Genomic DNA, 57671 nt, shown 5'->3' on the forward strand with positions numbered 1-57671 from the left:
CTGATTTAGTGTTCATATATTTCGGGGGTATATGAGCCACTAAATTAATACTTTTTTTAGAAATATGAGATTGAAAATGTATTTTGCGTTTTTCTATTGCGTTACGCAAACAAACGCAAGAAATTGCAAAGGATTGCATTCTCTAACCTAATTTTAGATTTAAAAACAGTTTAATTACATTTAATTTATATTTGTGTAAAAGTTTTTTCTAAAAAAACATAAAAAAACTCCACTTTTACCCGAATTCTTACCCTTTAAAACCTAAATACCTAAAAAGCAAACACATAAATAAGTGAAAAATCACCCATTTCGGGTGATTTTAAATAGTATAAAAGTTATTGAAATGAGGAGCGTAATGCTCCCCATATATATTGTTTTGGATAAATTAATAATTTACCCATCCACCACGCCCATCGCATTGACCAGGACAATGTGGTGGTCCGCATTTAATTCTACTTGTTGCCGTAGGGCATACTTCAGAACATAGTTTTACTTTAATTGGAACTAAGTTGATTCCTCCAACAATTTCTGTTTGCTCAGCTTTTTTTAAAGCTTTTCCTAAGTTTAAAATTGATTTTTTCATCTTTAGTGTGATTAAATTTGATAAAACCCTTGATCATTTTGAGACACTCAAGGTTTGTGTCTATTCTTCGCGAAGTTTTTAATATTATGTGGTTATGACCCCATTTTTAGTACTGTTTAGCTTTTAGTTATTTTGATTTAAATACAGGTTCTTTTATAGATTATAATATAAATAATAAAAGAACCTGTTTTTACTCAGCTTTTAAAAGCTTACTCTAGTTTAAGGCTCAATAGGAGGAATTCCTCCTAAACATACATGTGTTTGAACAGTTCCTAAACAGCAACCATTAGGTAGTGGGTAGCCACCACATGCAGTACATTCATTTGCTGGATATGTAGGGCAGTTAGCCCCACCATTAATTTGTTTTTGCTCAGCTCTGTTTAAAGCTTTTCCGAGGTTTGAAATTGATTTTTTCATTTTAATAAGATTTTAATTAAATGATTTCCTTGAACAATTATAGACACTCAAGGGTTATGTCTGTTTTTTGAAAAGTTTTATGATAGATTAAAAACCACAAGCTGCATGACTGGGTAAGACACATAGGTAATTACAACAAATGTGAAGAGGAACTCCACATTCAAGACCAAATTTACTTGTACAAACACCATAGTTATCATCATAGAAACTACCGTTAATATTTCTTTGCTCTGTTCTATTTAGAATTTTTCCTAAGTTTAAAATTGCTTTCTTCATAACATGATAGATGTTTAGTTAACATATAGGTTGAGTTCCATCATTACATATACTATTACAAGGAACTGAATAGGTTCCTCCAAAAGGAGAGAAACAAACACCCATAGAAGGAGTTCCTCCATCACTTCCACCGCCTAAACAAGGATGGAATTGAGGAACAATACATGGACATCCTATTGGGGCGATATCACATCCTCCAAATTCTCCATTAATTTTTTTTGTTCTGCTTTATTTAGAACTTTTCCTAAGTTTAAAATTGCTTTTTTCATTTTATAAAGGTTTAGGTTAATAATATTCTTGAAGATTTAAAGACATTCAAGAACTATGTCTAGTTTTTACATATAATGACAATTTTTATAAAATAACAAGCTCTTAAGAATTAATTCTTAAGAGCTTGTGTAAACGGTTAGTAATACCAAAAAGTACCGTCGTTATTACACGAAGCAGCATGTCCGTTAATAGTACATTTTCCTTCGTTTCCTACACAAGCTGGAGAATACCCATTTCCATTAATAGCAATATTACTTGGAGGTAGTGTTGCTGTTCCAAAGCAACTTTTTATAATAGAGAGTCCTCCATTAATTTGTTGTTGCGTTTTTTTGTTTAAGGTGTTACCTAACTTTAAGATTGACTTTTTCATATTAGAATGATTTAAATACATTAACCCCTTGAACATTTAACGACACTCAAGGTTTGTGTCTATTTTTCGCGAGATAAATAGTTGTTATATATAATGTTTAGATACATTTTTTTGATAAAGAACAGGTTGTTTCTGTATTAGAAATTGTATTAAATATTAGAAATAATAAATAGAGATTGCTGCAATACATACACGTATTTATTCATGGTGTATAAGAATGCATTGTGTTTGTTTAGATCACTTTGTGAAAAAAGAATTCACACAAAACGCTTATACAGTAAAATATGTACTGTTTCTAATTTAAAAATAAACTAATACCGAAGTTTTCGTTCTTAACAATAATTTGCTTGACATTCATCGAAACAAATACCTAATGCTATTCTGTCTTTTGAATTAGCTACACAAGAATCGTAGCATTGTATGCAAGTGTTAAGGTTACCTCCTACAATTTTTTGAAGTTTAGATTTATTAATTGTAGTTCCTAATCTTAAGATTGTTTTTTTCATGATTATAAAAGATTTAAATTAATTAAATCCTTGAGTATTTTGAGACATTCAAGGTTACTGTCTGTTCTTCGCGAGTGTATATTTATTATCTTATTACGTTCTTCAATTGATAGAAGAAACGTTCAATAAGTCTAAGGTCTTCAGTTATAATATCTGCAGTTCCCTGCATTTCTTGTCTAAATTCGATGTCTTTTCCATAAGTGGTTTTTAGTTTTTTAGGAAGTGCTACATCAATAAGATAGTTCCCTTCCTGATCTGGAATTAGTGAAATAGATTTGACAGATCCATTTAATTTTCCGAATTCATCAGGAGGATAGTTTAATAATTTAATATGGACTTTTTGCCCTACTTCTATTTTTCCTGAATTTGCAATTGGGGCTTTAATTTTCCCAATAAAAGATTCGCTTTTGCTAGGAATTATAGTGAAAATTAAATCACCATTCTTTACAGTTTGATTTTTACTCCAGTAAGATAAAAATGATAGCTTTCCATTAATAGATGAAATTAAAGCATACATTTTTTCCCAATCTTTTATTGCTTTCTCTAAAGATAAAAAAGATTGGATTGTTTTTTTTCTAAGTCGAATATCATTTTGCGTTTTCTTAATTGAAGTGCCTTCTAAGTTTTTAGCAGAGTTACTAATCAATTCACGTGTTTGAGAAATAGATGATTGAAGTGTTTGGTAAGCTCTTTCGGATTGCAAGAACTCAACTTCTTTTAATCCTTTTTCTTTAGCAGAAATAACACCTTGTTCAAACATTTTTCTACTACGGTCTAAATCTATCTGTTTATATTCAAGTTCTTTTTTACTTAGTTTTTGTTGAGTAAGTAAAATTTGTAATCTGCTTTTTGCTTCAATAACAGACATTTGATTTGCAAAAGATTCAGATTTAAAAGGGGTTAATTCTCTATTTAATTCGTACTCTGAATAATCATTTTCGAATTGGGCATAACTATTAGTTATATCCCCTAGCCTAAGAGGAGGTAATTTATCGATAGGAAATGAAAAAGGACGATCATAATTGGTGATTTCAATAGTGTCTACAATACTTTTTAGAAGCAATACATCTTTATAAGCAGCACTATTTTCAATTACGGCAAGTACTTGGCCTTTTTCAACAATCTCCCCTTCGTTAGCCAAAAACACTTCAAATTGCCCAGCAGATTTTGCATATATTTTCTCAGGTGGAATAGAGGTAGTTACCATAACTTGAGAAGATATAACGTCTGGATATTTTACAAACCAAGAAATGAATAATAACATAAGGATTAGTATGAAAATTAACGTATTTCCATAACGAATCATCCAGTTAGGAACTTTGCTAAGTATTTCCTGTACTTCTTCACTTCTGATTTCTATGTCTTGAGTATTCTGTGGCATTTAATTAAAAATAAAGAGAGGAGAGAGTTGTCTCCTCTCTGTGATTATTAATGTTTATTTTAAATCTCTATTCATTTTAAAGCAATATCTAAATTACGTAAACGATGTCAATATATCGAAACACTGTATAATAGATGTTCTTTGTTTTTTAGAATTGTTACTATGTTATGATAAGAAATTTGTGTTTTCATAGTTCTATTATTGATTAAGGTCCTGTTGGAGCTATCATACATGTGTATCCGCATCCAGAAACATAAATCCAAGGACTAATACAATCTACATCGGTTGTAGGGTATGGATAACAACCTGGTCTTGGAAAGCCACCGCCATTTATTTTTTGTTGGCTTTCTTTAGTTAAAAGACTACCTAAGTTTGCAATATTTTTTTTCATTATAAAAATGTTTTTTAATTATTTTGGTTAACAATTTCCTATACAAATATTAAATATACATGTATAGTTGCTAACAGAATTAACGGACAATTTATGTTGTCACAGCTAGGACAGTCACTATCCGTATTGTAAAAAGAAAACTCTGCTTTTGGAGTTGTTTCTTTTGATCTGTTTTATTTAATTTTTCCTAAGCTAATAAATTTACTCACGATTAAAAATCATCTATTCTATTAGAACAAATGTTATGAGGACAAGTATAATATGGGTCGTTTCCTAAAAATGGATATTGACTAATCCAAAAGCCTTGGGTTCTAGTACAACAAAATTGATAAAGTGTAGGGATATAGCCTCCACTTATAGATTGTTGTTGCTGTTTAGTTAAATTTTTTCCGAGGTTTAAAATTGATTTTTTCATTTTAATGAGGTTTAAATTGATTAAATCCTTGAACATTTAAAGACACTCAAGGCTTGTGTCTATTCTTCGCGAAAAATATTTTTAATACTGTTGTATACTGAGGTAATGATTAATGAAATGTGTTACATTAAAATATCAATATTGTCACAAACTAATTTGTAGGTACAAGGCCCAGTGCTAACCCAGTCACATCCTGGAGGTGGTGGAGCTAATACAGGTAATTCACATGGAAAAGGATCTATAGGACCAATTTTTTTTATACCTCCAAAAACGTTCTTTTGCGTTGCTTTAGTTAAGGGAATTCCTAGATTTAAAATTGATTTTTTCATTTTAATGAGATTTAAATTGATTAAGCTCTTGAATATTTAAAGACACTCAGAGTTTGTGTCTATGTTTCACAAGAAATATTATTAGTTCACTGGTTTGCCATCACAAACTAAGATGCACTTATTATTTATGAATTCGTAATCACAGCATCCTGTATTGGTTAGTTCATCACATATAAAATCTATAGTTGGGCAATTATTACCAAAACCTCCATTAATTTGTTGTTGGTCTATTTTGTTTAATTTTTTTCCTAGATTTAAAATTGCTTTTTTCATAATTTATATAATTTAATGATTGGTTATTTACATTTTTGAATATTAAAAGATTTAAAAATGTAGTTTTATTTAATTTCCTAGTTCTAATTGATTTTTGACTAGGTGATAGTAGCTTCCTTTTAATTTGATAAGCTCTTCGTGAGTACCTTTCTCTGCTACTTTTCCGTTGTCTAATACCACAATTTGATGAGCGTTTTTTACTGTACTTAACCTGTGTGCAATTACAACAGCAGTTTTGTCAGCAAAGAAAGTGTTTAATTTTTCCATAATTACTTTTTCATTGTTCGCATCTAAAGCAGAAGTAGCTTCGTCAAAGAATAAGAATTTTGGATTTTTATATACAGATCTCGCAATGAGCATACGTTGCTTCTGCCCAGTACTTAGTCCATTACCTTCGCTACCTATTTTGGTATTATATCCTAGAGGTAATCCTTCAATATAATCTCCAATATTAGCTACGTCTATGGCATGAACTAACTTGTCTTTATCTACATAATCTTCTCCAACAGCAATATTTTTAGCAATAGTGTCGTTAAAAATATATCCTTCTTGCATAACAACACCGCAGTTCTTACGCCATTCTTTTTGAGATACATTTTTAAAATTAAAGTTGCCTATTTTTATTTCTCCAGAGTCTACTTGATAAAACCCAAGGAGTAATTTCATAAGTGTTGTTTTTCCACTTCCACTAACGCCTACAATTGCAGTAGTTTTATTGGCAGGAATTTCTAGAGTTAAGTTTTTTATTACGGGGTCTAAACCTCCTGTATATCTAAAGGAAATATTGTTTAATTCGATAGCGTTATTTGTTGGTATATTCACTACTTTTTCATCATCTGGATTTTCTTCATCTTCCATATTGTGAATTTCTCCCAATCTGTCTAGGGAAATTTGAGCGTCTTGTAAATCTCTTAAGAAATTAATAAGCTGTGTAATAGGCCCGTTCAATTGTCCGACAATATAGCTAATGGCCATCATCATACCTAAGGTAATTTGTCCATCGATAACCAATTTTGCAGAAAGTATGGTAATAAACATGTTTTTAAGCTCATTAATAAAGTTAGAACCTACACTTTGTGTTTGTTCTAAAGCTAAGCTTTTAGTAGCGACTTTAAATAAACGTGCTTGTACGTATTCCCAGTTCCAACGCATTCTTCGCTCTGCATTATGCAGTTTAATTTCCTGCATTCCGTTAATTAACTCAATTACCTTACTTTGTTCTTGGCTTACTTCAGAAAATCGTTTGTAATCTAGTTCTTTACGTTTTTTGAAGAAGAATAATACCCAAGCAAAATAAAGAACACTTCCTAAGACAAATACACCAAAGATTTGTATGCTATAATACCCTAAAACTAAACTAAAGATAATTAGGTTAACAAAGGAGAATAATACTGTTAAGGAGGAGGTTGTCAGTATTCTTTCAATTCTTTTGTGGTCATTAATTCGTTGTAGCAAATCTCCTGTCATCCGAACGTCGAAATAGGAGATAGGAAGTTTCATTAATTTGATAAAGAAGTCTGAGATTAGAGAAATATTAATTCTGGTACTTAAATGAAGTAAAATCCAGCTTCGTATAATTTCCAGTGAGGCTTTTCCAATAAATAAAAACAGTTGTGCAAATAAGATGAGGTAGACAAAATGTAAATCCTGATTCTCAATTCCCACATCTACAATACTCTGAGTTAGGAAAGGCAATATTACTTGTAATACACTTCCTGCAAGTAATCCAATAATTAGTTGTATTACAAATTTTTTGTACTTAAACAAGTATTTAAAAATGAAAGAAAAACCAAATTTTTCATCCTCTTCAAACTCTTCTGAATAAAACTTTGGAGTTGGTTCTACTAGTAATGCAATTCCTTCCTCTGTATTTTCATCTGCATTATTTCCTATCCAGTGTTTGATAAACTCTTTTTTAGTGAAAGTGATCAATCCGTGAGCTGGGTCTGAAATATAAACAGTGTCTTTCTTTATCTTATAAACAACAACATAGTGGTTTTTATTCCAGTGTACAATACATGGAAGCGGTGCTTCAAGAAATTTATTATATGCTAGCTTAATTCCAAGCGATTTAAAACCAATAGATTCTATTGCTTCACTAAGACCTAATAAACTACTTCCTTCACGAGTAGTTTCACTAAGTTTTCGTAATTGCTGCGTGTTTATTGTTTTACCATAATGTTTGGCAATTATTTTAATACACGTTGGTCCGCAATCTTTAGCTTCTGTCTGTTTATAATGTGGAAATTTTCTCAAATTATAATGTATTTCTTTAATAATACTTTTTCTTAAGATTGAGTTTACTCAAATAATAAAAGAAAAGTATAGAGTTTTTAAATCTTTGCTTAGAAGTGTTATAGGTGGTTTTTATAAACATTTACAAAAAGCATCTCCTGATAATTCTAAAAAACAGCCTTGAAATTTAGGACATTCATGATTTCCTCTGCATGCTTTATTAGAGTCAACACATCTAAAATTGCCGCCATTAACTTGCAGTTGTTGTTTTTTAGTTAGACTTGTGCCTAAGCTTAAAATTGTTTTTTTCATAATTGAAATATTAAAACTACATTTGCGGCGAACATTTTAAGACACTCACCGAGTGTGTCTATTCTTCGCGAGAGAATATTGTTCAAAAAAAGCAAAGTCACGAAAGTGACTTTGCTTGTCTTTTATAATTCCGAATGTTGTGGGATATCTTTGCAATTTTCTTCTAAATCTTCAATAAAGAAAATTAAATCAGTTCTGTTGTACTCTTTAGGAAAAGATCGGCCATTTACTAGAATCTCTGGAGTAAAATTAATTCCGTTGTTATTACACCATGTCTTTTCGTCTGTTAGTACGGTTAAGTAGTTGTCAAAATTCTTGCTTTTGCCCCATTTGGCAAGCCAAGTATCGTAATCTACATCACCGTAAATTTCATGCATTGCTTTTAAGCAAGTTTCCTGACCTTCTTCATTATACAATTCTATCAATTTATTGGCTACAACTACTCCGTTAGAATCTGGATGATCTGTTGGAACATTGAATCTAGTAGTAACCTTTACAAGTTGATTATATTTTTCGAGGACTTCTTCAATAATTTTATGAACTGGTCTACAATGTCCACAAAATGGATTCGTAATAACAACCAATTCTAATGCAGCGTCTTTATTTCCTAAAACGATTTCTTTAGAAGCCTCTATTTTAGTAGCTAGCTTTGGAGATTTTTGTAAAAGAGTATTAAATAAATTAAAGTTTCTTTTAAACTTAACAAACTCAATTTTTTCTTTCTTTAGATCTACAACGTCTTTCACTAAAGGCTTTATATATCTCCAGCCAATATACACAGCTAAGAAACTTAAAACGGTAATTAAATAACTTTCAATATTGATAGTAATTAAACTTGCTATGCTTTCTGTGTTTAGAAAGGCAAAACCAGCTTGGAGCCATAAAACTCCTACAATTGTTAAACACAACGTACACCATGATTTTACAATTCTATACTGATAATAAATAGAATAAATAGTAATAGGCAGCGCTAAAAAACTAATAATGTATAATGGGTTAAAGCTGGTTGTTATGAAAGAAGCAACAGTTAATCCTGTAAAATAGATAATGCTTAAATCACTTAATTTATGACCTTTAATTAGTTCAGCACCTTTTGAGCTTAAAACAGCATCGCAATCTTTTTTATCGTTATTTCCAGAACAGAAAGCTTCACCAATAACTGTGCTTTCTCCTAATTCTTGTTTTAAGATACTATAACTTGCGATGACTCCAATAATAGATAGTATTAAATATGGGATATTAATACTCCCAATTTTTGGTGCCAAAAGCACTGCAGTTATAATAGCAGCAACAGTAAGAAGTGTAATGTTTGTTATTCCAGAGGAGTCTCTATTAGCTTGTTGGTGTTCTGGTTTTTCAACAGCCACTATAATTCCAGTAAACCGTTGTAAAAACTCAGACTCAGAAATTTTTTCATCTTTTTTTGCATTCGAAAAGATAGTGTAAGCAGGTTTGTTAGGAACCTTAGAGGCTGTAACTAGATCGGTGCCTTTATCTGTATTAACTTGGGCTATAAAAGTATCTGGTAATTGATGTAGAGTTTGTACATCAGTAGGAACTTCAGCAGCTATGTTTTCAATGTTAAAATGATCTAATACACCAGTGATTGCATGTAAACTAGGATAAGAAGGATGGCTTTGAATTTGAAAGGCAAGCTCTTTCTTATCATGGACAATTTTATTTTTTGACAGCAACCTCTGCACTATCATGAATAGTGGGTTTTTCATAGGAGGACGGGCTTTGATTTGATTGATTGTAATTAATCCAAATATATGTTTTTTTAAATTAAATTTAATGTTAAAGTTTATAAACTACACTAAATACAGTGTGAGCGTTAAGATTTTACAAGTTTTTAAATTTTAACATTAATCAGGGAACAACTATTATTAGTAACTTAAATAATAACTACTTTATTTTAAGAGAAATGAAGAATTTGCTATTTGCTTATTATTAAAGATTGCTAAGTGTTATTGTTTAATGAATAGATAATAGAAAAAAAGGTGAGAAATTAGAGCAAAAGAAAAGCCTTACATTTCTGTAAGGCTTGATTTTACTGGTGGTCCCACATGGGCTCGAACCATGGACCCCCTGATTATGAGTCAGGTGCTCTAACCAACTGAGCTATAGGACCAGCAAAATGGATTGCAAAAATAAAAACTTTTTTGAAACTACAATACTTTTTTTAAACTTTTCTGTACATCAAATTTTCTCCAAAGCTAATTAAGCTTTTTTTAGCTTCCTCAGAGATGTTTAAAGCGTTTAAAAAATCAAAAGATTTTGTAGTGTACTCTTGAATTAAATTCTGAGTTAACTCAGGAATATTATTACGTTCAAATATTTTAGTAACCTCTAGTACCTTTTCAGTGTTTTCCTCTAATTTTTGATTGTAGAAAAACTGTAATTTCTCTTTGTCTTCTGAAGTAGCAGAAGCAAGAGATTGTAAATAAAGGAATGTCTTTTTATTTTCTATAATATCACCTCCAATTTGTTTACCAAACGTTTCTGGGTTTCCAAAAGTGTCTAAGTAATCATCTTGTAACTGAAAAGCAATTCCTAAATTAAGTCCAAAATCGTATAAGAGATCAGCTTGAGATTCTTCAACTTCAGCAACAATAGCTCCCATTTTTAACGCAGCACCTACAAGAACAGATGTCTTAAGAGTAATCATATGAATGTACTCGTTTATGGTAACATCATTTCTAGTTTCAAAATCAACATCTAGTTGTTGACCATCACAAACTTCTAAAGCGGTTTTACTAAAAAGCTTTGCAAGCTTCTGAAAAACCTCTGGTTTGTAGTTTTCAAAATATTGATACGCTAAAATTAACATGGCATCTCCAGAAAGAATTCCAGTATTTATGTCCCATTTTTCATGAACAGTTTCCTTTCCTCTTCTCAAAGGAGCATCATCCATAATGTCGTCATGTACCAATGTGAAATTATGAAAAGTTTCTACTGCCATGGCTGCAGGAAGAGCTTTGGTGTATTCAGAAGAAAAAATATCGCATGCAATTAAGGTAAGAATTGGTCGCAACCTTTTTCCTCCTAATTGTAATATATAATCTATGGGTTCGTACAAGTTTTTAGGTTCCCTCTTAAAATCTTGGTCTTGTAAATACGATAAAAATGATTGTTGATATTTAGATAAATCCAAAATGTAATTTTTGTGTAAAAATAAATGAAATCTAACTATTAAATACCTTCAATGTTAAAAAATCATTAAAACTCAGGAAACTTTTTTTGTTTCTAAAGTTTCCGTGTGTATCTTTGCCCAGAATTATGAGAGATAAGATATTAGCGAAATCGGGTAAGATGTTTTTAACTCTTGGTTTTAAGAGTGTTACAATGGATGATATTGCCAGGGAACTTGGAATATCTAAAAAAACATTATATAAGTACTTTTCAAATAAAGCTTCATTGGTTGATGCTTGTACAGACACTGTACATAATGAAATTGAAGACTCTATTATATCTATAAAAAATAAAAATTATAACGCAATAGAGGAAGAATTTGCAATTAAGGCAACTTTTAATGAGATGTTTAAAAATGCAAAGGACTCTCCAATGTATCAAATGAAAAAATATTATCCTGAAACCTATAATAGGTTGATGGATAGAGAAGCATGCATGTTTGAGGAATGTAATTGCGATAATTTAGAGAAAGGTATTCAACAAGGTTTGTATAGAAAAGATATTGATATTAAGTTAATCATGAACTTCTATTTTACATTGATATTTGGTCTTTTTGATAGTGAGTTGTTTTCAAAAGACATGAAGGAATTATTGGAAGTAGAATATGAGGTTTTAGAATATCATATACGAGCAATAGCTACAGAAAAAGGATTAAAAGAGCTAGAAAAACAATTAAACATAATTAATCAAAACAAGCAATAATGAGGAAATACATTTTCAGTGTATTTGTATTCTTTTCTATGGGCATTCCACAAGCTCAGGAAAAAGTATTGCAATTATCAATGCAAGATGCCATTGATTATGCAATTAAAAATAACTACGATAACAAAGTTGCAGCTAAAAATATAGAGGCAGCTAAGGAAAGAAAGTGGGAAACAACTACCATTGGTTTACCGCAGATTAATGGTAAGGTAGATTATCAATACTGGTTAAAGCAGCAAATTTCATTATTACCTGCAGCAGCTTTTGATAATAGAGCTTCGGTAATTCAAACAGTAGAGGATTTCTTTGGATTAACACCTAATGGATCGCCAACTCCACCAGACGGATTTATTCCATTAGCTTTTGGAACTAAACAAAGTGTAAATGCATCGGTTACCTTAAATCAGTTAATCTTTGATGGTTCTTATTTAGTAGGGTTACAATCAGCAAAAACATATTTGAAAATTTCTGAGCAAGCGAAAGAAAAGACAGAATTAGCAACTAGACAAGCTGTTGTAAATGCCTATGGAAATGTACTTGTAGCTGAAAAATCTTTAGAAATCCTTGAGAAGAATAAAGAAGTATTGTCGAAAAATTTAAGCGAAACACAAAAGATTTTTGAAAACGGATTAACAGAAGAAGAAAATGTAGAGCAACTGCAAATTACATTAGGGAATCTAGAGAATAACATTAACAATACAAAAAGGTTAAAAGATATCGCTTACCAAATGTTAAACTTAGCATTAGGTACAGATATTAATAAGAAACTTGAATTGTCTGATACTTTAGAGGGCTTAGTGCTTCAAAATACAGATTTACAATTGTTGTCTGAAGCGTTTGATTTGGAAAATCATATAGATTATAGGATAGCATCAAATAACAAAAGAGCGCAAGAGCTTTTAGTTAAATTAGAAAAAAGTAAAGCATTACCTTCACTTTCTGCATTCATTAATTATGGGGCAAATGCAAACTCAGATAGTTTTACATTTTTCGATAGTGAGCAACAATGGTTTGATTACTCACTTTTGGGAGTGTCGTTAAACGTACCTATTTTCAGTAGTTTTGGAAGAAAGGCGAAAACAGCCCAAGCTAAAATTGAATTAGAAAACTCAGAAATTAGATTAAGAGAAACCACACAAAAACTGAATTTACAAACACAAAGGGCAAAGAGTGAATACCAGTTAAGTATAGAAAACTATGAAACTGCTACAAAGAATTTAAAATTAGCAGAAAGAATAGAAAAGAAGCAGCGTGTGAAGTTTTTTGAAGGACTTTCTTCAAGTTTTGATCTATCTCAAGCACAAAACCAACTTTATACGCAACAGAACGGTTACGTACAATCAATGTTAAACGTAATCGCGAAAAAAGCACAATTAGAAACAGCATTAAACATACCAATAAAATAATCAACTCGATGAGAAAGATATTCATAGTAACGGTAACTTCAGTTCTTTTGTTTTCTTGTGGAAATAAAGAACAATCTACAGAAGCAGTTTTAGCTTCTAATGATTTAGCTGCATTAAGAGCTAAAAAAGATGAGTTAAGTACAAAGAACCAAGCAATTTCAGAGGAAATAAAAGCTTTAGATAAGGCAATTGCGAAGTTAGATACTAATAAAAAAGTGCCTTTAATTACTACAATTGAGGCGAAAAGACAAAAGTTTATACATTATTTAGAATTACAAGGAAGTGTGCAAACTAAAAAGAATGTATTAGTATATCCTGAAGTTCCAGGGCAATTAATAAAAGTATACGTTAAAGAAGGGCAAAAAGTAGGGAAAGGCCAGGCTTTAGCACTTATAGACGATGCAGGGATGTCTAATCAATTAGCACAATTAGAAGCAAGTGCTGCATTAGCTAAAACAACTTACGAGCGTCAAAAAAGATTATGGGATCAAAAAATAGGTTCTGAAATTCAATTTTTGCAAGCGAAAACAAATTATGAAACACAAAAGAACGCGGTAGATAATTTACGTAAAGGGATTGCTAAATATACAATTAGAGCACCTTTTACTGGGATTGTAGATGATGTAATTAAAGAACAAGGTACAGTAGTAGCACCAGGACCAGGAGCTGAAGTTTTTAGAATTGTAAACTTAGGTGATATGTATATTGAAACAGAGGTGCCAGAAAGTTACATTAGCTCTATAAAGAAAGGGAAGCAAGTAGAAGTTGATTTTCCAATTTTAGGAAAAACATTAGAATCTAAAGTGCGTCAGGCAGGAAACTTTATCAATCCAGCAAACAGAACTTTTAAAGTAGAAGTTGGAGTTCCTAATAAAGATAGAAGTATCAAGCCTAATTTAACTGCAAAACTTAAAATCAACGATTATACAAATCCAGATGCAATCTTAATACCGCAAAGTATTATTTCTGAAAATGCTAAAGGAGAGCAATATGTATATATTGTTGAAGATAAAGACAAAAAAGATATAGCAAAACAAATCATTATTACAACTGGTAAAACTCAAGGAGATGAAGTTGAAGTGTTAACAGGTTTAAAGAACGGGATGAAAATTGTAGATGAAGGAGCAAGAAGTGTTAACAACGGACAACAAGTAGAAATTTTAGAAGCACCATCAACTAAGTTGAGTTCAACAGCTAAAAAATAAGGTAGATGAACGAGCAAAAGAAAAAAATAGATAAAGAGTTCGGCTTATCCTCTTGGGCAATTAATAATAAGACGACCATTTATGTAATGATGGTGATTATTTTATATGCTGGAATTTCTGCATTTTTAAAAATGCCGCGTGAGAACTTTCCAGAAATAAAAGACACTAAGATTTATGTAAGTTCTGTCTTCCCAGGAAATACAGCCGAGGATGTAGAAAAGTTAATTACCAATCCGTTAGAAGATAAACTGAAAACGGTAAGTAATATGACAAAAATAACATCAACATCACAAGAAGATGTTTCAATGATTGTTATTGAGTTTGATGAGAATATTACGATAGAAGAAGCCAAGCAAAAGGTTAAAGATGAAATCGACGAAGAGGTTTCGGGTGAAGATTGGCCAACCTTTAACGGAGCAAAAGTAGAGCCTAATGTATTTGAATTAAATATTTCTGAAGAAACACCAATTTTAAATATTAATATTTCTGGAGATTATACGGTAGATAAACTGAAAGATTTTGCAGAATATTTACAAGATGAAATTGAGGATTTACCAGAAATTAAGAAAGCTGATATTCGTGGTGCTGAGGATAAAGAGGTTGAAGTAGCTGTAGATATCTATAAAATGATGGCGGCTAAAGTTAGTTTTAACGATGTTATTCAATCTATTCAAGGAGGAAATGTTACGATGTCTGCTGGTAATATTATTGCAAGTGGTCAACGTCGTACATTACGAGTTTTAGGAGAAGTAGATAATCCTCAAGATTTAAAAGATTTTGTTGTTAAAGTTGAGCGAGGTAATCCTGTGTATTTAAAAGATATTGCTACAATTACTTTTAAAGATAAAGATAAAACTACGTATGCTCGTGAGTTTGGAGAACCTGTGGTTATGCTTGATGTTAAAAAGCGTACAGGTAAGAACATGGTAGCGGCAGCAGAGAAGATTCAAGAACTTGTAGAGGAGGCGAAAGAAAATGTATTTCCTACGAATTTAAAAGTTACCATTGCAAATGATCAGTCTTCAAAAACAATTGGTCAGGTAGATGATTTAGTAAACAACATTATTTTCGGAGTAATATTAGTAGTTACTGTTTTAATGTTCTTCTTAGGGTTTAAAAATGCCTTATTCGTAGGTTTTGCCATTCCAATGTCTATGTTCATGTCGTTAATGATATTGAATGCTATGGGATATACAATGAATACCATGATCCTTTTTGGATTGATTATGGGGCTTGGTATGCTTGTAGATAATGGTATTGTGGTTGTAGAAAACGTCTATCGTTTAATGGATGAAGAAGGAATGTCTCGATTAGAAGCAGCTAAGAAAGGAATTGGTGAAATTGCTTTCCCAATTATCATTTCAACAGCAACTACTGTAGCGGCCTTTATTCCATTAGGAATGTGGCCAGGAGTTATGGGACAGTTTATGATTTATTTCCCTGTAACTTTATCTGTGGTGTTAGGATCATCATTATTTGTGGCAATTTTCTTTAACTCAGTAATGGTATCTCAATTTATGAGTACAGAGGATAAGAATATGCCAATGAAAAGATTAATACGAATGACTGTAATTTTAGGAGTTCTAGGAATCTTAGTCATTATTTTTGGAGGTTCTATAAGACCTTTAGGAACTTTAATGGTATTTGCAGCTGTAAACTTCTGGATTTATCGTTATGTGTTACGTCCATTAGCAAATGGTTTCCAAAATAGAGTATTACCACGTTGGGAGCGTTTTTATGAACGAATGATTCGTGCTTCCTTAAAAGGATGGAGACCATATGTAATTAGTATTACAACTGTTTTCCTATTGATATTTGCGTTTATGGGATTTGGAGGGTCTGTAGCAAGTCAACGTACTAAAGTTGAATTCTTTCCAGATAATACTCCAAACCAGATTGTTGTATATGTAGAGTATCCTCAAGGAACAGATATTGAAAAAACGAATGCTATCATGAAAAACTTAGAGGCGAGAGTAACTAAGGTTTTAAATGAAGAGTCGTATACAGATGGAGATTATAACTTTTTAGTTGAAAGTTCAATTGCACAAGTTGGAGCAGGTTCAGGAAACCCACAAACAGATGGAGGTTCTGTAGCTGAAATGCCACATAGAGGTAAAATTGTAGCTTCTATGAGAGAGTATAAATACCGTAGAGGAGCAGATAGTAAAGAGCTTAAAAAGAAAGTAACAGAAGCGTTAGAAGGGATTTATCCAGGATTGTCTATTTCTGTAGAAAAAGATCCTGTAGGTCCACCAGCTGGTTATCCTATTAATATCGAACTTGAAGGTAAGGATTATGAGGAGTTAATTGTAACTGCTGAAAAAATGCGTGACTTCATCAATACTAAATCAATTCCTGGAATTGCTGAATTGAAGGTAGATGTAAATAAATCTAAACCTACTATGTTAATTGATGTAGATCGTGAGAAAGCTGGTGAATTAGGAGTAAGTGCATCCCAAGTAGGACAACAGTTACGTAACTCTATATTTGGAGCAAAAGCAGGTGTATATAAAGAAGATGGAGAGGATTATGATATCTATGTGCGTTTTGAAAAAGATGAGCGATACAACACCAACGCTATCTTTAATCAAGCAATTACTTTTAGAGATATGGCTACAGGGCAGGTAAAGGCAATACCAGTTTCTACTGTAGCAAGAAAGAGAAATACGTCAGGGTTTAGTGCAATTAAACATAAAAATGTAAAAAGAGTAGTTACGGTGTATTCTGCTTTAGCACCAGGTTATACAGATGCAGGTGCTATTGTAAGTAAGATTCAAAATGAAATGAAGTCTTTTACAGGTTTACCTAAAGGTGTGAAAATAGATTATACAGGGCAAATTGAAGAGCAAAATAAGCAAATGGCATTCCTAATGGGAGCATTCTTCTCAGGGTTAGGACTTATTTTCTTGATTTTAATTTTCCAGTTCAATTCTATTTCGAAACCAGCGATCATTATGTTAGCGATTTTCTTAAGTTTAATTGGAGTATTTGGGGGAATTGTAATGTCTGGTGCACCGTTTGTTATTATGATGACAATGATGGGGATTATCTCGCTGGCCGGAGTCGTGGTAAATAATGGAGTAGTACTATTAGATTATACACAATTGTTAATAGATCGTAAGAAAGCAAAACTAGATTTAGGAGAAGATGATTTTGTAGATATAAACTCTCTTAATGAAGCAATTATTAATGGAGGAAAAGCACGTTTGCGTCCTGTATTATTAACAGCAATTACAACAATCTTAGGATTGGTTCCGTTAGCTTGGGGTATCAATATTAACTTTTTTACCTTAGTAAGTGAGTTGAATCCACATATATATATTGGGGGAGATAACGTAATTTTCTGGGGACCTTTAGCTAAAACAGTTATTTATGGATTATTAATTGCTACATTCTTAACATTAATTGTAGTACCTATTTTATTCTATTTGGTAACTAAGTTCAAGATGTGGATAAAAGGAGTTAATCATAAAGAAGAAGAGGTTTTAATAGATGAAATAGCTGAAATTGGAAGCTAATCGTTAAGACAAAATATAAATTAATATTAAAAGAGTCAAAAGTTATACTTTTGACTCTTTTATATTTTAGTATGAAAATGAAGAAAGCTGTTTTTTCTATAGAAGAAATAAAAAGGAAATTAGAAAGATACTGTGTGTATCAGGATAGGTGTCATAAAGAAGTTGAGCAAAAACTTAATGAATATAATTTAATTCCAGAAGCAAGAGATATGATTCTATTGCATTTATTACAAGAAAACTTTTTAAATGAAGAGCGTTTTGCTAAAAGTTTTGCAAGAGGTAAGTTTAAGATTAAAAAATGGGGAAGACATAGAATTGTTAGGGAGTTAAAAATTAGAGATATATCTGAATACAATGTAAAGAAAGGACTAGAAGAAATAGATGCAGATGAGTATATGGAAGTGTTATATACAATTACTGAAAAGAAATATAATTCATTTACTAAAGAAAGAGAACTTGAGAAAAAGAGAAAATTATATAGTTATTTGAATTATAGGGGGTATGAAACTAATTTAATTTATCAGGTGATTAATGATCTTTTTGAGTAAATGAAAAATAATGATAAAATGAAAAAGCTCTTGCATTTATTTGCAAGAGCTTTTTTATAGTGTTTTACTTAAAGCTTATTTCAAGATTAATTTTCGTGTAGCAGTTTTACCGTCAGAAACCATGTTTAAAACATAAATTCCTTTTGCGTAAGCGCTTAAATCAATAGTGTAATTAGTGTCGGTAATATTTTTATCAAAATATATTTGTTTTCCTGCTAAGTCAAATACTTTAACAGTTAATTGGTCAGAAGTATTTCTGTTAATGTTAAAAATACTTTCTGAAGGGTTAGGGTATATTGCTATACCTTTTAAGAATGTTTCATCGTTAGTAGATAATACTCCAGAAATAACTAGATTGTCAATAACAGCTCCTTCACCAACAGTGTTAGCATCTGATAAGAATCTGAATCTAAAAATAACACTAGTTTCATTAGCTAAAGCAGCTAAATCATGACTATATTCTTTAATAGTTGCATTTGGTTGCCCATCAGGTCCATTAGCATCTCCTGCACCTGTCCATTGTTTACCGGGTAAAGTAGATCTGTTTGTAGCGTCAGTGGTTGCATCACTATTGTACCAATTAGGATCAGTTGCAGAACCTAATATTTCCCAATTAGTTCCTTGGTTTGTAGAGTATTCTACTACCATGTAGTCCCAGTTTAATTCAATGTCAAACCCCATATTAAACCTTAAGGTAGGGTTTATGATTTCCGATAAATTATAGCAGTTTGTGTATAAATAACCAGTAGTGTTTGTTGGGTATTCGCCTGCAGTAGTACTATAAGCTCTGCTTCCAGAAGGTATGTTTAATTCTGTTTTTGCAGAAGAAATTATAGTCCACATTGGGGAATTAGTTGTAATTGTTAATAACTGATCACTATCATTTTCAAAAGTGTTTTCAGTAGTTGGAGAAGTACTACTTTCGTTAATAGCGAAATTAATTGATCCTTTATTATTACTACTATATTCATCGCTAGCAGTAGTGCTTTCTATATTTAGAATGTGCTCTCCTTTTGAAGAAGATATAACAGGTAAAGTAATACTTGCTTCTGTTTCAGAAGCAATGTTTCCATTCCAATTATATACTTGATTTGCACCACCATCTATATTATAATTTATGGTAACACTGGTTAAAGGTTGCGCGCCTTGGTTTCTAATTGTGATTTCAGGTGCTAAATCATTTCCACATAATATAGTTCCTTCTACAATATCATTGATAGAGATTAAACGCACATCGCTTGGAGGCAATTGTCTAGGTATGTCTGTTGAAAAAATACCTCTACCGTATGTAGCAACATATAATTTAGAATCTTCTTCATTTATATCTAAATCTCTTACCTGTACGTTAGGTAAGTTGTTGTCAAAAGTTTGCCATTCAGTTAGTTCATCGTTAATGAAGTATACACCTAAGTTTGTTCCAAGATAAAGAGTATTTTTACCACTTCTTTGATGTGATTTTAAAGTTGTTAATCCTTCAGTAGGAGTATTTGTGCCTATTGTCTCACTTGTTGGGAAAAAAGCAGATAGATTAGATAATTTAGTTACAGCCCCTGGAGTAACTACCCATATAGCCCCATCTTCAGTGGGATGAGGAACAATGGATCTTATTTGACCTTGATTAAAGGTTATGTCAGAAAAAGTTTGCCCTCTGTCTATACTTCTAAATAAGCGTATACCTTGACCAACATACATAATATCGCTATTGTTTGGATCGATAGCTAATACATCTATATCATCACCTCCAAAGTTATGGTTAGATATTTTTGTCCAAGCATTACCATTTAGTCTATATATTTGACTATATCCAGCATATAGCTCACCTTCTTTATTTATGGTCATTGGAGTTATCCATTCACCGCCAGAATCATTATTTTCAGAATCTGTTTCTTCAGCTGGAGCTCCTACACGAAGTGATGTTGATTGTCCACTATTACTACTTCTTGTTAAACTACCACCAAATTGTGTAAAGCCATAGAAAACTTTAAAATTATTAGGATCTACTTGTCCTTCCATACCATCACCTCCATGGTAATTTCTCCAGTCTTTACCATCATATCCAAAACCACCATTATCTTGCAGCCCTCCTGCAATAATATTTGGTTTTTGTTGAGATACAGAAATTCTGTAAAACTGACTAATAGCTAAATTTTTAGTTAAGTCGGTGAATGAACGAGCTTCATCTGTAGAAACAAAAATACCCCCGTCTGTACCAGCAAAAAATTTACCATCTATAAAGCGTAAAAAATGAATGTCTGCATGTGTATAAGTTGGAGTGTTTGGATTAAACCATTGATTGATTTTGGTGAATGAATCTCCTCCATTAATTGATTTCCAGATGTCTAATACTCCAACATAAATTATGTCAGCGTTTTTATCAGATACAGTTAATGCTAAATCAAACCAAGCTTGTGTGCTATTAAAAATATCATCAGTTTCTGCTGTTTTGGTAAAAGATGTTCCACTATTCGTAGATTTATAGATGCCATTAAAAGCAAAATTACCAGCTGCACTTACTACATATACATAATCAGGATCAGCAATAGTTACATCCATAGTTAATCTTCCTGAAGTACCTAATCCAGGAAGAGCAACTTCATTAAAAGATTCTCCGCCATCTGTAGATTTGTAAAATGTATCACGAGAAACAGCATACCATATGTTTGCATCACCAGGTTTCATTTTTATATCAATAATATTCCCTGCTAATTTAGTTGTCCAACTTGTACCGCCATTCGTCGTTTTTTGAACACCAGTACTTGTAGCTACCAATAAGGTATTAGTATTATTAGGGTCAAAGTAAATTTCATTCATGGAAGTTGGAGATCCAGGAATGTTGCCTGTATTATTCCAAGTGGTACCTCCATCAGTAGTTTTCCAAACACCAACTGTAGGAGAATCATTTGCATCATCATCTCCAGTAGCAATATAAATTTCGTTGGAATTATCTGGATTAATAGCAATACCAGAAACTCCTATTTGTGGTAAGTGATCAGTTAAAGGAGTCCAGTTTAAACCAGCATCAGTAGATTTCCAAATACCACCAGCTGGTGCGCCTATGTAATACGTATTAGAGTTATTAGGATCTACAGCAATAGCATTAACACGTCCTTGTCCAGTTTGTTTAAGATTATTAGCGCTATATGTGTTAGAGTTAGTGTATGGTCCTAAAGGTTTCCAATCACTATTATCCATTCTTTGGCTAGCAGATCTTTGACCTAATGCTTTTTTTTGTTCCCAAGCACTCCACAAATCTTGAACTGGAGCAATAGTTCCGTCTGGTTTTAAATAATTAGACCAATGATATTCCCACCTTTTAAAAGGTTTGAAACCGCTACCTTTTTTATTTCTATCAATTGTTTTGAAGTAGTCTTCTGCATGCTTAGCCATTTCCTCTAACGTAGGTTTTGTACCTCTACGTTGTACATCTCCCATATCCCATGGTGCGCCTTTTACTACCTGACCAAAAGTAGTAGAAAATGCAAATAATAGTACAATTATGTAAATTTGTTTCATATAATGATAAAATTTTAGCAAAAGTAATGAAAGTTTTTTATAACTTTTGTCCTATTTGTTGATACGGAGGTGGTTAAAATGTTAAAATTTTAGGATAAGGTAAAAAAAGAGGTGTTTTGCTGAGGATTTTATTGGGAAATGCTATCAATATCTTTAAAAAGTAATTCTAAATCGATTTCTTCATCAAATTTCTTTTTACTAAAAATAGTGTTTACTTTTTCATTGTAGCTACTAAAAATAAGTAAGATTTTATCAACTTGACTGTTCACTTCTTTAGGTTTGATAGCTGGGATTAACGTCATGTCCTTTAATCGTAAAGCTTCATTTTGTAATACATTTACTCTGGCGATTAATGCACTCTTTTGTAAATCTTCATTTTTAGTACTATTAATTAAGTTTTTTATTAATCCATTTAACTCTGAAGCCATGTTCAAAGCATCATTTGGAGAAATATTATAAAAGCGTTGCATGAATTCATTTAACTCATTGTATTCTTTCCATTCGGCCATTTTGTTTTTTGAAAGCTCTGAAAAATCTTTGAACTTTTTATGAGTAACAGGTAAGTTCATTCCTGTTTTTTTTTGCTCTTTATAAGAAGTTTGAATTGTTTTTTTACAACTTAATAAACTTATAATAATAAAGAAAAAACTTATTTGCCGAATCATAATATATAAAAATAGAAAAACAAAAATACATTTTTTGTTCATGTATAATTAAGAAGATAAAGTTAAAGGTTACAAATCAGTTTGTTGTTGTAGTAGTTTTATTATAAGTTAAAAAATAACAAAACATTATTACGAATTCTTAAAATTATTAACTTTGCTAAACCCTAAAATTAAAGATATAGAAATGAGAGAGGTTATTTTAGTACTTGGAGCGTGTGGGCAAATCGGAACAGAGTTAACGCAAGAATTGAGAGAGATCTACGGACATAATAATGTTGTAGCTTCAGATATTAGAGAAGGGAATGATGAGTTTATAAATGCAGGACCTTTTGAAATTTTAGATGCTACGGATAGGGATAGTATCTTAGAAGTAATTCAAAAATATAATATTACACAAGTATATTTAATGGCAGCTATGCTTTCGGCTACAGCTGAAAAACTACCGCAAAAAGCTTGGGAATTAAATATGAATTCATTGTTAGTTATATTAGAATTAGCAAGGGAAAAACATATTAAACAAGTTTATTGGCCAAGCTCGATAGCAGTTTTTGGGGCTACTTCTCCAAAAGTTGATACACCACAACAAACAGTAATGGAGCCTTCTACAGTATATGGAATTAGTAAGGTTTCAGGAGAGCATTGGTGTAATTATTATCACGAAAGATTTGGAGTAGATGTAAGAAGTTTGAGATATCCAGGGATTATTAGTTGGAAAACAAAACCAGGTGGGGGAACAACAGATTATGCCGTAGATATTTATTTTAAGGCAATAGAAGAAGGTAAATATGAGTGTTTCTTAAAAGAAGATACAAAATTACCAATGATGTATATGAATGATGCTGTAAAAGCTACGATTCAATTAATGCAAGTTGATGCAGAAAAAATAAATGTTCGTACATCATATAACTTAGCCGCAATGAGTTTTACTCCAAAAGAAATTACTGAGGAAATTCAAAAACATATACCAGATTTCACTATTTCTTATGAACCAGATTTTCGTCAACAAATTGCAGACAGCTGGCCACAAATAATTGACGATAATAAGGCTAGAGAAGATTGGAACTGGAAACATAAGTTTGATTTAGCATCTATGACTAAGGAGATGTTAAAGAATATTCAAGCTAAAATGATGTGTTTATAAATTTGCTTGTAAGATTTTAAATTTCTTTTCGTCACAGTATATGTGAAACTCAAAGAAGCAATGAAAGAAATTATAGAAGAAAGCTTAGATAAAGCTATTTCATATTCAGAATATAGAACTCTTGTAGCTGATTTATTATCAGAAAATAAATCTACAGGTGATACTCAGTCAGAAGCCTTATTCAAATACAGTTTTTTGAATGATAGACGAATGAAACGTTTAGATAAAACTTCAAAACTTACAGGAGAAACAGTAGAGAAATTGAAAGAAGTAAAAGAACCACAAAAATGGTTGGTACTTACTGAAGGATGGTGTGGAGATGCAGCGCAAAACTTACCAGTAATCAATAAACTAGCAGAAGAAAATCCTAATATAGATTTAAAACTTGTTTTACGAGACGAAAATCTAGAGTTAATGGATAATTTTTTAACAAATGGAGGAAGGTCAATTCCTAAGTTAATAGCATTAGATAAAAACAATGATGTCTTATTTACTTGGGGACCAAGACCATCTATAGCTACTAAAATGATTGCAGACTATAAAGAAGCAAATGGAGTAGTAGATGCCAAAGTAAAAGAAGATTTACAAGTTTGGTACAATAAAAATAAAGGAGAAAATGTGCAAGAAGACATTCTCTCTTATTTATAGATTTTAATTAAAAGGTGTTTTAAAGTAAAAACCATTTAGTAGCTACTAAATGGTTTTTCTTTTTATCTATATTTGCCTAATGTTAGTAGATTTTAAAACTTTAGAAGATGAGGCTAGAGTATGGATTTATCCATGCAACAGAAAGTTTTATCCACAAGAATTAGAGCCTTTAAAAGAGAAATTAAAGAGCTTTATTGAAAAATGGAAAGAAGGAGAAGGGTGCAAATGTTCATTTCAATTGCTATACGATCGATTTATTGTTTTTGGAGCTAATGAAGAAGCGGTAATAACAAATCAAGATTTGGATAAACAAGTAGCTTTTATCTTAGAGTTACAAGTCGCTTATGAGGTTGAATTACTAGATAAAATGAACGTTTGTTTTAAACAAGGAGAATATACTCAGTATAAAACTGTAAAAGAATTTAAAAAATTAATTAAAAATAAATCTGTTAACAGTAAAACCATCGTTTTCGATAATTTGGTGCAAACAAAATTCGATTTAGAAAACTACTGGGAAGTGCCTATTACAGAGAGTTGGTATAATAGGTTCTTATAATATTTTAAAAAGGTAAGTTGTTTATTGTTAGTTTTTTCATTTAATTTGTTATTCTTTAAAATAAAGAATTGCTAACCCCCAAATGAAAATTTAAACAATGAAAAAACTATTACTATTATGTTTAATTAACGTATTGTTAATTAAAACTACTTTTTGTCAAACGCTAAGCAGAAATGATGCGTCTTTCACAAAAAGACTACAAGATGAAAGTATAAATATTAAAGGCGGTATTACTTTTATTGCAAATAATATTTTAAATAGAGATGCTTTAAAAACAGGCGAATTATATAAACAAGAAGAGAATGCTTTTTCTCTTTATACGGGAAATGATCACCCCAATTTAGCATATAACTCTGACTTGTTCATGAAGGTAGGAGCTTCATTTTACCCTTTAAATAATGGCAATTTTTATATGGATTACATAGATATAGACGATGCTGAAGGAATAACAGGGAGCGAACATACATTTTCTTCGTCTAAATCTCGTCTAAGTATGTCTGTAGATTCAAAAGTTGTATTTGCAGGATTGTATTGGGCCGGTGTTTATCCGTATAATAATTGGTCAGATGAAAATCCAAGAGAAGGAGATTTTAGAGTAATAAAGTTTAAACTTCCTGGAGAAGAATATAAAGATATTACTGGTGAAGTTGTTAATGATAGTGGACTAGCTACACAAAGGCCATATGTATGTTTTAAAGATGTGACATCTCTAGTGAAAGCATTAGAAAATCCAAACGGAGATTATTATGCTGCTAATATTAGAGCTACTGTAGGAAAAGATGAACTTCATGGGATAGGTGGAGCTGCTGGATGGTCTTTGGTAATCGTGTATGAAAACGAAGCTGAGTCATTTAAAAATATATCAATTGCAGACGGTTTTGCAACTGTAGATGGAATAAATGATGTAGAAGTAGATTTTGCAGGCTTCGTAACTGCCCCAGAAGGAAATGTAAAAGCATCTTTTATTACAATGGCACTTGAAGGTGATGTTTATATCCAAGGAGATAATTTACAGATTCAGAATATAAATGGGAATTATGTAAATATCTCTACTGCTAACTTAAATGAAGCTAATAATTTTTTTAATAGCACAATTTCTAAAAATGACCAATTTGGTTCTGAGAGAACAATTAACAGTCAAAATACTTTAGGTTTTGATGTAGATTTATTTAAACTCAGTGAAAATCATAATAATGAAATTATAGATAATAATACAAGTTCAGCTAAACTAAGGTATACAACGTCTGGAGATGTTTATTGGCCATTCTTTATGGCAATAGCTGTTGAAGTTGATAATGGTGTTTTTATAGTAACTAATGATGATGAAGCTACTACAATAGAAGATGAACCTGTTATTATTAATGTTTTAGAGAATGATGACAAAATACCCGCAGGAGGAAGAATTACTTTCACAACGCCATTTAACGGAACAGTAACTACAAATGATATGGGAACAGAAGATATTTCGGATGATCTTATCAGTTACGTTCCAGATGCAAATTTTACAGGAACAGATACATTTACCTATACAGTTTGTAATAGTAATAATAATCAATGTAGTACAGGAACAGTTATGGTAACAATAACTCCTGTTCAAGATGTAGAGTTATCGGCAGTAGTAACTATTGAACAACCTACTTGTAATGAGCCAGGAAGAATTACCATTGATGCAAGTGGAGGAACATGGGTTTATGAATATGCAATAGTACCAGAAGGAGAAGTCCCTACTTTATTTAATGCTAATAATGAGTTTGTGATAAATGAACCAGGAGCCTATGACGTTTATGTACGAGATGATGCTTTAAATCAATATAGTACTACAATAAATATTGACCAAGTTTTACCTTTAGATTTAACTGTTTACAAAAGCTACGAACCTCCATGTTATGGAGGTACAGGTGCAATTACTATAGATATTACAGGAGGGATTTCTCCTTATACTGTAGATGTAATTAATGCCAATACTAATATCAACCTAGTAAACGATACGTCTTCAGATGCAAATAGAACTTTTTCTAATATTGTAGCAGGAACTTATATTGTTATGGTGACAGATAATACAGGGTGTGCAAGTGCTTCTTCTGTAATTGAAATTATAGACCCCCCGTTACTAGTTGCTACAGGATCTGTAACTTCAGAAGATACAATTGAAGTTGCTGTTACAGGTGGGGCTGCTCCTTATGGATATAGTTTAAATGGAAGCCCTTTTACTGCTTCATCTACTTTTACAGGACTTACTTCAGGTAAGTATACAATTAGCGTTAGAGATGCAAATGGCTGTACAACAATCACGCCAGAGATAATTATAAGTTACTCAGAATTTATAGTTTTAGATGATAATGTTGAGGGATTCGAAAATACACCTTTAAATATTGATGTTCTAGCTAATGATAGCCACATTTCTGCGGATGATATATTATCCTTAAGTAGTGCATCTAATGGAATTGTAGAAATAAATAATAATGGAACGCCAAACGATGTTACAGATGATATATTGCTGTACTATCCCAATCCTCATTTTTATGGAGTAGATAGTTTTACATATGAGATTGAGGACATAAATGGTTATGCAGCTACTGGAACAGTAACTATAAATGTAAAATCAATAAATGACATCCAATTAGTAGATGATACCACTATTACAGATAAGGAAGAAGCAGTTGTTATTGATGTTTTTGCTAATGATAATAATTTACCATTTGAAGGAGGTATAATTACTGCAACAACACCTTCTAATGGAACAGTTACAATAGATAATGCAGGTACAACATATGATTTTACAGACGATATTATTACCTATATTCCAAATCCAAGTTTTGTAGGAACAGATGTGTTTGAGTATACAGTATGCAATAGTGTAATAGCAAATCATTGTGATACAGCTACAGTAACAATTCAAGTAAAAGAACCATTATCTGTCAGCACAAATATAACAGGAGAGCTTGCTCTTTGTGCGGGAACCTGTACTTTGTTGGAAGTAAATGCTGTAAGAGGTACAGAAGCCTATACATATTCATTTTATAAAGATGGAATATTAATACCAGGAGTTAATTCAGATGAAGTAAATATTTGTAGTTCAGGTGTGTATCATGTGGTTGTGAATGATGGAGAGAATATATATCAGAGTGAAAGTATAGAAGTTACAATTACAGAGCCTGTGCAAATTAGTGCTATTACAATAACTCCTTCAGGAAATAGCCCAAGTGGAATAATTGAAATAGAAGCAAGTGGAGGTTCTGAAAATTATGTATATAGCATTGACGGAGGACTTGTATTTATAAGTGATAATATTTTTACTGATTTGGAACCAGGTACTTATTTGATTAATGTTAAAGATAGTAATGGATGTTTATCAGCTCCTATAACAATTACAATTAATGCAATAGATGTTGATAATTCTGTAAGTAGGAATGAAAGCGATGAATTAGAAGTAAGTTATAAAGGGGCAAAATCATACCAATGGATTAATGTAGATACAAATACTGAAATTCCAGATGCAACTACTAGTACTTTTACACCAACAGAATCTGGAAGATATCAGGTTAAGATTGTATTAGAAGAAACAGCTAGAACTAGTGTTATAGGGAATACAATTATTAGATATAAGAGTAATGAAATTGTAATATTCTCTCCAATAATTGAATTTAATGCAGAGGTATTGAATGTAGATGAAGAAACAATAGGGAATTTTAAAATATACCCAAATCCAGCAATAGAGACTATTACAGTGCCTTTAAAGCTAACAGGAGAAAAATATAAAATATATGACACTTTAGGAAAGGAAATTGATAAGGGACGTATAGAAGAAAGTACTTTAAGAGTATCACAACTTTCTAAAGGAGTATATCTTTTAAAAGTTACAGGATATAAAACCGTACGATTTATTAAGAAGTAATAAGATTTGTCCGTTTAAAATTAAAAAGAGCTTAGTTTAGAAGAATTAAGCTCTTTTTTGTTGGGGGTATGAGTGTAACATAACATAGCTTTCAATGTCCAATAATAAAAGAGTTATGGGGGGACATGGAAGTATACAACCTGTTTTAAAGAATAATAAAAATTTATTGAGAAAGAAATCGTTGTTTAAAGATCAAGAAAAAAGATTTAAAATAATAGATGTAAAACTTAAGTTTAAAAAAGCTACAGAAGAAGAATTAGAACTACACAAAGAGAAGATAAGAGAACGATCTAGGAGAGCTAGAATACCTTATTATTTTGTGATAGTAACAATAGTTATTTTAATAGGAGTTATGACTAATTATTTAATAACTTCAAATGAGGAGTACAAACAAAGTATTCAACAGCAAAACTTAAGATTGAAAAAAGAACAGTTGGCTATTTTAATTGAAAAAGGAGATGTTTTTTATGCGAAAGAACATTATAAAAATGCCCTCTTTTTCTATAAAAAAGGGCAGATTTTATTTCCAAAAGATGCTGCGTTATCTTTAAAAATAAAAGATTGTTATCAAAAGCGATGCGAACGTATTGGAGTAGACTGCGAAAAACTAACAAAATAGTTTTACTGTGTTACAATATTATATTGTGCAATTTCTGCTGCTGTCATCCAATGAATACCACTCGCTGGTGCTGCATTAATTGTAAAATAATAAAAAGCTTCTGCTTGTTGTTGGGTAAATCCTACCGAAACATAATAATTAATATAAGGCAAATGATTTGCGTGACCTACAGGGAAATCTGTAGCAGTTGTGTTTTCTCCCGCAGCCCAAGCGTGCACTCCAATTCTGGTATTGCTTCCTTTTGTTCTTTGTATACCTGCTAGAAAGAAATCTACGCCACCAGAGGCAATCTCACCATTATCCATTAAATGAATATTGATTCCTTTCTGATGTACTTTTTCTGAAAGTTGCAGATTAACTGTGTCGTCAGAAGAACCGTCACAGTTTTTAATATTGATTTTCGTAATGTTTGGAAAAGAAGCTACAAGAGCGTTAAAATCATTTAAAGCAGAACTACCTATAGTTCCATCCATTTCTATGGTTGTATTGTCATCTAATACTTTAAATATTCCAAACTGTCTAGTGGTGTTTGGAGTTTGAGGAGAATTACTGTCGTCACTACAAGATATTAGTATAGATGACGCGATAAAAAAAGTAAAAATTAAGCGAAGAGTTTTCATACGAATCTTATTTATTAATTATTGTTCAAAAAAAAACTTCAGTAGTTATCTTTTTAAAGATAACTACTGAAGTATACTTATACTATTGTAATTTATGATAAGCTATCCTTCCAATTTCTTCTTCAGTGTTGAAGAATAGCTGATGTTCTATTTATAACTTAAAGTTACTAATAATATTGTGTCTTATTCGGTGCTTTGTAATGTTTGCACAAATTCTTCGATAGATTGTGCGTTATTTACTGAATATTCACCAATTTTAGTTCTTCTTAGTACAGATAAGTGTGCTCCTGAGTTTAAAGCAACCCCAAAATCATGTGCTAAAGAACGAATATAGGTTCCTTTACTACAAACTACTCTAAACTCAACAAAAGGCATTTCAATTTTAGTAATTTCAAACTCAGTAATTTCTACAGTTCTTGCTTTAATCTCTGTTGTTTTTCCTTGACGAGCAAGTTCGTATAAACGTTTTCCATCTTTTTTAATGGCTGAAAAAATAGGTGGTTTTTGCTGAATTTTCCCTAAAAACTGCTTTGTTGTTTCATGTATCAACTCATCTGTAATATGTTCGGTAGGAAAAGTTTGATCAACCTCGGTTTCTAAATCATAACTAGGAGTTGTTGTTCCCAATACAAAAGTACCAGTGTACTCTTTTATTTGACCTTGATATGTTTCTATATTTTTAGTTTCTTTTCCAGTACAAATAATTAAAAGTCCAGTTGCCAAAGGATCTAAAGTTCCGGCATGACCAACTTTTATTTTTTTAATATTGAATTGTTTGCGAATATGCCAGCGAAGCTTATTCACAACTTGAAAAGAAGTCCATTCTAAAGGTTTATCTATAAGAAGTACTTTTCCGTTTTTAAAATCATCAAGAGTGTTCATAGAAAAATGCTACTACTTAGTTAACAATAATTAAAATAAAGCGTATGCAATTGCTAAAACTCCAACAATAGCACAATAAATAGAGAAGTAGGTTAATTTACTTTTTTTAACTAAGGCAATCATCCATTTACAAGCTAATAACCCAGCTACAAAAGCCGCTGTAAAACCAGCAAGCATAGAAACAGATTCAGAAGATTGAAAACTAATATCACCACCTAAAAGATCTTTAGCAATCTTACCAAAAATTAAAGGAACTACCATTAAAAAAGAGAAACGTGCAGCTTTAGTACGATCAATACCTAAAAGTACAGAAGTAGAAATTGTAGCACCAGATCTTGAAATTCCTGGTAGCATTGCAATTGCTTGAGAAGTTCCGATAACCAAAGAGTTTAAAAAAGAAACATCTTTAGTAGTGTTCTTAGCCTTGTCTGCCAATAATAAAAGCAATGCAGTTACTAAAAGCATAAAACCAACAAACATAATTTTTCCGTTAAATAACGATTCTAACTGCTCTTCAAAAAATAAACCAACTAAAACAGCTGGAATCATTGAAATTATAATTTTTGCAGAAAATTTAGATTCTTCGTTCCATGAAAACTGAAAAAGTCCTTTGAAAATTTGAGCAACTTCTTTTCTGAAAAATACTAAAGTACTTAATGCCGTTGCAAAATGTAATATTACGGTAAAAGTTAAACTTTCTTTAGGAATAGAATTATCTCCTAATATGGCTTTTACAAGTTCTAAATGTCCACTTGAAGATACAGGTAAAAACTCGGTAAGTCCTTGAACAATTCCAAGGATAATTGCTTCTATTATGTCCATGCTTATTTTTTAGGGCTCGCTAAAATAGCATAAATTTCTATTCCCAAACCAATAATAACTAATGTAGGCGCTAAACGAATTCTTCTCCAGCTATAAATATCAGGATTAAATACATTAGGATCGTCACTTCCACCACCAGACATTAAAATGAATCCTAGAGCAATTACAGCTAATCCAATAAGCATAATCAGATAATTTCGCTTTCCGAATAAAAACTCTGATTGATTTGAATTTTTACTTTTATTCATAGTTTAATAATATAATTCGTTGGTTTGTAAATTTAAAAATCGTTGTGTAGCAAAATAAGTACTTACCCAAGTAATAATAAATGCACTTACTAATATTCCTAAAGCTAAATAAAGTAAAGAAAAATAATCTTTTAATAACTCTAATGAAGGAATGTATTCATCTACATAATACACTACAAAAGCTAATCCTATTAATGCAATAAAAGCACCTACAAAACCTAATTGCATACTTTGCCAAATAAAAGGCCTTCGTATAAATCTTTTAGTAGCACCTACCATTTGCATTGTTTTTATATTAAACCTTTTAGAGTAGATAGATAACCGAATAGAACTGTTTATTAAAATGATAGAAATAACAGCAAAGAAGCCACTAATGATTAATAACCAAAAGCTTATTCTTTGAATATTTTTAGTAAGCTGTTCTACCAAAGGTTTATGATAAGAAACATCAAAAATGAAAGCATTTTTTTGAAACTCTTGTTGCAGTTCTTGCATTTTTTCAGGAGTTACAAAATCAGCTTTTAAATATAAATCAATTCCGTTTTTTAAAGGATTTGTACCTAGAAATTGTAAGTAATCTTCCCCAATATCTCTACTGTAGGTTTTTGCCGCTTCATCTTTAGAAATAAAATAAATTTCCTTGGTATACGGTTTTTTAAGTAGCTCCTCTCTAAATGTTTCAATTTGCGCTTCCGAAATTTCATCATTTAAGTAAAGAGACATAACTACTTCTTCTTTAAAATGATTCGCAACTTTGGTCGATTTTAATAAAATTAACCCTAATACACCAATCATAAAGAGGACTATAGCAATACTTATAATAACAGAAGCATAAGAAGATCGTAATCGCCTTTTCTGAAAAGAATCAAAAGAATTCGTCATTTGCTATAGTTTTAAAGCGCAATTTACAAATTATTGTTGTACAGTGTAGCCTAACAAAACCATTACACTACAAATTTTTGTTAAAATAAACAGCGTATAAAGAATAATAAGTACTACTCTTTAATATCTTGGCAAAGCTCAATAAGAACGCCATTGGTAGATTTAGGATGTAAAAAAGCCACTAATTTATTATCGGCACCTTTTTTAGGTGTTTCATTTAGTACAATAAAACCTTCATCTTTTAAGCGTTTAATCTCACTTTCAATATCTGCTACTGCAAAAGCAATATGATGAATGCCTTCTCCTTTTTTTGCGATAAATTTAGCAATAGGACTTTCTGGATTGGTAGCCTCTAATAACTCGATCTTATTAGGTCCTGTTTTAAAAAAAGAAGTTTTTACACCTTCACTTTCAACTTCTTCTATCTTATAATGCGCTTCACCAAATAAAGAAGCAAATAGAGCATTCGATTTTTCAATGCTTTTTACAGCAATTCCAATATGTTCAATTTTATCCATGCGGTAAAAATAAAAAATCTACAAACGAAAGTCTACAGATTTTCTATTTCAATTTCTTTAGCAAGAACAATAAGTACATCTGTTTTATTAATTAAAGAAAGAATTTGTACTGTAATGGCTTTTAATTGATCGTGAGCACAACAAAAATCCCAGATTTGGTATATGAATAATGTAAAATCTTCGTTAGGATCGTATTTGAATTGTTTTGTTTGATAAATTATATGCAATAACTGATGAATGAGTTGTGTTGCACTTTCTAATTTTTCAGTATGTTTTTTATAAACATCCCATAAATCACCTTGAGCACCTGTTAATAGAGTTGCAGAAAAATGAAAGAACTCTTTTCGTTTGTTTCTAGAGTCTTTAGGTAAAAAAGTAGTAAGCTCACCTCTTTTAACTGCAAACATAGAAGCTTCTGGAATGCTGAGTTGTTGCAAGGTATCTTCTGTTTCAGATAGCCAATTTTTCAAAATTTGTGAACTAGCAGTCCGCTTTTTTTCTAGTAAGTCGACGATGTTTGAAATTTTAGCTAGCTGTGTCTCAATATCGCCAACAATTTTTGTAGTTGACTTTCTCATGATTATTCTGGTAATAATTTAGAACTCACATTTCCATTATCATCTTCAGAAGTATGCCATTCCATACCTTCTTCATTCAATGTCATTTTAATTTGAATAAGATTTTCTGGTTTTATTTCCTGAAGTTTATAACTCTCTACAATTACTTTTGGTTCTTGCTTTACAGGTTGTTTGGGTTTTATTTGCGAAGCTAAACTTTGGGTAATTCTTTTTGTTAGCACAGGAACTTCAATTTTTTCTCCTGAAATTGCTAAAAATTGTTCAGTAATTCTTTCCGAATACATTTGCAAAGCTTTGGTTTCATCATCAGTAGCTTTAATTGTTTTTTCTAAAGATTCTACTTCATTATTAATAGCAGCCTTTAATCGTAAAGAAGTTTTTCTATCAAAAGAAGTTCTTTGAGCCACATCTTTTAAAATGCTATACGTTTGCGCACTAAATTCAATATTATCTATAGGTTGATGTGCTGTTTCGTATTGTGTTTCTAGTTCTCCAATTGCTACAGGAATTGTTAATTCAATATTTTGTGCTCTAAACCTTGGAATAGAAAAATGTTTTAATAAATCGTGTTTGGCAAATTTTTCAGCAATCTCTAACGATTTTAAATCAGAAATCATACGAGCCTCTGTTAAACTAGTAGCAATACTGCCAATATATTCGTTTAAGTTAATCATGATCTAAGTTTTGTTTTAAGTGGTTAAAAGATGTATTTACTAGCTGTCATAAATTCTAAGTACTACGCAATAATCAAGTTATTCCGAAGTAGGAGATTAAACTACGTTGAAGTCAACAACTGAAGCAATCTTTTTATCTAATAAACAGATTACTTTGCTTTCTCTTTGAGTCTTTCCATTCAAGACGACATCTTTTTTCTTTAAGTCTTTGTTTTTTATAGTCTCAATTTAAAAAGGCCATTCAAAAACAGAATGACCTTCTGAATTAAAACTAAGCTTAAGCCACAGCAGCAATGCTATCTTCTAGCATGTCTAAAATGCGACTTAATCCTTCTGGTAACTCATCGTTTACCGCTCTAACTTTTACACCTAAGTTATACGTCTTATCTACTTTTACACCTTGAGAAGTATTTCTCTTATAAGAAGCAGAAGCTTTAAAGTTTACAATTTTGTAATTAATTCCTAATTCTGCACTAGCAGCAAATTCAGAAGAAACATTTCTTGTCTCGGTAGAACTTAAACGAGCATTAAAATCAATATTTACTTCGTCAATTCTAATAGATGGAATGGTTAACATGGTTAAAAATGGGACTTTAATCTCTACGTCGTCAGTTGAAAATAAACTGGTAGTATCTGTACCAGCAGGCAATCCTTCATCAGACAATTCTTGCGCAGTTTTCCCTAAGTGTGGATTTGGAACTGATTTTTTGTATTTGAAATCTACATAACGTAAAGAATCTGGAGTATTCGGGGTATTGCTAGTTTCAAAACCAACTTCTTTAATAAAGTTAACAGTAGCCATAGAAGCTGCCGTTTGTGCTTGAATGGCTGCCTGTAACGGACCTCCAACGTACACATTAAAATCTAAGCTGTTTAGCTCAGGTACTAAATTTGGCATAATTAATATTTTTTAGATGTTACCTACTCTGTTTCTAATTAGGCTTTTCGGTTTCCGCCATAACAATTGTATTTCGAAATAGTAAAAGCAAAGGTTTATAAAAGGAAGTATTTGAAGACCAGTATAAAAACTAGAAATAGAAAAGTTGTAATCAGTAACTTTTTTAAGTGTTTTTCTTGTGGTTTATAAGTGAAATATTGTTTTCAATTGAATAATAAATAGTTATTCGTGAATGTTATTATTAATAGAATAGCATCTTTCTGATTGATAAACAGATCACTTCGCTTTTCTTTCGAGTTCCCTCAGGAAGCACTCGTGATGACATAAGAAAAATTCGTCATTGCGAACGTAGCGGAGAGAAGTGAAGCATCTATTAATTAGGGTTTCATAAAGATTACTTACTTTCATATGTGCCAAAATAGAAATCTTGGCATAAAAAACTTTTACCATTCGCATACTATCTAAAACAAAACCTCGTTTAATTTTACAGAAAAGAAGTTGCTATGATCTTTCCTAAAAATAAAAATACTTACAGTACATAAAATTTTAGATTCAAACAGTTTAAGCTGTTTGTATAGAACATGGCTATTCTTTAAAATTAATTTATAACCATTAAAAATTTAAAGATGAAAGCAATGAAAGTTTTAGCATTGGCAATTGTAGCAAGTGCAGTAACATTTGTAGCATGTCAAAAAGAAGAAGATACTTTAAATACAGTATCTCTAGAAGGCAAAGCAGCAAAACCTTGGAATATGATTTCCTACAAAGGGATGATAGAGCGATTAGAGCATTATGATAAAACCAGAAAACCAGTTTTAGAACAAGCCTTAGGTTTTGAAGACACTCGTATTAATTACTATTCTATTGAAACAATTGAAAACTATATTAAATATGTAAAGCAATTGTCTAAAGAAAAAGGAATTGAACTCACGGGAATCAATTTTGTGTCTGGAGCATATCCTGAAGACGCAAATTATGGAACACCTAACTATCAGCACTTCATGTTTATGCCAACAACAAATGTTAATGGTAAAAATGTAGGCTTTGATCCTATGTTATCAACAAAAGACAAAGTAGTAACTATAAAAGAGATGCTAGCCTCTTTTGGATATAATTGGGTATATGATAGCAAGGAGGATTATGAAAACAGAAATACAATTTCTAAAGAAATTCAAAATAACTTTTCGAAACGAAATAGGAAAACTGATTTAGATAGCGGAGCAGCAAATGTTAGTAATATTGCACCACCATACCACTAAAAATAGCCTTTATCACAATAAAGATTAAAAAACATTTATAAACTGAAACCATTTTACATAAAATGTAAGATGGTTTTTATTTCCAATAAGTATACTAGCCCTATTTTTCCAATACACAGAATTCTTTACATAGGAAAGATAGAATTAACTTTTATCTTTTTAGGAAATACGCTTGGAGGTAAAAAGTGTTTTTCCTGTTTTTTGTTTCTAAAATGTTGATTTACTTAGTTATTTAGAAAAATGTTTGTTTTATGATCCAAAATAGAATGTATTTTTGAGTTGAATTAAAACTAAACTTTTACAATTATGAAAAAACTACTAAGACTCATTTGCAGATGGTTGTGCGGATCGCAACCCGAGCCAACTAAACCAAAGGTTTTACTCACCTATGAAAAAGTTGTAAGAATGCTAAAAGGTTATGATGATGAAAGATTTGAAATGTTAGTGAAAAATTTAGGCTTTGAAGATTCTAGGGTTAATACATTTGATTTTAAAGAATTGAAAAATTATATGACTTTTACCGAAAAATTGGCAAAGGAAAAAAATATAGAAATCAAAGGGGTAAGCTTTATAAAAGCAATTTATACAGAGGAGACAGCTCCAAATGAGGAGTTTATTGGTTATGAAAATTTATTATATACTCCAACGACTATAATTAATGGTAAGGAAGTTCAGATTGATTTGTTGAATTCTACTAGAGATAATATTGTAACTTTTAAAGAAATGTTGGAGAAATATGGATATAAATGGCGTTATAATAATAGAAAGAATTTTAAATTAAAATCAGATAAGAGCTTACAAGAAAAGCAAGAATTCAAGTCAATGATAATGTCTTCTGAGAGTGATGGAGGAGAAGAAAGTTTTGTGGCTAATTACTCTCATTTAGCGCCACCACATGATTAAAATTATTTAAAGCTATTATTTAATGAACTACCTAGATTTATTTGTGCAAATTTTAACTGGTGTGCTAAGTTTCTTTTTTTATTTCAAAAATAAAACTAAGTTTTTATTACTACTTACAATATTAACTGTATTAACAGGAATAGTTGAAAGTTTTGGAGAGTATACAGTTTTGTCAGGTAAATCTAGCTTTTTTTTATACCATATTTTTTCGTTGATACAGTTTAGTATCATCTTTATGATTTATGTGTTTTTAATTAAAGACTCATTTTTTAAAAAAGTTTTTTCTTTTTTGCATTTTTTATTCTTTTGTTTTTGGGGTGTTATATTTTTTAAAGGAGAACTATTTTTTTATTTAATAATTTTTGGAGCTTTTAATACGAGCTTTTATGTTCTTATTTATCTTAGAAGTATATTGATGTCTGACAAAATATTAAATTATAAGGAATTATTACCTTTTTGGGTTTCAGTAGGTTTTTTAGTGTTTCACTTACCATCAATCCCTTTTTTTACTTTATTTGGGCAAATGCAAAATAGGGGATTGTTCTTTATTTTAAATATATTAGTTATTTTAATGAACTTATTCATAATATATGGTTTGTTATGCAGCAAGAAGGAAGAGAAGTACTTATAATATCAACAATAATAATAGTATTAATTGTTACTTTTTTAATCATACTATTCACTGTTTTTCAACGACGTAAAAACCATTTACTACGAGAAAAGGAAAGTGAAAAGAAACGCTTTGAGCGAGAGATTGCAGAAACACAAATAGAAATTAGAGAAGAAACCTTAAGAAATATCAGTTGGGAGTTGCACGATAATATTGGGCAACTCCTTACTTTGGCTAAAATACAATTGCAACAAGCAGCAATTGAAAATTCTGAAGAAATATCAGAAACCATTACCAAGAGTTTAAACGAAATACGTTCGTTATCTAAACTCATAAATCCAGAATTTATAAAGAATGTAAAACTTAAAGAAGCTTTAGAGTTAGAAATAGAGCGTTTTAATAGATTGCAGTTTATAGATGCAACATTAACAATTACAGGAGAAGAACGTGAGATCAATCAAAAACACGGAATTATTATATTCAGAATCTTACAAGAGTTTTTCTCAAATACAATAAAGCATTCCAAAGCTTCTACCTTAGAAGTAGCACTAAATTTTAAAGAAGATCAGTTAGAAATTAAGGCAAAAGATAATGGTGTCGGATTCAATATGGATGAGGTGCATAAAAAAGGAATTGGCTTGCATAATATAAAAACCAGAGTAAAACTTATAAATGCTGAAGCAAATTTAGAATCTAAGCCTAATAATGGTACAATTTTAAATATTTATTACTACTTTTATAATATATAATCTCCATATTAATAGTAAAATTTTTTAATAACTTAATTACCAACGATTATGAAGTATTCTGTTGTGGTAGTGGACGACCATACACTACTGTCACAAGCTATCGAGGGCATGGTAAATACCTTCGATAAGTTCAAAGTACTATATACGTGTAAGAATGGAGGAGAGGTCCAAGAAAAATTTACGGCCTCCCCAAGAAACATTCCAGACATTGTATTAGTAGATGTAAACATGCCGGTTATGAACGGCATTGAGACTACCGAGTGGATTGTAACTAATTATCCAGATGTGAATGTTTTGGCCTTATCTGTAGAAGATGCAGATGGAACAATTTTAAAAATGCTAAAAGCAGGAGCTATAGGATATTTATTAAAAGATACTCAGAAACAAGTCTTAGAAAAAGCGCTATTAGAAATTATGGACAATGGTTTTTACCATACCAAAAACGTAACGAATCTTTTGTTAGATTCTGTTTCTGGTAAGAAGAATAGAAACCAAGTAAACTTTAAGGAAAATGAGATTAAATTTATGCGTCTAGCATGCTCAGAATTAACCTACAAAGAAATCGCCGAAAAAATGTTTTTAAGCCCCAAAACAATCGACGGTTACAGAGATAGTTTATTTACAAAACTCGATGTAAGAAACAGAGTAGGTTTGGTTATGTATGCGATTAAGAATAAAATCTACATGCCTTAGTGAATTCATAATTACTTTCCTAATTACATTTTTGAATTTTATCCCCAGGAAATAACAATTTTCATAGTAAAGACTGTTTGTGTGGTATTAAATTGAATTTTAATCGGTAAATTTGCACCATGGAAGAAACGAACAGGCAACGAAAGATAGCAGCATTACTACAAAAAGATTTAGTAGATGTTTTACAACGTGCTGCCCAAAACGGAATGAAAGGAGTTATTATCTCAGTATCTAAAGTTTCAGTTACTGCAGATCTTGGTGTAGCCAAAGTGTATTTAAGTGTTTTTCCTTCTGAAAAGAGGGATGAGATAGTTGAAGGTATAAAGTCTAATACCCCATTAATTCGACATGAATTAGCACAAAGAACGAGAAATCAATTAAGAAGAATGCCAGAATTATTGTTTTTCGGAGACGATAGCTTAGACTACATAGAAGAGATAGATAAGTCATTAAAAGGAGCGGATGAAAATCCTATAAAAAATCCTGAAATATTACCCCGTCGCCAAAAACGCTAATCAATAATTAATTGTTACATTGCCAAGAATTTTTAGTAGCAATTGAATTTTCCTTTTTACATAGCGAAAAGATATCTTAGGTCTAAGAGTACCACAAATGCTATAAACATTATTACCATTATTGCAATGATAGGTGTTTTGGTTGGTACACTGGCGTTATTCATAATTTTGTCTGGTTTTTCTGGACTTCGCACCTTCAGCTATTCTCTATTAAATGCTGCCGATCCTGATATTAAAATAACAGCGGCAAAAGGGAAGTCGTTTGCTTTTTCTAAAGAAGTAGACGAGGAGTTAATTTCGAATACCAATATTGCTTCTTTTTCTAAAGTTGTAGAAGAACGTGTATTCTTAAAGTATAAAGATAAAAGTCATATAGCCTACATAAAAGGAGTAGACGTTAATTATCCTGAAGTAGTTCCTGTAGACTCTTCTATAATTGTTGGAACTTGGATAGATAGAGAATTTAGAAATACCGCAGTTATTGGTAATGGAATTTCCTATAAACTCTCGTTACGATTATTTAATTTTTCAGATCCTTTACAGATCTATATTCCAAAACCAGGGAAAGGATTATTAAACCCTAACAATGCATTTAGAACCATAAATGTTCAAATTGTTGGTTTGTATTCAGGTTCGGAAGAATTTCAAAATAAATATGTATTTACAGAGTTAGAGGTAGCGCAACAATTGTTGAATTATAAAAACGATGTGATTACGGGTATCGAAATTAAATTGAGAGATCCGGACACAGTTGAAGAGGAAGCTGCATTATTACAAAAACACTTAGGAAGTCAATTTAAAGTACAAACAAGAGTACAATTAAATGCATTAATTTATAAGGTAATAAACACAGAGAACTTTGTGTCGTACCTTATTTTTACACTTATTGTAATCATAGCACTTTTCAATGTTATTGGTGCTATTATCATGATGATTATTGATAAAAGAAAAAACTTAAAAACATTAGTGAGTTTAGGTGCTAGCTTAAAAGATATCAAGAAAATATTTGTACTTCAAGGATTTTTACTTTGCATAGTAGGAATGACAATAGGTCTTATTATAGGAATTGTATTAGTATTACTACAGCGACAATTTAGTTTGATTATGCTTACCCAAAGCGTTCCATACCCAGTAGAATTCAAAATAAGTAATTTGCTTATTGTAATAGGTACTATTTTAACATTAGGGTTTTTAGCAGCTAAAATTGCAAGTTCAAGAATTTCAACAGCTTTTATTGAGAAATAATACGTTTAAACGTAGAGGAAAGTAATGGTGCTTCAGCAGAAAACAGTTTATGGTAATTCTATGTCATTCTGAGAGATTCCTGAGCTACGTCGAAGGATACTTGAAGGGAAGCTGAAGTTAGTCTTAATTTTAAATATAAAGATTGTCACAAAAACTCCGTTGTATTCTGTTTTTTCGCAATGGGGTCCTTAATTGATGAGTCCTTTCCAAAAAATGAATACAGAGCTATATAAATAAAAGACCTCGAAGATTTTTAATCTATGAGATCTCTCATTTCCGCGCCGCCTTCATTCAACGCTTATCAATTCATCGTGTGGTTACCATGAATATATTTTAATGTCCTTATATATCGGATATTGAAAATAATGATCAATATACTTTTAAAAATAATTCAATTTTAGAGCTCTTTAATCAATTGCCAACACCTCCCTCAAACGAATTGACAACTGCTTTTTTGTTAAAGAATGTAGTAGGTTATAACTAGTTATTGCGTACCTATTTGTATTATGAAATTTATCAAACGAAAAACCTAGCTAGGGGATTTGTTGTATAAACTTTATTAGCGTTTTTAGATAAATGTTTCTTTTTAGGGATCTCTGTTTTTATTGGTTGAGATTTACTTTATGTTTCATTTACAAACACTAAAGAACTTTTAATTACACTCGCAATTTACGACTTAGATAGGTTTTAATTCGCTAAAAAAAGTTATGCATAAGGTAAACTAACGATCAATGTACCAAAATGATAGATAAACTGTTGTTTTATCCAATTTCAGGAATCATTGTATCACCAAACTTAGCTTCAATTTCATCAAAAGCAGCAAAAACATCTTTAGGATCATCAGAAGTAACTAATTTTAAACGGTATTCTTTAAAATGAGGAATTCCTTTAAAATAATTTGTATAGTGCCTACGCGTTTCTACAATTCCTAAATGCTCACCTTTCCAGTCAATAGACATTTCTACATGACGTCTAGCTACCTTTACGCGTTCTGCAATTGTTGGTTTTGGTAAATGTTCTCCAGTTTTAAAATAATGTTTTACTTCATTAAAAAACCAAGGATATCCAATAGATGCTCTACCAATCATAGCACCATCTAAACCATATTTATCACGCATTTCCATAGCTTTTTCAGGAGAGTCAACATCTCCATTTCCAAATACAGGAATATGCATACGAGGATTGTTTTTTACTGCAGCAATAGGTTTCCAATCTGCATTTCCTTTATACATTTGGGCACGAGTTCTACCATGTATAGAAATAGCTTTACAACCTACGTCTTGTAAACGCTCAGCAACTTCAACAATACGAATAGAATCATGATCCCAACCTAAACGTGTTTTTACGGTAACAGGTAATGAAGTGTGCTTTACCATAGCTTCGGTAAGCTTTACCATTAAATCGATATCTTTTAGAATACCAGCTCCAGCACCTTTAGAAACTACTTTTTTTACAGGACAACCAAAGTTAATATCAATAATATCTGGCTTTGTTTGTTCTACAATTTCAACAGAGCGTAACATTGAATCTAAATTGGCTCCAAAAATTTGAATCCCTACAGGACGTTCCTTTTCGTAAATATCTAGTTTCATTACACTTTTAGCAGCATCACGAATCAATCCTTCCGAAGAAATAAATTCAGTATACACTACGTCAGCTCCGTTTTCTTTGCACAACGCCCTAAACGGTGGATCGCTTACGTCTTCCATTGGAGCTAATAACAACGGAAAATCAGGCAGTTCTATGTTATCAATCTTTACCATAATTCAAAATCGCTGCAAAATTAGTCAATTTTATGATATGTTTTTTATTAAGTAATGATTCATTCAAGATACATTATAGAAACATTCTTTTTTAAGTAGAAAAAATGTTAAAAAAATATAAAAGAAGCTTTTTTTTGGGTTGAAATCTTTATTTCTAGTTTTTTAAATTGATTAAACATTGCAAATCAACATGACCAAAGGTTGGTTTTGTAATACTCCTTTCAAAAAATTAACCTCAAATTAAATTTATTTTTTATCATGAAAAAACAAACATCCCCGAAAGAAATTTCACAATTTTCAGGCAGTCTTTTAAAAAGACGGTCTATGTTAGTGCTGCTTCTAGTAGCACTCTTGTTTCCTTCAATGCAGCCCATTTTTTCACACGGTACAGTTACCTATCCGCCTAGTCGCGTCTGGATTTGTTATCTAGAAAACCCTGTAAGTCCAGATTCTCCAGCATGTCAAGCAGCTGTGCTGTCCCATGGAACACAAGCTTTTTACGATTGGAATGAAGTGGCAAGAATGGATGCGTTTGGCAACCATAGAGATATTATTATGGATGGAAATTTAGCAAGTGCAGGTCGTCCAGATAAATATGGTGGATTAGATCAGGTGAGAAGCGATTGGGTAGCTACTCCTGTAAGTCCAGGTCCATTTACTGTAACATGGACAAACTCTACGCCTCATCAAACACAATATTTCGACGTGTATATTACCAAAGCAGATTGGACACCAGACCAACCTTTAACTTGGGATAGCTTAGAGCTTTTGATTAGAACTCCCCCAAGGCCTGCGGCTTCTGTAGATAATATAGATGTTGTACTTCCTCAAAGAACAGGTAGACATGTTATTTATAGTGTTTGGCAACGATCGCTTACTGGAGAAGCGTTTTACTCAACAAGCGATGTGGATTTTGGAACGGTAGCACAACCTAACGATCCACCAGTAGGTGATTTTAAGTTTAACAATGGTATCTGTGGTGGTCCAGATGTAAAATTTGATGCAGCAGATTCAACTGATCCAAATGGAGATTTTCTAACCTATTATTGGGACTTTGGAGATGGAACTTTTGCAGAAGGTCGTGATGTATCTCATGTCTATACTAATAGAAATGAGGCAGCGGTAACATTAACAGTTAGCGATGGATCATTAACACATACCATAACTAAAACAATAAATTTAATTAAAGATCCAGACTGTGAAGAACCCTGTGTTTTTGATACACCAACTACAAGTCCATTTCCTACAATGAATGGCTCATACGATTATTTGCATGTAATTGGCGATAATGGACCTGATCTTAGTAATATTACCAATACTAGTGTAAATTGGAGTTTAGGAAATAATAGGTTATACCATTTTTCTATAAATACAAATAACGGAAGTCCAAACTGGTATAACAATTTAATACCATTTACTACACCAGATTTGAATATTACAAAACCTCAGCTTACAATTTCAGGATCTGGATTTGCAGGTTTAGATGGAGTTTATTACGCAACTCTAGACGATGGTAATTTTGTGTTAGTTGCTAAAGATGGTAGTTATACACTTTACTTTAGTAATTCAGCAACTCCACCGGATTGTGATAATGATACTGGAGATCCGATAAATACACCACCAGTAGCATCTTTGGTTGCTACACCTATTTCAGGAACAGAACCATTAACTGTTGCTTTTAATGCGTCAGGTTCTACAGATGCAGATGGAGACACGCTTTCTTATACAATTAATTATGGAGATGGAACTACTGGAGTTGGAGCTATATCTTCTCATGAATATAGTGCAGGAAACTATATCGCTATAGTTACAGTTAAAGATGGACAAGGAGGAACAGATACTGCTTCTGTGAGTATTTCTGTAGATGCAGATACTTCTCCGCCTGGTAATTGTAGTTTTGGAGCTCCTACAAGTACGTCTTTAGCAAATATAAATGCTACTTATGAACATGTGCATGTTCTTGGAAATGGTGGGCCAAATCTAGGGCACTTTTCAAAGCTAACAGTAAATTGGGATGCAGTTAATAATGGCTTATACCAATTTTCATTTAACTTGAATCTCCACCCTTGGTACATGAATTTTTCTACGGCTAATCAAACATTTAATCAGCCTAATCCAGAAATAACATTAACTGGAACAGGAATTCCTGGATTGGATGGTACGTATTATGCAACAGTTCATAATGGCAATTTTGTGTTAGTAGCGAATTCATTTACGTTATATTTTAGTAATTCTGATACAACTCCTAACTGTCCTGCTATTGTTAATAAAGCTATTACAACTAAAACGATTGAGAAATCTTCATATATTAGTTCTAATATAGTATTGTATCCAAATCCTACAATTGATTTAGTAACTGTTTCTGTTCCTCCATCGGATAGATTAATGACTAAGAAAAAATTGATTGTTACGAATTTAATGGGACAAACAATTGCAGTAGCAGATATTGGAGCAGGCAAAACATTTACAACTATCGATTTTAGAAAGTTCCCAGCAGGAATGTACTTAATTTCTGTTTATGAAAACTCAAAATTAATTGACTCTCATAAGGTTGTAAAGAAATAATCAATATTTAGTAAGAAAATTATATATAAATCCTAGGTTAATTTTAAAAAAGAGACTGCTTTTTAAACAGTCTCTTTTTTTGTGTATTACTAAATAGTTTTTTATAAGTTTGAGAAGAACCTTAATATAAAAATACATCTTGCAAATTCCGTTTGAACCTGTTGTTTTTGGATATAAAGTAAATATTCACTTACTATTAGAATATCTAGCATTTTTTATAGCATATAGATATTATGTGTATTTAAGAAGAAACACAGAAGATGTTATTTCATCATCAAATAGATTAGCCATTATTTTAGGAGCTGCTATAGGAGCTTTTTTAGGTTCTAGAATTATAGGAATATTAGAACATCCCTCAGTAGTGTATACACACTCATTATTTTATATCGTAAATGTGAAAACAATTATGGGCGGATTATTTGGCGGATTGTTAGGAGTAGAAATTGCTAAAAAAATGATAGGAGAAAAAAGTTCGTCTGGTGACTTATTTACCTTGCCAATTATTATTGGGATTTTTATAGGAAGAATAGGATGTTTCTTATCTGGAACGAAAGAATTTACGTATGGAAAGCCAACTACTTTTTTTACAGGTATGAATTTAGGAGATGGTGTTTTACGTCATCCTCTATCATTGTATGAATTACTTTTTTTGATGCTATTATTTTTTGTCTTGAAGAATTACAGTAAAAACAAAACAGAGAGTGGCACAATTTTCAAATGGTTTATGATTAGCTATTTTGGATTTCGATTTTTGTTAGAATTTTTAAAACCAAATGAGTTTTTAATTTTAGGACTCAGTACAATTCAAATTTTATGTATAACTTGTTGGATATATTATTACAAGTTTATCAATAAAGCTCTTTTTTCTTGAGTTCTTTTTTAATATATATCTAAAGTTATAAAATATGCCTGTAAGAAAATATACTTACTATGATTTTACATTGAGCCTTTGTCCAGAATGTCTACAAAGAGTAGATGCTAAAATTGTATTTGAAGAAGGAAATGTATTTATGCTAAAACGTTGTCCGACACATGGAAACTCCAAAGTGTTAATAGCAGATGATATAGATTACTATAAGAACATTCGTAATTATAATAAACCTTCAGAAACTCCATATACATTTAACACGAAAACAGATTATGGTTGTCCGTACGATTGTGGTTTGTGTCCAGATCATGAACAGCACTCGTGCTTAACTGTTTTAGAAGTTACAGATAGATGCAATCTTACTTGTCCTACTTGTTATGCAGGTTCTTCACCAACCTATGGAAGACATAGAAGCTTAGAAGAAGTAAAAAAAATGTTAGATACGATTGTTAAAAATGAAAAAGAACCAGATGTTGTACAGATCAGTGGAGGGGAGCCTACAATACATCCACAGTTTTTTGAAATCTTAGCATATGCAAAGTCGTTACCTATTCGACATTTAATGTTGAATACCAATGGAATTAAAATTGCTAAAGACAAAGCTTTTGTGAAAAAGCTAGCTTCTTATACTCCAGATTTTGAAATTTATTTACAATTTGATTCGTTTGAAGATAATGTATTACAAGAATTAAGAGGAGCGAATTTAGCAGAGATTAGAAAACAAGCTATTGTAAACCTAAATGAAGTAAACCTGTCAACAACACTTGTAGTTACCTTACAAAAAGGATTGAACGATCATGAAATAGGAAAGGTTATTAATTATGCAATACAACAAAAATGTGTAAGAGGAGTTACATTTCAACCAACGCAAATTGCAGGAAGGTTAGAAAACTTTAATCCTGAAACAGATCGATTAACTCTGACAGAAGTTAGAAGGAAAATTTTAGAACAAACTTCCATGTTTACCTCAGACGATTTAATACCAGTTCCGTGCAACCCAGATGCATTGGTTATGGGCTATGCGTTAAAATTAGATGGAGAAATATTTCCATTAACACGTTATATAAACCCTACCGATTTATTAGATAATAGTAAGAATACTATTGTTTACGAACAAGACGCAGATTTACAAGGCAAAATGATAGAGTTGTTTAGTACAGGAAATTCTGTTGAGGTTGCGGAAGAAAATCTAAAATCTATTATGTGTTGTTTGCCAAATATAGATGCGCCAAATCTAGGTTATGATAATTTATTCAGGATAATTATAATGCAATTTATAGACGCCTATAATTTCGATGTACGTGCTATTAAAAAATCGTGTGTGCATATTGTAGATAAGGATTATAAAATAATTCCTTTTGAAACGATGAACTTACTATATAGAGATGATAAAAAGAAACATTTAGAAGAACTTAAAAAACAATACTCATGATTCCTTTAGAAGCCGATTATTCAGGAATAGTAATTTTAATTTTAGCCATTTTATTTGGTCCGCCTTTGGTGTTGATATTTTTAGGAACCCTTTTGAGAAAAAAATATAAAAATGCGTCTAAGATCTTTTATATACTTGCTGTTGTATACCTTTTAGTAGGAGCAGGCTTGTGTTTTGGAGGTTTGTAGATTTAAATATAACATCCTCACAAAGAAAGAATAAACGAAGTGATCTTTGGATTGATAGTAAAACTAGTTCACTAGACTTATACTCCGCGTCGTTTGTAATAATGTATCTAACTTTTGTTAATGAATAAAACTTATAATTGGGCCATTTTAGGCTGTGGAAAAATTGCAGAAAAATTTGCAAGCGATTTAAAATTATTAACCAATGCTAATTTGTATGCTACAGCTTCTAGAAGTTTAGATAAAGCTAGAAGATTTGCAGATGAATTTGGATTTCAAAAATCGTATGGTTCGTATGAAGAAATGGTTGCAGATGAAGCTGTAGATATTATATATATAGCTACTCCACATACGTATCATTGTAAACATACATTGCTAAGTTTAGAATATGGAAAAGCAGTGTTATGTGAGAAAGCATTTGCAATTAATGAAAAAGAAGTACAGGAAATGATTGCAGCTTCAAAAAAGCACAATGCATTTTTAATGGAGGCTTTTTGGACACGCTTTTTACCGAGATTTCGTAAAGTTTTAGAAGTTATAGAGTCAAAAGAATTAGGAGAGCTAAAACTGATTCAATCAGATTTTATGTTCTATGCACCATTTGATCCAGAAAGTAGATTGTATAATTTAAAGTTAGGAGGAGGATCGTTATTAGACATTGGAATTTATCCTGTGTTTAATGCGTTAATGACGTTAGGCGTTCCTAAAAATATTGAAGCAAACGCTGAATTGAGTCCAACAGGTTCAGATGAGTTTTTGACAATGGTTTTTGAATATGAAGAAGGAAAAAAAGCCTATTTAAAATCAGGGTTTACTTGTGATTCATTTAACGATACTGTTTTTCATTTCGATGGTGGAGCTATTAGAGTTTCAAGAGAATTGAATGATCCTATTTTTATAATAAAAAGAAAGGAAGTACAAAACTATGAAACACAAAGCTACGCTATAAATGATGGAGATGGATTTGGTTATCAATTTGAAGCGGCACATGTAATGGAATGTCTAGATAAAGGGTTAATAGAAAGTCCAGTATTACCAAATTCTTTTAGTGTAGAATTGATACAATTATTAGATGAAGTAAGAAAAAAAATAAAAGTAGCCTACCCAAATCATGGTGAAGAATTTTAGATGCAAGATGGAAATAGATAGGCTACTATCTGTATAATGAATGTTAAAAAACTCGTACAATGTTAAATCCAAAAGCAATATCGCCACCAGCATTACTTATATAACCTGGTTCATTGGAAGATTGTGCATTGGTAAACAATAATTGAAATACGTGTCCACCAGTATCAATATCTATCCCAAACGTATAAGGATTTGAGTAAATTGAGTTTTTATGTCTATTAAAGTTATATGCATATTCTGCATTTAAACTTATTCTTTTGCTAAGTTTTAATCTACCACCAAAAGCCATTGCAAATTGATTGTGGTTAGCTTCTATAGTTTCTTCTAGAATTTGCAAATTTTCACGAATGTAAGTAGGAGCAATTTCAAAAGAAAACCTTTTAGAAAATCGTCTAGAAATTAATAGCTGTAAAGAATAACTGTATCTATCAGCATCTTTTAAAGTGAAATTGGTAAATCTACTATTACTGATTTCAGTATTTCTATTAATGGTTGCATATCCCGCAATATTAAACGGAGAAGTATTCGATTGTTTTAATAAGCTAAATTTACTAGCTAATGCCAATGTTCTTCTGAAAGATTCTCTACTAATACTAAACTGTATACCTTTCCAAAAGCTATATAAAAGTTCGATTTTAGTATTTGCCTGATCTAAGCCTAAAAAAGTATCAAATCCATCTTTTAAAGGTCCAAATCTATGGGAAACGATTAAATACAAATCACCTTTTTCTGCAACTTTAGTAGATTGTAAATTCCCAATTTTTAACGTTTTAAAAGCTGGTAATTCGTACATTGGTACAGAATTACTGTCTTCATTTAGTTCATTTAATAAATCATCTTGTGCAATAATAGTTAGAGAACTTATAAAAAACAGACTTATAAGTAATTTCATAACTAGTTGGTTAGTATAATGCATTGATTTAGTTTTAATTCGTTTAATAAATCATCAAAACCAATTACAAACCCTTTAGTTGTAATCGTTTGGTTTTGTTGTATGTTTTTTATGTTGATCGTTGTATCTACTTGACAAAATATATTTTCTTCCAAAATGAATCCTTGCGAATCTACTGAAGTAATTTTCCCAGTAATGCTTACAATCTTGTTTTGCCATTGAGTTGGATTCTGTGTTACTTCAGATAACAAACTGGAAGCACTTCCATTAAAGTCGATAGTACTGTTAGTTATAGTTTTAGGTGGCTGAAAAATATATTGATAAGCGCCATACATTGTGCCTATTGCTAATACTACTACAAATAAGAATGTTTTATTTCTTTTCGACCAAATCATAATTTATATCAATAGTAACGTCTCTTGCTATTTTTCGTCTAATTACACTTGGGATTTTTATTTCAAAATCTTGCGGAGTAACTTTAAAAGCAGCTATTAATTTAATAGTTGTGCCATTTTTTGAAATAGTGCCTTCAGTAATTATATTTTTTGCGATTCCTCTAATAGTCAAAACACCACTTAACGTAACTTTTTGTGCTTGCTTACTAAGCTTATTGAGATCAAAGTTTTCAATTTTACCTTTAAAGTTAGCTTTAGGATACGTGTCAGAATCCATAAAGTTTTCATTAAAATGTTCTTGCATTAAAGCAACTCTAAACTTAAAAGCACTTATAAATAATTGTGAAGCAATTTCTCCTTTATCATTTAATATAGCACTGGTACTTTTGTTGAGGGCTTGTACAGGTTCAAAAGCCGCAACAGAAGCTTTAAACCCAGTTTGTCCAGTTCTTGTAAAAAACTTTTGAGCAAAAGTAACCTGTGCTATTAATAAAAAAATAGTCAATAGTCTCATAGTAATGTAATAGTAATATATTGGGAATTGAAATTAGTTTTCTAAATAACCATCAGTTCTCCATTGGTCAATAATATTTCTGTTAGATGTTGGTAAAAGTCCCGTTGGAGGCATTGGGTTAGATGCATTATTAATACGGCCAAATAAATTTCCATTTTCTGCTGCAGCTCTAACTTGTACATAAGTTGTTAAAGACAATCCAGCTGTTGGATTTGTATTGTCATGACAAGCAGCTGTAGCACAGCTATTGTTAATAATGTTTTTTACATCTTTTTCGTACGTAATTTTCTCTGTTGGATTTGGTGTTGGTTCTTCTTCAGCAGGAACCTCAGAAGTAGAGCAGCTAAAAATCGAAAAAGAGATGCAAAGAAGCGAGAATAATTTAAGTGATTTTTTCATTTTGTTAGTTTTTAGGGTTGAACGAATATATAGATCATAACGTTTCTTTTGATTAAATAATCTATAAATATTCAATTCGTTATCCGATATCAAATGTATAGTAAAAGCTTGCTTTTACAGGGGTTAAACTTATCGAGAGGGAAAAAATACTGGTTAAAAAGGAAAAAATAAGATTAAAAAAACAGCTTGTTTTTCTAATTTGTAGGCAGACTTAATTCGATAGCAGAGAATTTCGTTTTCTTAAAAATAGATATCAAAAGTAATAAGGTATTTAAGTGTTGAACTTTTATTTGGCGAAGCTCTTAAATAACGTATCTTTGTGGGTTGTCAGTAGATAGAGATAAGAAATGAAGAATATTAGAAATTTTTGCATTATTGCACACATCGACCATGGTAAAAGTACTTTGGCAGATCGTTTATTAGATTATACAGGTGCAGTAACTGAACGTGAAAAGCAAGATCAATTATTAGATAATATGGATTTAGAGCGTGAACGTGGTATTACCATCAAATCACACGCTATTCAAATGGATTATATTCATAATGGAGAACCATATATTCTAAATTTAATTGATACTCCAGGACACGTAGACTTTTCATATGAAGTTTCGCGTTCTATTGCAGCTTGTGAAGGAGCTTTGTTAATTGTAGATGCAGCACAAAGTATACAGGCACAAACAATTTCTAATTTATACTTAGCATTAGAAAATGATCTGGAAATTATTCCAGTATTAAATAAAGTAGATTTACCTTCTGCAAACCCAGAAGAGGTTACAGATGATATTGTAGATTTATTAGGATGTGATGCAGAAGAGGTAATCCCTGCGAGCGGAAAAACTGGATTTGGAGTAGATAAGATTTTGGAAGCAATTATTAATCGTATTCCTGCTCCAGAAGGAAATCCAGAGGCACCTTTAAAAGCTTTAATTTTTGATAGTGTTTATAATTCGTATCGTGGAATTGAGACCTATTTTAGAGTAATTGATGGTTCTATAAAAAAGAATCAGCAAATTAAATTTATGGCTACTGGAAAACAATATGGAGCCGATGAAGTTGGTACTTTAAAATTAGAGCAAGTCGTAAAGAAAGAAATTAAAACTGGAGATGTAGGGTATTTAATTACTGGAATTAAGGCCGCAAAAGAGGTAAAAGTAGGTGATACGATTACTGATTTTGAAAATCCAACAACAGATGTAATTGAAGGTTTTGAAGATGTAAAACCAATGGTATTTGCTGGAATTTATCCTGTAGATACAGAGGATTATGAAGAACTTCGTAATTCTATGGAAAAATTACAATTAAACGATGCTTCTTTAGTATTTCAGCCAGAGAGTTCTGCAGCTTTAGGATTTGGTTTCCGTTGTGGATTCTTAGGAATGTTACACATGGAAATTATTCAAGAGCGTTTAGAGCGTGAGTTTAATATGACTGTAATTACTACAGTTCCTAACGTATCATATCATGCGTTTACAAAGAAAGAACCAGACGAAATTATTATTGTAAATAATCCATCAGATTTACCAGATCCATCTAAATTAGATAGAGTAGAGGAGCCGTTTATCAAAGCTTCTATTATTACAAAATCTGATTTTGTTGGACAAGTAATGAGTTTGTGTATCGAAAAACGTGGTCAAATCATGAATCAAACTTATTTAACGCCAGAGCGTGTAGAGTTGATTTTTGAAATGCCATTAGCAGAAATCGTATTTGACTTTTACGATCGTTTAAAAACAGTTTCTAAAGGATATGCTTCGTTCGATTATCATCCAATTGGAATGAAGAAATCGAAACTGGTACGTGTAGATATGTTATTAAATGGTAATACAGTAGATGCACTTTCAGCATTATTACATGCAGATAATGCTTATAATATTGGAAAACGAATTTGTGAGAAATTAAAAGAATTAATTCCACGTCAACAATTCGATATTCCAATTCAGGCAGCTATTGGAGCTAAGATTATAGCACGTGAAACAGTAAAAGCTTTACGTAAAGATGTAACAGCAAAATGTTATGGAGGAGATATTTCTCGTAAGCGTAAACTTTTAGAAAAGCAGAAAAAAGGTAAAAAACGTATGCGTCAGGTAGGAAATGTAGAAATACCACAGCAAGCGTTTATGGCAGTATTAAAGCTAAACGATTAAAAAATATAGAAAGCCTCAGTTATGTACTGGGGTTTTTTATTTTTAATTCTTTGAAAAAGAAATAAATATATTTCCTATTTTTGACGCCAATATTTAAAAACAAAATTGATATGAAAAGAAAAGTACTATTGCTATTCTTAGGGCTATCTATGTTGATAGTTAAATCTCAAACAACATTAGAAACACCACCCGATTGGGGAGCTATTTCATTATTTGGAGGAACTCAAGCCGAAAGAGTTATTGAGATGGAGAAAAAAGGGGAGTTTATTTATATTCTAGGAAGTTTTTATGGAAAAACAACTTTAGAAAATCAAGTTATTGAAAGTGAAGGTATAAATAGTAACTTTTTTCTAGCTAAATTTAATGATTCAGGAGAGTTGTTGTGGGTTACACAAAGTGATAGTAAATTAAACGGTAGTGTTAGTGCTTATCAGTTGAAAGTTTATAATGATAAAATCTATGTGTTAGGTGAATTCAAAGATGGAGATAAACTTGCAAATACTGAGCTTTTTACTACTGGAGAAGAATATAATTATTTCTTAACAGAATATGATTTGTCTGGTAATTTAGTGCACCATGTTACTATGGGAACTAATGAAAAATTTAGGCGAATAGCCTATAGTGATAGGTATATTAGCCCTAGATTTACAATTAATACAACAACTAATGAACTTTATGTAATAATATTTAATAAGTTGTATACTATAAGTCAAGATTTTTCTAATGTGTCTTATACTAGAGATTTAGATAGAAATATTGTAGTAACAGATATTATCTTTTTTAAAGGGAATATTAATATTGTAGGGTACATTAGAGAAACAGCCTATTTAGATGCTTATGTATTAAACTCTACAAGCTTTTTATACAATCTTTTTTATGCTTCTCTAGATACTAACTTTGTTACTAGATGGGCTTATGCAATAGCTCATAGAAACAATAACTCTGGTGTATCTAATGGAGGAAAGTTTATAATAAAAAATGGAGAATTATTTTTATTTGGAATGCTATATTATAAAGGAGGAACTCTTGCAAATTTAAGCTTACCTGATCCCGCTAATGATACATATTCATTTATTGTTTCAGTTAATGATGATACTGGAAATCTAAATTCGCTTAATGTCTTTGATGAATATAATGGAGAAACCTTGACTAATTTTTTAGATGCTAGGCCATTATACGATGAAAGAAATAGTCTTTCAATAATAGTATATGGACTAGAGAATGCTACAAGTATAAGAAGACTTGTATTCAACCCAGATAATACAGTTACTCTTAGTACAACCAAGGCCTCTAATTATATTTTTCCTGCTTATCCTTCAGACAACGAGGAGCTTAATTCTGTTATAGATGAAGATAGCCTTCAACTATCATTTAGAAAGGTTGTTGATGGAGAAGAGCAGTGGAGAAAAGAGTTCGTTAGCGAAAATAGTCTTAATTCTAATGTAATAGATGTAGTTTCAGATAAAGAAAACCATTACTATGCGTTATTGAATGATGGAAGTGGAACGAATAATGTATTTGGATCTAATAATTATACTATAGCAAAATTTGATTTAGATAATAATGTAATATGGTCTCATACTATTAAAGGAGAATTTAAACCTGCTATTCAAATAGGGGAACATATTCAATACAATAATAAGGCTGTATATTTAGCAGGAGTAATAACTTCAGAAATTGAAATCAATGGAGAAGCAATTAGACCTAATATAGATGGGGAAAGAAGTTTGTTTATTGTTAAATTTTCTGAAGAGGGAATTATAGAAAATAATATTACTCATGCAATTGATATAGATTCTAGTTTTTATTCCTATGAGGATATAGCTATACTTAATAATGGAGATATACTTGTCTCTGTTGTAAGTTTTAGCAAAGTTGTAGTGGCTCTTTTTGATGAGAGTTTGAATTATAAAAAATCATTAAGGATAGATACAGAAGGAAACTCTCCAAATATTTTAGATATAAATCTAGTAAAGGGAATTAATAACACTTTTTATTTGGCTGGAACATTCACAGGAGATAGAATTACTTACAATGGTGTTACGTTCGATAAAACAGGAAATGATAGTACAATTAATGGTAAAAAAGTAGTTTTTGAAATAAATGATGAATTAGAAGTACTTAATGTGTTTAACTACGGACATACGACGGATGCATATAACTTAGATTATAGAAGAGTTAAAATTACAGGAGATAATTTAGGGAATAAATTTGTAACTGGATTTTTAGATACTTCACAACAAACTACATATTCTTTTAATAATTTAGCTGTTAATTTGAGTACTAGATATGAACAAGTATTGTATTTAGGGAAGATAAATAATGATAATGATTTTTCCTGGGTTAAGATGTTTAGCGCAAGTGCTCAAATAAGATCATATGACACTACTGCAGATTTTGAAGGTAATTTATATGTTTCGGGTACTTTTTGGGGGAATTTATATATTAATGATACAATAGAGTTAAATGGAAGTTATGAAGATGGAAGTAATTCTTTTGTTATGAAACTTGACAATAATGGAAATGTATTATGGGTGAAAACAATAGCTTCTACAAATTTTTCTATTATAACAAGTACTGCAACTACTAATAACGAAAATGAACTAATCGTTGGAGGGCGTTTTAATAGATATAGTATTTTTGATAACGATAATGTTTTTAGAGCAGAGGGTATTAACAAAGGATTTTTAGGAGTCCTAGGAAAAGCTGTGTTAGATGTAGATGATTATACAGTTAATAATGGAACTGGAGTAAGTGTTTTTCCAAACCCATCTAATGGGGTTTTTAATGTAAATTTGCCTGAAAAATTATTAAAATCTAAATTTTATGCACAGGTTTTTGATTTAAATGGTAGAGTAGTTTATAGCAAAACAGTTACTGAACATATTGATTCACTTCAACTTAATTTTAAATCAATAGGAAGAGGAATGTATATACTTAGGCTGACAGATGGTGTAAATAAATACGCAAATAAAATAATCTTAAAATAAAAATTTATGGAAAATTCATTCAATTCATTTGATAACGACAGGGTATTGGTAGCTCACACTACTGAGGTTGAAAGAGTCGCCTTTTATAAGAAAACATATGCGCACGTTGCAGGAGGCGTTTTGTTGTTCATTATTTTTGAATATTTATTATTACAAAGTAATGCTATTGTAGAATTTACTTTGTCTATGACGCAAGGATACAAATGGTTATTGTTACTTGGAGGTTTTATGTTGGTTACAAATTATGCTGAAAGTACAGCATTAAAAACAACAGATAAAAACTTACAGTATATGGCTTACGCAGGTTATGTATTTGCACAAGCATTTATCTTTATTCCACTAATCTATATTGCAGTAACCTATACGCAAAGTTTTGAAGTATTAGAACAAGCAGGTATTGTCACCTTAACATTATTTGCGGGATTGTCTGCAGTGGTATTATTAACTAAAAAAGACTTTTCTTTTTTAAGAGCAGGATTAACTATTGGATTCTTTATTGCAATTGGTTTGATTATAGCAGGAACATTATTCGGATTTAATTTAGGATTATGGTTCTCTGTAGGAATGGCTGTTTTAGCAGGAGGGTCTATTTTATATCAAACATCTAACTTAGTACATAGATTTACAACAGAAGATTATATTCCAGCGGCATTAGGATTATTTGCTTCTTTAATGCTATTGTTTTGGTATATCTTACAGATCTTTATGAGTAGAGACTAATAAAATACAAATAGATATATAAAAAAGACTCGGAGAATATTCCGAGTCTTTTTATTTTATTGCTCTAACCACTTTCTAAATTCTGCAGTAGTTGAAGAGCTGGTCATTGGTTTTTCTTTACAACCTTTTACTGTGAGTAATAATCGGTTTTTAAAATGACTTTCAATATTTTGAATAAAATCAATATTGACAATTTCACTTCGATTAATTTTAA

The 57671-nt window shown here is 31.2% G+C and carries 55 protein-coding genes and 1 tRNA gene (1 of these 56 running past the window's edge); 24 read left to right on the forward strand and 32 right to left on the reverse strand.

Features of this window, described 5'->3' with window-relative positions; all coding sequences use genetic code 11:
* Positions 1 to 385 precede the first annotated feature (385 nt).
* From ACKTTC_RS06305 to ACKTTC_RS06375, 15 genes are all read right to left on the reverse strand, one after another.
* The gene (locus ACKTTC_RS06305; protein ID WP_408038954.1) at positions 386 to 583 is read right to left on the reverse strand and encodes a hypothetical protein; all 198 of its coding nucleotides are present in this window, start codon (positions 581 to 583) and stop codon (positions 386 to 388) included.
* 219 nt (positions 584 to 802) lie between these two features.
* Positions 803 to 1000 (reverse strand): hypothetical protein, encoded by a 198-nt coding sequence (locus ACKTTC_RS06310; RefSeq protein WP_408038955.1) that lies wholly within the window; start codon positions 998 to 1000, stop codon positions 803 to 805.
* An 87-nt stretch (positions 1001 to 1087) separates the two neighbouring features.
* Complete coding sequence (locus tag ACKTTC_RS06315; RefSeq protein WP_408038956.1) at positions 1088 to 1276, reverse strand: hypothetical protein; 189 nt, start codon at positions 1274 to 1276, stop codon at positions 1088 to 1090.
* A 406-nt stretch (positions 1277 to 1682) separates the two neighbouring features.
* On the reverse strand, positions 1683 to 1916 hold the full coding sequence (locus tag ACKTTC_RS06320) for a hypothetical protein (RefSeq protein WP_408038957.1): 234 nt from the start codon (positions 1914 to 1916) through the stop codon (positions 1683 to 1685).
* A gap of 332 nt (positions 1917 to 2248) precedes the next feature.
* On the reverse strand, positions 2249 to 2422 hold the full coding sequence (locus ACKTTC_RS06325; protein WP_408038958.1) for a hypothetical protein: 174 nt from the start codon (positions 2420 to 2422) through the stop codon (positions 2249 to 2251).
* A gap of 85 nt (positions 2423 to 2507) precedes the next feature.
* Positions 2508 to 3803, reverse strand: a complete 1296-nt coding sequence (locus ACKTTC_RS06330) for an HlyD family secretion protein (protein WP_408038959.1) — start codon at positions 3801 to 3803, stop codon at positions 2508 to 2510.
* A 205-nt stretch (positions 3804 to 4008) separates the two neighbouring features.
* Positions 4009 to 4194: a hypothetical protein gene (locus ACKTTC_RS06335; protein ID WP_408038960.1), complete on the reverse strand. Its 186-nt coding sequence runs from the start codon at positions 4192 to 4194 to the stop codon at positions 4009 to 4011.
* 211 nt (positions 4195 to 4405) lie between these two features.
* The gene (locus tag ACKTTC_RS06340; protein ID WP_408038961.1) at positions 4406 to 4609 is read right to left on the reverse strand and encodes a hypothetical protein; all 204 of its coding nucleotides are present in this window, start codon (positions 4607 to 4609) and stop codon (positions 4406 to 4408) included.
* Positions 4610 to 4731: 122 nt separating this feature from the next.
* The gene (locus ACKTTC_RS06345; RefSeq protein ID WP_408038962.1) at positions 4732 to 4938 is read right to left on the reverse strand and encodes a hypothetical protein; all 207 of its coding nucleotides are present in this window, start codon (positions 4936 to 4938) and stop codon (positions 4732 to 4734) included.
* A gap of 81 nt (positions 4939 to 5019) precedes the next feature.
* A complete protein-coding gene (locus tag ACKTTC_RS06350) occupies positions 5020 to 5211 on the reverse strand; it encodes a hypothetical protein (RefSeq protein ID WP_408038963.1) in 192 nt (63 codons plus the stop codon).
* A 69-nt stretch (positions 5212 to 5280) separates the two neighbouring features.
* Positions 5281 to 7467 (reverse strand): peptidase domain-containing ABC transporter, encoded by a 2187-nt coding sequence (locus ACKTTC_RS06355; protein WP_408038964.1) that lies wholly within the window; start codon positions 7465 to 7467, stop codon positions 5281 to 5283.
* Positions 7468 to 7578: 111 nt separating this feature from the next.
* Complete coding sequence (locus tag ACKTTC_RS06360; protein WP_408038965.1) at positions 7579 to 7758, reverse strand: hypothetical protein; 180 nt, start codon at positions 7756 to 7758, stop codon at positions 7579 to 7581.
* A 122-nt stretch (positions 7759 to 7880) separates the two neighbouring features.
* Positions 7881 to 9485: a vitamin K epoxide reductase family protein gene (locus tag ACKTTC_RS06365; protein WP_408038966.1), complete on the reverse strand. Its 1605-nt coding sequence runs from the start codon at positions 9483 to 9485 to the stop codon at positions 7881 to 7883.
* Between the two features lie 327 nt (positions 9486 to 9812).
* Positions 9813 to 9889, reverse strand: a tRNA-Ile gene (locus ACKTTC_RS06370).
* Between the two features lie 51 nt (positions 9890 to 9940).
* On the reverse strand, positions 9941 to 10912 hold the full coding sequence (locus ACKTTC_RS06375; RefSeq protein ID WP_408038967.1) for a polyprenyl synthetase family protein: 972 nt from the start codon (positions 10910 to 10912) through the stop codon (positions 9941 to 9943).
* Between the two features lie 125 nt (positions 10913 to 11037).
* Here ACKTTC_RS06375 and ACKTTC_RS06380 point away from each other — a divergent pair, with 125 nt between their 5' ends.
* The 5 genes from ACKTTC_RS06380 to ACKTTC_RS06400 all read left to right on the forward strand — a co-directional run bounded on the left by ACKTTC_RS06380 (position 11038) and on the right by ACKTTC_RS06400 (position 18329).
* Positions 11038 to 11652: a TetR/AcrR family transcriptional regulator gene (locus ACKTTC_RS06380; RefSeq protein ID WP_408038968.1), complete on the forward strand. Its 615-nt coding sequence runs from the start codon at positions 11038 to 11040 to the stop codon at positions 11650 to 11652.
* The gene (locus ACKTTC_RS06385; protein WP_408038969.1) at positions 11652 to 13058 is read left to right on the forward strand and encodes a TolC family protein; all 1407 of its coding nucleotides are present in this window, start codon (positions 11652 to 11654) and stop codon (positions 13056 to 13058) included. The genes ACKTTC_RS06380 and ACKTTC_RS06385 overlap by 1 nt, the downstream gene beginning before the upstream one ends.
* 8 nt (positions 13059 to 13066) lie before the next feature.
* Positions 13067 to 14263 carry an efflux RND transporter periplasmic adaptor subunit gene (locus ACKTTC_RS06390; RefSeq protein ID WP_408038970.1) on the forward strand — a complete coding sequence of 399 codons (1197 nt, stop codon included), beginning with the start codon at positions 13067 to 13069 and terminating at the stop codon, positions 14261 to 14263.
* Positions 14264 to 14268: 5 nt separating this feature from the next.
* Positions 14269 to 17781 carry an efflux RND transporter permease subunit gene (locus ACKTTC_RS06395; RefSeq protein ID WP_408038971.1) on the forward strand — a complete coding sequence of 1171 codons (3513 nt, stop codon included), beginning with the start codon at positions 14269 to 14271 and terminating at the stop codon, positions 17779 to 17781.
* A gap of 71 nt (positions 17782 to 17852) precedes the next feature.
* Complete coding sequence (locus ACKTTC_RS06400) at positions 17853 to 18329, forward strand: regulatory protein RecX (RefSeq protein WP_408038972.1); 477 nt, start codon at positions 17853 to 17855, stop codon at positions 18327 to 18329.
* A 75-nt stretch (positions 18330 to 18404) separates the two neighbouring features.
* On the opposite strand, the gene ACKTTC_RS06405 is transcribed toward ACKTTC_RS06400, so the two are convergent.
* Complete coding sequence (locus ACKTTC_RS06405) at positions 18405 to 21842, reverse strand: T9SS type A sorting domain-containing protein (protein ID WP_408038973.1); 3438 nt, start codon at positions 21840 to 21842, stop codon at positions 18405 to 18407.
* A 128-nt stretch (positions 21843 to 21970) separates the two neighbouring features.
* Positions 21971 to 22507 carry a hypothetical protein gene (locus tag ACKTTC_RS06410; RefSeq protein WP_408038974.1) on the reverse strand — a complete coding sequence of 179 codons (537 nt, stop codon included), beginning with the start codon at positions 22505 to 22507 and terminating at the stop codon, positions 21971 to 21973.
* 184 nt (positions 22508 to 22691) lie between these two features.
* Between ACKTTC_RS06410 and ACKTTC_RS06415 the strand changes: the two genes are divergently transcribed.
* From ACKTTC_RS06415 to ACKTTC_RS06435, 5 genes are all read left to right on the forward strand, one after another.
* The gene (locus ACKTTC_RS06415) at positions 22692 to 23648 is read left to right on the forward strand and encodes an NAD-dependent epimerase/dehydratase family protein (protein WP_408039054.1); all 957 of its coding nucleotides are present in this window, start codon (positions 22692 to 22694) and stop codon (positions 23646 to 23648) included.
* A gap of 60 nt (positions 23649 to 23708) precedes the next feature.
* The gene (locus ACKTTC_RS06420) at positions 23709 to 24296 is read left to right on the forward strand and encodes a thioredoxin family protein (protein ID WP_408038975.1); all 588 of its coding nucleotides are present in this window, start codon (positions 23709 to 23711) and stop codon (positions 24294 to 24296) included.
* A 79-nt stretch (positions 24297 to 24375) separates the two neighbouring features.
* Positions 24376 to 24852, forward strand: coding sequence for an ABC transporter ATPase (locus ACKTTC_RS06425; RefSeq protein WP_408038976.1), 477 nt, complete (start codon positions 24376 to 24378; stop codon positions 24850 to 24852).
* Between the two features lie 97 nt (positions 24853 to 24949).
* Complete coding sequence (locus tag ACKTTC_RS06430) at positions 24950 to 28747, forward strand: Ig-like domain-containing protein (RefSeq protein ID WP_408038977.1); 3798 nt, start codon at positions 24950 to 24952, stop codon at positions 28745 to 28747.
* Positions 28748 to 28841: 94 nt separating this feature from the next.
* Positions 28842 to 29366, forward strand: coding sequence for a hypothetical protein (locus tag ACKTTC_RS06435; protein ID WP_408038978.1), 525 nt, complete (start codon positions 28842 to 28844; stop codon positions 29364 to 29366).
* A gap of 2 nt (positions 29367 to 29368) precedes the next feature.
* On the opposite strand, the gene ACKTTC_RS06440 is transcribed toward ACKTTC_RS06435, so the two are convergent.
* From ACKTTC_RS06440 to ACKTTC_RS06480, 9 genes are all read right to left on the reverse strand, one after another.
* Positions 29369 to 29986 (reverse strand): hypothetical protein, encoded by a 618-nt coding sequence (locus tag ACKTTC_RS06440; RefSeq protein WP_408038979.1) that lies wholly within the window; start codon positions 29984 to 29986, stop codon positions 29369 to 29371.
* A gap of 183 nt (positions 29987 to 30169) precedes the next feature.
* On the reverse strand, positions 30170 to 30868 hold the full coding sequence (gene truB / locus ACKTTC_RS06445) for a tRNA pseudouridine(55) synthase TruB (protein ID WP_408038980.1): 699 nt from the start codon (positions 30866 to 30868) through the stop codon (positions 30170 to 30172).
* Positions 30869 to 30898: 30 nt separating this feature from the next.
* Entirely contained in the window at positions 30899 to 31690 is a 792-nt protein-coding gene (locus tag ACKTTC_RS06450; RefSeq protein WP_408038981.1) for an undecaprenyl-diphosphate phosphatase, read from the reverse strand.
* 2 nt (positions 31691 to 31692) lie between these two features.
* Positions 31693 to 31938 carry a DUF3098 domain-containing protein gene (locus ACKTTC_RS06455; protein WP_408038982.1) on the reverse strand — a complete coding sequence of 82 codons (246 nt, stop codon included), beginning with the start codon at positions 31936 to 31938 and terminating at the stop codon, positions 31693 to 31695.
* A gap of 3 nt (positions 31939 to 31941) precedes the next feature.
* Entirely contained in the window at positions 31942 to 32820 is an 879-nt protein-coding gene (locus tag ACKTTC_RS06460) for a cell division protein FtsX (RefSeq protein ID WP_408038983.1), read from the reverse strand.
* A gap of 113 nt (positions 32821 to 32933) precedes the next feature.
* Entirely contained in the window at positions 32934 to 33338 is a 405-nt protein-coding gene (mce, locus tag ACKTTC_RS06465; RefSeq protein ID WP_408038984.1) for a methylmalonyl-CoA epimerase, read from the reverse strand.
* A gap of 32 nt (positions 33339 to 33370) precedes the next feature.
* The gene (locus ACKTTC_RS06470; protein ID WP_408038985.1) at positions 33371 to 33916 is read right to left on the reverse strand and encodes a hypothetical protein; all 546 of its coding nucleotides are present in this window, start codon (positions 33914 to 33916) and stop codon (positions 33371 to 33373) included.
* A 2-nt stretch (positions 33917 to 33918) separates the two neighbouring features.
* Positions 33919 to 34590 carry a hypothetical protein gene (locus ACKTTC_RS06475; RefSeq protein WP_408038986.1) on the reverse strand — a complete coding sequence of 224 codons (672 nt, stop codon included), beginning with the start codon at positions 34588 to 34590 and terminating at the stop codon, positions 33919 to 33921.
* Positions 34591 to 34867: 277 nt separating this feature from the next.
* Positions 34868 to 35488, reverse strand: coding sequence for a DUF2589 domain-containing protein (locus ACKTTC_RS06480; protein WP_408038987.1), 621 nt, complete (start codon positions 35486 to 35488; stop codon positions 34868 to 34870).
* Positions 35489 to 36114: 626 nt separating this feature from the next.
* Between ACKTTC_RS06480 and ACKTTC_RS06485 the strand changes: the two genes are divergently transcribed.
* The 6 genes from ACKTTC_RS06485 (at position 36115) to ACKTTC_RS06510 (ending at position 41462) form a co-directional block, all read left to right on the forward strand.
* The gene (locus ACKTTC_RS06485) at positions 36115 to 36747 is read left to right on the forward strand and encodes a hypothetical protein (protein ID WP_408038988.1); all 633 of its coding nucleotides are present in this window, start codon (positions 36115 to 36117) and stop codon (positions 36745 to 36747) included.
* Between the two features lie 306 nt (positions 36748 to 37053).
* Positions 37054 to 37650, forward strand: coding sequence for a hypothetical protein (locus tag ACKTTC_RS06490; protein WP_408038989.1), 597 nt, complete (start codon positions 37054 to 37056; stop codon positions 37648 to 37650).
* A 600-nt stretch (positions 37651 to 38250) separates the two neighbouring features.
* Positions 38251 to 39009, forward strand: coding sequence for a sensor histidine kinase (locus ACKTTC_RS06495; RefSeq protein ID WP_408038990.1), 759 nt, complete (start codon positions 38251 to 38253; stop codon positions 39007 to 39009).
* A gap of 48 nt (positions 39010 to 39057) precedes the next feature.
* Positions 39058 to 39702 (forward strand): response regulator transcription factor, encoded by a 645-nt coding sequence (locus ACKTTC_RS06500; protein ID WP_408038991.1) that lies wholly within the window; start codon positions 39058 to 39060, stop codon positions 39700 to 39702.
* A gap of 119 nt (positions 39703 to 39821) precedes the next feature.
* Positions 39822 to 40217, forward strand: a complete 396-nt coding sequence (gene rbfA, locus ACKTTC_RS06505) for a 30S ribosome-binding factor RbfA (RefSeq protein WP_408038992.1) — start codon at positions 39822 to 39824, stop codon at positions 40215 to 40217.
* Positions 40218 to 40259: 42 nt separating this feature from the next.
* A complete protein-coding gene (locus tag ACKTTC_RS06510) occupies positions 40260 to 41462 on the forward strand; it encodes an ABC transporter permease (protein WP_408038993.1) in 1203 nt (400 codons plus the stop codon).
* Between the two features lie 761 nt (positions 41463 to 42223).
* Here ACKTTC_RS06510 and dusB read toward each other — a convergent pair.
* The gene (gene dusB / locus ACKTTC_RS06515; protein ID WP_408038994.1) at positions 42224 to 43225 is read right to left on the reverse strand and encodes a tRNA dihydrouridine synthase DusB; all 1002 of its coding nucleotides are present in this window, start codon (positions 43223 to 43225) and stop codon (positions 42224 to 42226) included.
* A 258-nt stretch (positions 43226 to 43483) separates the two neighbouring features.
* Here dusB and ACKTTC_RS06520 point away from each other — a divergent pair, with 258 nt between their 5' ends.
* The 5 genes from ACKTTC_RS06520 to ACKTTC_RS06540 all read left to right on the forward strand — a co-directional run bounded on the left by ACKTTC_RS06520 (position 43484) and on the right by ACKTTC_RS06540 (position 49403).
* A complete protein-coding gene (locus ACKTTC_RS06520; protein ID WP_408038995.1) occupies positions 43484 to 45790 on the forward strand; it encodes a lytic polysaccharide monooxygenase in 2307 nt (768 codons plus the stop codon).
* A 139-nt stretch (positions 45791 to 45929) separates the two neighbouring features.
* Positions 45930 to 46661 carry a prolipoprotein diacylglyceryl transferase family protein gene (locus ACKTTC_RS06525; protein ID WP_408038996.1) on the forward strand — a complete coding sequence of 244 codons (732 nt, stop codon included), beginning with the start codon at positions 45930 to 45932 and terminating at the stop codon, positions 46659 to 46661.
* 34 nt (positions 46662 to 46695) lie between these two features.
* The gene (locus tag ACKTTC_RS06530; RefSeq protein ID WP_408038997.1) at positions 46696 to 48090 is read left to right on the forward strand and encodes a radical SAM protein; all 1395 of its coding nucleotides are present in this window, start codon (positions 46696 to 46698) and stop codon (positions 48088 to 48090) included.
* The gene (locus tag ACKTTC_RS06535; protein ID WP_408038998.1) at positions 48087 to 48278 is read left to right on the forward strand and encodes a hypothetical protein; all 192 of its coding nucleotides are present in this window, start codon (positions 48087 to 48089) and stop codon (positions 48276 to 48278) included. Before ACKTTC_RS06530 ends, ACKTTC_RS06535 begins: the two co-directional genes overlap by 4 nt.
* Positions 48279 to 48398: 120 nt before the next feature.
* Complete coding sequence (locus ACKTTC_RS06540) at positions 48399 to 49403, forward strand: Gfo/Idh/MocA family protein (protein ID WP_408038999.1); 1005 nt, start codon at positions 48399 to 48401, stop codon at positions 49401 to 49403.
* A 43-nt stretch (positions 49404 to 49446) separates the two neighbouring features.
* Here ACKTTC_RS06540 and ACKTTC_RS06545 read toward each other — a convergent pair whose 3' ends face one another.
* Genes ACKTTC_RS06545 through ACKTTC_RS06560 form a run of 4 tightly spaced genes read right to left on the reverse strand, consistent with a single transcriptional unit; the run spans position 49447 to position 51603 of the window.
* The gene (locus ACKTTC_RS06545) at positions 49447 to 50295 is read right to left on the reverse strand and encodes a DUF5777 family beta-barrel protein (RefSeq protein ID WP_408039000.1); all 849 of its coding nucleotides are present in this window, start codon (positions 50293 to 50295) and stop codon (positions 49447 to 49449) included.
* A 2-nt stretch (positions 50296 to 50297) separates the two neighbouring features.
* Positions 50298 to 50690, reverse strand: coding sequence for a hypothetical protein (locus tag ACKTTC_RS06550; RefSeq protein ID WP_408039001.1), 393 nt, complete (start codon positions 50688 to 50690; stop codon positions 50298 to 50300).
* Positions 50668 to 51204, reverse strand: coding sequence for a YceI family protein (locus ACKTTC_RS06555; RefSeq protein WP_408039002.1), 537 nt, complete (start codon positions 51202 to 51204; stop codon positions 50668 to 50670). The genes ACKTTC_RS06550 and ACKTTC_RS06555 overlap by 23 nt, the downstream gene beginning before the upstream one ends.
* A gap of 33 nt (positions 51205 to 51237) precedes the next feature.
* Complete coding sequence (locus tag ACKTTC_RS06560) at positions 51238 to 51603, reverse strand: hypothetical protein (RefSeq protein WP_408039003.1); 366 nt, start codon at positions 51601 to 51603, stop codon at positions 51238 to 51240.
* A gap of 347 nt (positions 51604 to 51950) precedes the next feature.
* Here ACKTTC_RS06560 and lepA point away from each other — a divergent pair, with 347 nt between their 5' ends.
* From lepA to ACKTTC_RS06575, 3 genes are all read left to right on the forward strand, one after another.
* Entirely contained in the window at positions 51951 to 53747 is a 1797-nt protein-coding gene (lepA, locus tag ACKTTC_RS06565; protein WP_408039004.1) for a translation elongation factor 4, read from the forward strand.
* 110 nt (positions 53748 to 53857) lie between these two features.
* Entirely contained in the window at positions 53858 to 56737 is a 2880-nt protein-coding gene (locus tag ACKTTC_RS06570) for a T9SS type A sorting domain-containing protein (protein WP_408039005.1), read from the forward strand.
* 6 nt (positions 56738 to 56743) lie between these two features.
* A complete protein-coding gene (locus tag ACKTTC_RS06575; protein WP_408039006.1) occupies positions 56744 to 57457 on the forward strand; it encodes a Bax inhibitor-1/YccA family protein in 714 nt (237 codons plus the stop codon).
* 56 nt (positions 57458 to 57513) lie between these two features.
* Here ACKTTC_RS06575 and ACKTTC_RS06580 read toward each other — a convergent pair whose 3' ends face one another.
* Positions 57514 to 57671, reverse strand: partial view of a LytR/AlgR family response regulator transcription factor gene (locus tag ACKTTC_RS06580; protein ID WP_408039007.1) — the final stretch only. Its footprint extends 607 nt past the window's final position; the window shows 158 of its 765 coding nt (coding positions 608-765); its start codon lies off the right edge, out of view; its stop codon occupies positions 57514 to 57516.

Source organism: Tenacibaculum amylolyticum (assembly GCF_964511145.1).
In the GTDB taxonomy this organism is placed as follows: domain Bacteria; phylum Bacteroidota; class Bacteroidia; order Flavobacteriales; family Flavobacteriaceae; genus Polaribacter; species Polaribacter amylolyticum.

Coding starts and splice junctions, on each gene's coding strand:
- ACKTTC_RS06305 (WP_408038954.1), bottom strand. CDS start 583: ATGAAAAAATCAATTTTAAACTTAGGAAAAGCTTTAAAAAAAGCTGAG.
- ACKTTC_RS06310 (WP_408038955.1), bottom strand. CDS start 1,000: ATGAAAAAATCAATTTCAAACCTCGGAAAAGCTTTAAACAGAGCTGAG.
- ACKTTC_RS06315 (WP_408038956.1), bottom strand. CDS start 1,276: ATGAAGAAAGCAATTTTAAACTTAGGAAAAATTCTAAATAGAACAGAG.
- ACKTTC_RS06320 (WP_408038957.1), bottom strand. CDS start 1,916: ATGAAAAAGTCAATCTTAAAGTTAGGTAACACCTTAAACAAAAAAACG.
- ACKTTC_RS06325 (WP_408038958.1), bottom strand. CDS start 2,422: ATGAAAAAAACAATCTTAAGATTAGGAACTACAATTAATAAATCTAAA.
- ACKTTC_RS06330 (WP_408038959.1), bottom strand. CDS start 3,803: ATGCCACAGAATACTCAAGACATAGAAATCAGAAGTGAAGAAGTACAG.
- ACKTTC_RS06335 (WP_408038960.1), bottom strand. CDS start 4,194: ATGAAAAAAAATATTGCAAACTTAGGTAGTCTTTTAACTAAAGAAAGC.
- ACKTTC_RS06340 (WP_408038961.1), bottom strand. CDS start 4,609: ATGAAAAAATCAATTTTAAACCTCGGAAAAAATTTAACTAAACAGCAA.
- ACKTTC_RS06345 (WP_408038962.1), bottom strand. CDS start 4,938: ATGAAAAAATCAATTTTAAATCTAGGAATTCCCTTAACTAAAGCAACG.
- ACKTTC_RS06350 (WP_408038963.1), bottom strand. CDS start 5,211: ATGAAAAAAGCAATTTTAAATCTAGGAAAAAAATTAAACAAAATAGAC.
- ACKTTC_RS06360 (WP_408038965.1), bottom strand. CDS start 7,758: ATGAAAAAAACAATTTTAAGCTTAGGCACAAGTCTAACTAAAAAACAA.
- ACKTTC_RS06365 (WP_408038966.1), bottom strand. CDS start 9,485: ATGAAAAACCCACTATTCATGATAGTGCAGAGGTTGCTGTCAAAAAAT.
- ACKTTC_RS06380 (WP_408038968.1), top strand. CDS start 11,038: ATGAGAGATAAGATATTAGCGAAATCGGGTAAGATGTTTTTAACTCTT.
- ACKTTC_RS06385 (WP_408038969.1), top strand. CDS start 11,652: ATGAGGAAATACATTTTCAGTGTATTTGTATTCTTTTCTATGGGCATT.
- ACKTTC_RS06390 (WP_408038970.1), top strand. CDS start 13,067: ATGAGAAAGATATTCATAGTAACGGTAACTTCAGTTCTTTTGTTTTCT.
- ACKTTC_RS06395 (WP_408038971.1), top strand. CDS start 14,269: ATGAACGAGCAAAAGAAAAAAATAGATAAAGAGTTCGGCTTATCCTCT.
- ACKTTC_RS06400 (WP_408038972.1), top strand. CDS start 17,853: ATGAAAATGAAGAAAGCTGTTTTTTCTATAGAAGAAATAAAAAGGAAA.
- ACKTTC_RS06405 (WP_408038973.1), bottom strand. CDS start 21,842: ATGAAACAAATTTACATAATTGTACTATTATTTGCATTTTCTACTACT.
- ACKTTC_RS06410 (WP_408038974.1), bottom strand. CDS start 22,507: ATGATTCGGCAAATAAGTTTTTTCTTTATTATTATAAGTTTATTAAGT.
- ACKTTC_RS06415 (WP_408039054.1), top strand. CDS start 22,692: ATGAGAGAGGTTATTTTAGTACTTGGAGCGTGTGGGCAAATCGGAACA.
- ACKTTC_RS06420 (WP_408038975.1), top strand. CDS start 23,709: ATGAAAGAAATTATAGAAGAAAGCTTAGATAAAGCTATTTCATATTCA.
- ACKTTC_RS06425 (WP_408038976.1), top strand. CDS start 24,376: ATGTTAGTAGATTTTAAAACTTTAGAAGATGAGGCTAGAGTATGGATT.
- ACKTTC_RS06430 (WP_408038977.1), top strand. CDS start 24,950: ATGAAAAAACTATTACTATTATGTTTAATTAACGTATTGTTAATTAAA.
- ACKTTC_RS06435 (WP_408038978.1), top strand. CDS start 28,842: ATGTCCAATAATAAAAGAGTTATGGGGGGACATGGAAGTATACAACCT.
- ACKTTC_RS06440 (WP_408038979.1), bottom strand. CDS start 29,986: ATGAAAACTCTTCGCTTAATTTTTACTTTTTTTATCGCGTCATCTATA.
- truB (WP_408038980.1), bottom strand. CDS start 30,868: ATGAACACTCTTGATGATTTTAAAAACGGAAAAGTACTTCTTATAGAT.
- ACKTTC_RS06450 (WP_408038981.1), bottom strand. CDS start 31,690: ATGGACATAATAGAAGCAATTATCCTTGGAATTGTTCAAGGACTTACC.
- ACKTTC_RS06455 (WP_408038982.1), bottom strand. CDS start 31,938: ATGAATAAAAGTAAAAATTCAAATCAATCAGAGTTTTTATTCGGAAAG.
- ACKTTC_RS06460 (WP_408038983.1), bottom strand. CDS start 32,820: ATGACGAATTCTTTTGATTCTTTTCAGAAAAGGCGATTACGATCTTCT.
- mce (WP_408038984.1), bottom strand. CDS start 33,338: ATGGATAAAATTGAACATATTGGAATTGCTGTAAAAAGCATTGAAAAA.
- ACKTTC_RS06470 (WP_408038985.1), bottom strand. CDS start 33,916: ATGAGAAAGTCAACTACAAAAATTGTTGGCGATATTGAGACACAGCTA.
- ACKTTC_RS06475 (WP_408038986.1), bottom strand. CDS start 34,590: ATGATTAACTTAAACGAATATATTGGCAGTATTGCTACTAGTTTAACA.
- ACKTTC_RS06480 (WP_408038987.1), bottom strand. CDS start 35,488: ATGCCAAATTTAGTACCTGAGCTAAACAGCTTAGATTTTAATGTGTAC.
- ACKTTC_RS06485 (WP_408038988.1), top strand. CDS start 36,115: ATGAAAGCAATGAAAGTTTTAGCATTGGCAATTGTAGCAAGTGCAGTA.
- ACKTTC_RS06490 (WP_408038989.1), top strand. CDS start 37,054: ATGAAAAAACTACTAAGACTCATTTGCAGATGGTTGTGCGGATCGCAA.
- ACKTTC_RS06495 (WP_408038990.1), top strand. CDS start 38,251: ATGCAGCAAGAAGGAAGAGAAGTACTTATAATATCAACAATAATAATA.
- ACKTTC_RS06500 (WP_408038991.1), top strand. CDS start 39,058: ATGAAGTATTCTGTTGTGGTAGTGGACGACCATACACTACTGTCACAA.
- rbfA (WP_408038992.1), top strand. CDS start 39,822: ATGGAAGAAACGAACAGGCAACGAAAGATAGCAGCATTACTACAAAAA.
- dusB (WP_408038994.1), bottom strand. CDS start 43,225: ATGGTAAAGATTGATAACATAGAACTGCCTGATTTTCCGTTGTTATTA.
- ACKTTC_RS06520 (WP_408038995.1), top strand. CDS start 43,484: ATGAAAAAACAAACATCCCCGAAAGAAATTTCACAATTTTCAGGCAGT.
- ACKTTC_RS06530 (WP_408038997.1), top strand. CDS start 46,696: ATGCCTGTAAGAAAATATACTTACTATGATTTTACATTGAGCCTTTGT.
- ACKTTC_RS06535 (WP_408038998.1), top strand. CDS start 48,087: ATGATTCCTTTAGAAGCCGATTATTCAGGAATAGTAATTTTAATTTTA.
- ACKTTC_RS06540 (WP_408038999.1), top strand. CDS start 48,399: ATGAATAAAACTTATAATTGGGCCATTTTAGGCTGTGGAAAAATTGCA.
- ACKTTC_RS06545 (WP_408039000.1), bottom strand. CDS start 50,295: ATGAAATTACTTATAAGTCTGTTTTTTATAAGTTCTCTAACTATTATT.
- ACKTTC_RS06550 (WP_408039001.1), bottom strand. CDS start 50,690: ATGATTTGGTCGAAAAGAAATAAAACATTCTTATTTGTAGTAGTATTA.
- ACKTTC_RS06555 (WP_408039002.1), bottom strand. CDS start 51,204: ATGAGACTATTGACTATTTTTTTATTAATAGCACAGGTTACTTTTGCT.
- ACKTTC_RS06560 (WP_408039003.1), bottom strand. CDS start 51,603: ATGAAAAAATCACTTAAATTATTCTCGCTTCTTTGCATCTCTTTTTCG.
- lepA (WP_408039004.1), top strand. CDS start 51,951: ATGAAGAATATTAGAAATTTTTGCATTATTGCACACATCGACCATGGT.
- ACKTTC_RS06570 (WP_408039005.1), top strand. CDS start 53,858: ATGAAAAGAAAAGTACTATTGCTATTCTTAGGGCTATCTATGTTGATA.
- ACKTTC_RS06575 (WP_408039006.1), top strand. CDS start 56,744: ATGGAAAATTCATTCAATTCATTTGATAACGACAGGGTATTGGTAGCT.